Origin of the sequence: Ferrovibrio terrae, from assembly GCF_943371255.1 — a bacterium.
Taxonomy (GTDB): Bacteria; Pseudomonadota; Alphaproteobacteria; order Ferrovibrionales; family Ferrovibrionaceae; genus Ferrovibrio; species Ferrovibrio terrae_B.
Genome location: NZ_CALRUC010000016.1, coordinates 1 through 52,648, shown reverse-complemented (window position 1 = coordinate 52,648; position 52,648 = coordinate 1). Strand labels below are relative to the sequence as shown.

Below are 52,648 nucleotides of genomic sequence, written 5' to 3'. Positions count from 1 at the left end.
CTGGGCCGCGACATGACCGAGGAAAAGGTCGCCACCAGCTACAATAATTTCTACGAATTCGGCACCACCAAGAACATCGTCAAGCCGGCACAGGCGCTCACCATCAAGCCCTGGCAGGTGAAGATCGACGGCATGGTGGCGAAAGAGATCACCATCGATGCCGAAGACCTGATCCGCAAGCTGCCGCTGGAAGAGCGGCTGTACCGCTTCCGCTGTGTCGAGGCCTGGAGCATGGCAGTGCCGTGGAGCGGCTTTCCGCTCAAGGCACTGGTCGATTTTGCCCAGCCGATGTCGGGCGCCAAATATCTCAAGATGGAAACCTTCTCGCGGCCGCAGGAGGCCAGCGGCCAGAAGCAGTTCTGGTATCCCTGGCCCTATACCGAAGGCCTGAGCATCGAGGAGGCCCGCAACGAACTGGCCTTCATCGCCACCGGCATCTATGGCAAGCCGATCCCGCGGCAGAATGGCGCGCCGCTGCGCCTCGCCGTGCCTTGGAAATACGGTTTCAAGTCGGTGAAATCGATCGTGCGCTTCACCTTCACCGACAAGCGGCCAAAAACTTTCTGGGAAGCACTGGCCGATAACGAGTATGGCTTCTGGGCCAACGTCAATCCCATGGTGGCGCATCCGCGCTGGAGCCAGGCCACCGAGGAAGTGATCGGCACCGGCAAGCGTATCCCGACCCAGATCTATAACGGCTATGGCGAGCAGGTCGCCGAGCTGTACAAAAACCTTGGTAGCGAAAAGCTTTTCATGTGAGGCGGTTTTGGCTATCCCGATGGGATGGCCTATGACCTGATCATCTTCGACATGGATGGCACGCTGGTGGACAGCGAGCCGTTGGCGAATCGTGTCTTCTACGAAAAATTGCAGCCTTATGGCCTGCCGCCCGAGGTCGACGAGGCGCGCCTCGCCCATGCCCTGACCGGGCTGAGCCTGCCGAGCTGTTTTACCCTGCTGCGCGACAGATACGGCCTCGTCCTGCCCGCCGGCTTCGAAGATGACCTGCAGGCCGAGACCTATCGTCGCCTGCGCAGCGAGCTGCAGCCCATCGCCGGCGTGCCGGCCATGCTGGAAGCCGTGGCCGCACGCAAATGCGTCGCGTCATCCTCAGAACTCGACAAGATCGCCCTCAGCCTAGAGCTCTGCCGTCTCAGCCACCATTTCGGCCCGCATATTTTCAGCGCCCAGCAGGTCGAGCGTGGCAAACCGCACCCGGACCTGTTCCACTTCGCCGCCGCGCAGATGGGCGGCCATCTACCTGCCGGCTGCGCCGTCATCGAAGACAGCCTGCCCGGGGCTACCGCCGGCATCCGTGCCGGCATGACGGTGTTTGCCTATCGGCCGGCGGGCGATGACGAGGCTTTTACCGCACTGGGCTGCCGGGTGTTCCGCGACATGACTGCGCTGCCGGCACTGCTTCTGGCCTGAAGACAAAAAAAAGCCGGCCTGGAAACCAGGCCGGCAAAGTCTTAACAGGGAGGCTCCGCGCGAGACGCGCGGACTGACCGAAGCAGCGGGGGAGCTGCAGCGGCCAAAGTTTCTGGCCGAAGCCAAAAACCGGAAGATGCTGCGACGCAACATCTGACAGGCAATGATGTACCGCCTGGTGACTCATTTGAGTATCCATTGAATTCTCAACTCAGCCATGCGAACGGTGCATAACTAGATTCGACTGGTAAACTCATACGACTCAAGCGCTTATTCCTGCGCCCACCAGCGCCGGCGGGGGCGGAAAATGCAGGCGTACCGTGGTGCCGCGCCCGGGCATGGAGTCGATTTCCAGCCTGCCGCCATGCAGTTCGATCAGCGCTTTGACCAGTGGTAGACCAAGGCCCGTGCCACGCATCTGCGAGACCAGTGCCGAATCGATGCGTCCAAACGGCTCCATGGCCTTCTGCACATCAGCCTGATCCATGCCGACACCAGTGTCGGTGACCTCGATGATGGCGGCGCCGGTGCGGTCGGTCTGCAGGCTGACACGCGCATATCCGCCGGACGGCGTATATTTCACGGCATTCGAGAGCAGGTTAACCAGCATCTGCTTGGCCAGCCGCTCATCGGCATAGATCGTGGCACCTTCCGGCGCCGGCTCGGTCTGCAGCGTCACCATGCGGTCGGCGGCGAGCGGGCGCAGCAGGGTCATGCAGTCCTGGAACAGGCGGTCCCATGACACCTGCTCGGCCACCAGTTTCATCTTGCCGGCCTCGACCTTGGACAGGTCGAGGATGTCGTCGATCACCGCCAGCAGATGGCGGCCGGCAGCCAGAATATCGTTGGCGTAACGATCGTATTGCGGCACGCCTGAAGCGCCGAGCAGTTGCAGCGCCATGATTTCGGAAAATCCGATAATGGCATTCAGGGGCGTGCGCAGCTCATGACTCATATGGGCGAGGAACTGGCTCTTGGCCCGGTTGGCATATTCCGCGTCCTGGTGGGCCTTGATCGCGGCCTTGCGTGCGGTCTCCAGCGTCTCGGTGCGGGCCGCCAGGGTTTCGTTGGTCTCGCGCAGTTCGCGTTCGCTGCGCTTGAGCAAGGAGATATCGGTGACCAGTGAGGCAGTGCCGCCGGATTCGAGGCGGAAATCACGAATCTGCAGCCAGCGGCGGTCGCGGGTGTCGTAGAAGATATGCGGCTCGCTGCGACCTTCGCTGAACGTACGCATGCGGGTGGCGACCCATTCGTCGTAATCCGTGTGCACGCCGGCCGCATTGGGCGCCGGGCGATCGCGCACCGATGCCTGACAGATTTCCCGGTGGGTCATACCGGAAATAGTCGCCAGCGGGACGCCGATGATCGCGGCATAGGCCGGATTACAGACCAGCATGCGCTCATCGCTGTCGAAGAGGGCAACACCATCGGGCGCGACTGCCAGCGCATCGCTGAGGCGCTGTTCGGCCTGGCGTAGTTTTTCTTCCGAAGCTTTTTTCGCGGTGATGTCGTTGACCACCACCAGCGCTGCAGCCTCATCGCCATACTGCATCGGCACGGCGGCCATGGTCGCCCAGATCGCCCGTCCCTGTACGGTGGCAATCTGAAATTCTTCCTCGGGCTGCACGTCATCGGTATTGAAAATGCGCGCATGATGCGCAGGATCGAGCACATAGCGCGGTCCAGCTAGCGGGCCACCATCCCTGATGCCAAACAGTTCTGCCGCTGGACGGTTGCTGTAGAGAAAAGCCCCATCACTGCGGCGCGCCACCACGATCGGGAATGGTGCCGTGTCGAGAATAGAGCGCAGGCGCCGCTCGGCAGCCTCGGCATCGGCGCTGCTACGCGTGCGATCCTGCAGCATGAGGCGCAGACGTTCTACCAGATCGGTGGTGCGCCTGAAGTAGCGGTTGAGCCGGTGAGAAAAACTGAACAGCAGCACCATCACGATCAGGCCGGCACCGGCCAGCAGGCGCTGATCGGGTGTGCCGCCCAGCAGCAGGATGCCAACCGAAGGCAGGATGGCGAGCGCAATCACAATCCCTGACACGGCGAGTTGCACAGCCACGGTGAGGCTCACCGAAACGATCATGCCCAGCACGCAAAGCAGGGCCAGCAACGGGGCCGCCTCGTAAGGCAGCCGGACGATGGTAGCCGCCGTCACCCCGAACAGGGCGCCATTCAGGCCATAGACCGCGATCAGCCGCGCACGCCACATTCCAGGATGGCTGCGGCGCGCACGGTCCGCCATGAACTGCCGGTGCGTGAAAAACTGCAGGCCGACCACCAGGATCGTGGCACCGAGATACCCAAACCGCAGATCACCGGCAATATAATCATCCAGCAGAAAAACGACGGCCACGGCGGCCAGTACCTGCAGCGCCATGTCGAGCGGGCGACGCACGCGCACCAGCAACTCATTGCGTCGTGCCGGACCGCTCGGCAGATCTGATTGAAAAGGCATCTTCAGTAGCGCCAGTCGGCGACCTTGCGCAGAAGGAAATCGCGGAACACCGCAAGACGCTTGGTGTTCCGCAGCTCCTCGGGATAAACGAGGTAAGTGTCGAAACTGGGTCCGTCAATATTTGGCATCACGCGCACGATGCGCGGATTGCCCTCCACCATATAGTCAGGCAACGCCGCGATACCGAGACCACTGGCGACCGACTGCATCACGCCATAGACGTTGTTCACCGTCAGGATCGGATCGCGCGGCGCAACCGGATCTCCGACCTTGAGCAGCCAGTTGATGTTGTTGAAATGCGCCGGCGCCTCTTCGCCATAGACGATCAGGTGATGACGATCCAGATCCTCGATGGTCTGCGGTGCACCGAAACGCGTGACATAGTCCACCGAGGCGTAGACATGGTTATGCACGGTCAGCAGCTTGCGGTGAATCAGGTCGGCCTGGGTCGGCTTCCACATGCGGATCGCCACATCCGCTTCACGCATCGAAAGGTCGAGCTCGCGGTCATCCACCACCATCTCGATGCGGATATCGGGATACAGATCCATGAATTCCTTCAGCCGCGGCGCCAGCCAGACGGTGCCAAAGGCCACAGTGGTGGTGACGCAAAGCTCGCCCGAGGGCTTGTCCTTGGCATCGGCGATCATCGCCTCGGTCACCGCCAGGCGGGCAAAGATGTCGCGCGCCGTGCGATACAGCAGTTCACCCTGTTCGGTCAGGATCAGGCCACGCGCATGGCGATGGAACAGCGTGGCATTCAGTTGGGTCTCAAGCGCCCCGATCTGGCGGCTGACCGCCGACTGGCTCAAGCCCAGTGACTCGCCGGCATGAGTCAAACTGCCGGCCTCGGCCACCGCATGAAAAATGCGCAGCTTGTCCCAATCAAGCGCCGACATAGTTCCCCCTTATGAACGCAGTTGCAGCTGCGTTTAGTCGGCTGCCTCAGCTGCCTCCGAATGCGCATGATGCGCGATGAATTTCTCGGCCTCCAACGCCGCCATGCAACCGGTGCCGGCGGCAGTGACCGCCTGGCGATAGATCTTGTCCTGTACGTCGCCGGCGGCAAACACACCGGCCACTGTAGTCTGCGTGGTACCCGGCTTGGTGGTCAGATAGCCTTCTGAGTCGAGGGGCAGCTGCCCCTTGAACAGTTCGGTGTTCGGCGTATGGCCGATGGCGACGAACACGCCATCGGTGGCGACGTCCTGGGTCGCACCGGTCTTGGCATGTTTCAGCCGCACGCCGGTGACGCCCTGCCCTTCGGCGCCCAGAATCTCGTCCACCACATGATCCCAGATCACGGTGATCTTCGGATTGGCGAACAGGCGCTGCTGCAGGATCTTTTCGGCGCGGAAGCTGTCGCGACGATGCACCAGCACCACCTCGGTGGCATGGTTGGTCAGATACAGCGCCTCTTCCACGGCGGTGTTGCCGCCGCCGACCACGACCACCTTCTTGCCGCGATAGAAGAAACCGTCACAGGTGGCACAGGCCGACACGCCGAAGCCCTGGTAGGTCTGTTCGCTGGGCAGGCCGAGCCACTTGGCCTGGGCGCCGGTGGCGATGATCAGTGTGTCGGCAATGTAGGTGTCGCCGCCATCGCCCTTGGCGACGAACGGCCGCTGCGAGAGGTCTACCGCAGTGATGTAGTCATTGATGATGGTGGTGCCGACATGCTTGGCCTGCGCCTCCATCTGCTCCATCAGCCATGGGCCCTGGATGGTCTGGGCGAAACCGGGATAATTCTCGACATCCGTGGTGATGGTGAGCTGGCCGCCGGGCTGCAGGCCATGCACCAGGATCGGCTGCAGCGAGGCGCGCGCCGCATAAATCGCAGCCGTCAGGCCGGCCGGACCAGAACCGAGAATGAGAACCTTGGTACGATGTGTTGTGGCCATGATCATGCGACTCCGGACGCGGCGAATAGGCTAAAAACGAGCGATTTCCGATTATGACAGCGGGCGGTTCAGGTGCAAGGCAAAGGCGCCCCGGAAAGCCTCAAGGCAGGAATGGCGGGGCTTTTCTCCTGCGTCAAATGACAGCGTTGTGACAGATCGGCTCGCGACTCGTTTGGTGATGACTCGATATAGGGCGGCCGCATTCATTTATCTCGCGGGCTCGCGCATGACCCGCCTGCAGTCAGCCGGATGATCGGCTCGACAACCGCACTGGCTGGGGCGGCTGACACGGCACGATAACCCCTTCAATAAATTATAAAGTTTTTTCAATGCCTTGGGGGATTTATCCATCTCCATTAAATCCTTCATGCCGAAGGGATTACTCGCTATTCCCTTCATCTTTGGGATAACTACCCGTCGATTCTAACATTTTTCCGCGATTTCCCAACGTTATCTCCGCCTCCGGTATTTATCGTGACAGCCAGCACCGGGCAGCCCAAGCTAACATTATGTCTGATCCTGTATTTATGGACCTGGAAGCTTCCAGTTTGATCTCCGGGTTTCCGGTAGAGATTGGCTGGGCACGCCAAGAGGGCATTTCTGTTCGGATGAACTCAATCCTCGTGGCGCCGCCGGACAAATGGCTGGAAACATGCGCTTGGGATCAAAACGCACAGCACATTCATGGCGTGACTTTGGATCTTCTCCGGTCACAGGGCCATCTTCCATCCGACGTCTGTCGTTACATCAATAATGAACTCGAGAATGTGGCGGTTGTTCTCGATACTGGCGCGACTGGGGCCGACGTTCAGTGGCTCAAGCAATTGTATGCGGAAGCCCGCACGGAGCCCTCATTCACCATTCTTACCGCAACAAGCGAAGAAGTCGTTCAAAACCGACTGGGGTTTTGGAACGTCCCACCAGAACATCTCCAAATCATGCATGAGCATGCCCCAACTCCCCCGCATCGTGCCGCTGAAGATGCAGCCGTTTGGGCTTGGTGGTTAATTGCAGTTGAATTTGCTTCCTCACAACCGAGTGGAGCCGACAATAAATCTTTTGCCAGCCAGCTAAAAAGTATTGAGATTCCACGCAGCCGCTGAACGGTGAGATCTAACACGAATATATATTCGCGTTCAAATTTGATTACTTCTCTAATGTCTTTGCGACTCCAATTCTCCGTCGATATTCTTCCCCGTCACTGGCGCCAATTCGGTATTTCAGCGGGGGCCCGTTGCCTAATCCGACAGAACTACTCGTTCATGCGATTCCAAGCGAAGAAGCGGCACTTGCAGCGCGCCGCCTCGCCGTCGTGCGAGACCTTGTTGAGAGTGCCGCCAAACGCGAAGACTATCTCTTGGCTGCCCGAAAACTCAAAGTTTCTGTAAGGACTGTCTACACTTTAGTGAACCGATACCATGCGAGCAGCGATCGAACCTTACGCTGTATGCTTCCCAGAAAACGCGGACGCCCAGTAGGTAGCAGCTTCCTGTCTCCGGAAGTCGAAGCGATTATTTCTGGTCAGATCACACGACTATATCGTGGGAAAGAAGAAGTCTCGATCCAACGGCTCTATTTAGAGATTGGCGCAGATTGTCATAGTGCCGGACTAGTGGTGCCCACTTACGAAACAATACGGCGTCGAGTTTATCGTCTACCTCCTGATAAACGCCTCAAAGGGCAAGAGGGCAGCGCCGCCGCCAAACAAAAACTCACTCCGACGCCCGGTTCGTTTGTTGTGGCGGGAGCCTATAGCGTCCTACAAATTGACCACACTCCATGCGACATAATGGTCGTTGATCGGTTCACACGAACCGCGATCGGACGACCATGGCTCACTCTCGCTATGGATGTTGCATCTAGGATGATCGTTGGTTTTTACATCACACTAGAAGCGCCTTCATTCCTATCAACGGCGCTCTGCCTCCGGCACGCCTGTCTTCCTAAAGCTCCATACTTGCTTGAGAGAGGTTTCAACTTCGCGTGGCCCTGCGATGGGCTACCCGACAACATTCACTCGGATAATGGCGCGGATTTCCACAGCGACGATTTGAAGCGAATCCTAACCGCCTACGAAATTGGTCACCAGCTACGCCCTATTGGTGAACCTCGGTATGGAGGACATATTGAGCGCCTTATTGGGACGTGCATGGGTGACCTACATTTTCTGCCCGGCACAACATTCGCGAACGCTGAACGACACAGGGCGAGAAAATACGATAGCTCCCAAGAAGCGTGCCTTACCTTGGAAGAGCTTGAGGCATACTTCTGCGCTCAGGTAAACATCTATCACAACACCATTCATTCGTCCCTCCAGCGCCCTCCAATCACTGCCTGGGAAACAGAGGTGGAAAGCCGCGCTTCACCAATTCGGGCAATTCAGAATTATAGGTATATCTCAGTCGACTTCCTTCCCTCCGAGCAACGGACGGTGAGTCGTCGTGGCATAAAGTTCTACGATATTACCTATTGGAACAACGATCTGACCTGCCTGCTCGGAGAGCAGGACCGCAGAGTATCTGTTAATTACGATCCACGAAATCTCAGCAGTATCTACGTCATGCTTCCAGGTGGCGGATTTATCGAGACGAAGTACGCCGATGCCAATCGGTTTCCAATTAGCATGATGGAACGGGATGCAATCGCCCGTGAAATTAGAAAGAATTATCGTGGTGAAATTCACGAAGAGCAGATTTTTTCCATGATTTTGGCAAAGCGTAAGATCGTAGCTGGTGCAATATCGAAGAAAACCTCAATTAAACGCTCTGCCGCTCGTTACATAGAGCGTGTAACGCAAGCGCTGGAAGCCGAAAGGCCACCTGCGGAGATAATTCCATACTTGCCTGCGGCCAGAACACCGATTGAAGATATCGAACCCGATACGGAGAGCGCCCAGATTGTTGAAGTGGAGGATTGGTAGATGGATACTTACTCCCATCTTGCCAACTCTGCACGATCTATTGTCGATCTGACTAATTCGGAGCGAATATCTTACATATATAGAGATCATCTAATTAAGTTCGACCAGTTCAATTATGTGACGTCCGAACTTGATCGCCTCTTTCATTACCCTCGGCAGATTCGCATGCCATGCATGCTGCTAATGGGACCAACTGGAGTTGGGAAGACAAAGGCAGTTAGTGCATTCATGCGTAGGTATCGGCCAGATGCCCAATCACAGATAGGAGGTTTCATAAATCCACATCCGGTTGTCATCATGCAAATGCCAGCCGAACCAACACAGCAGGAATTTCTCCTTAAGATGCTGAGAGCCGTCAATGCTCCAGTGACTTCGGCAATGAAAGTAAGCGACTTGGAGCGAATGCTCGTGAGTATCCTTCGAGATGTGGGCACAAGAATTATAATTATTGACGAATTTCACAACTTGAATTCGTCCACGGCACGCCAACGACAGATCGTAATTAATACAATTAAAAATTTAACAAACGACACAAGCATTCCCATTGTCGCCGTTGGCACTTCGGCTGCGCAGCTCACAATTAAGTATGATGATCAGATGTCGCATCGGTTCCGCCCCGTGGAGATGCAGCCATTCAAGCCAGGAAAATCTCTAGACGAGTTTTTGCGGACTGTGGTTGCTCACCTACCCCTACGGCAGCGATCAAACATCGACACCAGAGAATTTAAGAAGCGCCTGTTGGATCTAACCGGAGGCATTACAGTCAATCTGTTGCGGTTACTTAGTGATTCCGCTGCCCTCGCCATCCAGACAGGCGCTGAGAGCCTTACTTTGGATAGCCTTTCGCTGGTGCCCGCCCCGTTACTTTCAATACCGCGCCAAAGAAAAGAACCTCCCTTTACTTCAGCGTAGCTCATTAGCAGGTTCAGTTTTTATCTGCCTCGCCTGTTCGGCGGAGTTCATTTGCAATATGGGAGACACGCTCGCTAACCCGCATAACGTCGGCCCTGAGAGAAACCAGTTCAGTCTCCACGCTAAATAATTGTTGACGCAACACTCGCTGAATATCGAGCGACAGGCTTAGGCCGCTTTCGATATCACGGATTTTGGAGGCGATCTCCATTAGATCTCCACCCTTCATATTAGGACCTCTGCCTATGACCGCCTCTCTATTTAAACGGACTATATGCTCTGTATTAAGAGCCTACAAGCTGATGCTTTCTGGGCATGGATGTCCGAAGAATCGTCAGCTGGAATGTGCGCCGAATTCGCGTGGAGCGCGGCCTTACCATAGAAGACTTGGCCGGCAGTGCGGAAATTGACTCTTCCTATGTCGGACGAGTCGAGCGCGGAACCGTCAATTCCAGTATTGACGTGCTGGCACGCGTTGCCTTGGTTCTCAAGGTACGGGTCATGGAATTGTTCATGGAGCCGCTACCAGGAGCCCCCAAACCATCCCCTCTGCCGCCGGGACGAAGAGCTTCTAAGCCAGCCCGCGCCAGACGAGGGTAAAGGCCCGCAGCACCTGAATGCAGGGTGCTTTAAGTCCTCAAATCTATGGCACGTTCATGCAATCCGATGAACGCCTGCCAATCGTAGTTCCGCCCCAACCCGATGAAACATTGCCTTCCTGGCTGGCGCGAATAGGCAGGTATTACGGTATTTCGGGCAGTAACTTTCTCGACTTTATTGCGAAGAAATTCAGAATTTCTAGTCCTACTGTCGATGCAATTCCGCAGCCTTGGCGTCGGAAATTGGACTTATTCCCTAGCTTTGCCGCAATAACCGCTGAGCAAGTCGAGGCCCTGGGGAGTTTCGTTGGTGGCGATGCTGCACGCATTCGTTCCATGGCAGCAGTGTGTCGGAATAGTCGTACCTACCCCTCGCTTGTAAGGCCCGACCACCCCGATCCTTTGGTGTGTCATCTCTGTTTGAACGAAATGGTCAGAGCACATGGTTATATTTATGAACGGTCTCTTTGGCGAGACAGTACGCGTTTTTCCTGTAACGCACATCGCATTTTTCTCACCCGCAGTCGTAGGTTTTTCGATCGATGCGGGACAAAGGATTGCGTAGGAGGTGGACTTCTTGCGGCTCGATCATTTGCCGAAGCGAATGGCCGATTGGATGAACGCCAATCACCGCTTCTATCTTCTTCAGGGAATTGCCTAGCTGATTTCTGTGCATCAGATCAAGAATTGACGGGGAGATTTAAATGCACCGAGGCATCGTTAAGTGCGATGCGAACCGATTTGATATGGCTGGATATGCATTCACGAAGAAGAACGAAGAGGCTGCTTGGCTGGTCGCAGCCCGCGCTACTTAGGGCAGAGCGCGGCCTTCTAATAAACAATGTCTATTCATACGAAGTTGACGCTCTTGAAAAGACCATCCCGATAGTAGCACGCTGCCTAAGCGGGGACGCAGTCGAGCTAAATAGCCTTTTCACCGATGTAGTGCACCGGTTTATTTTCAACGCGACTCTGGTGGCAAATCCTAAAATTCTAAAACAACGCATTCGAGATGCCAAGGCACAGGCATGGCCGCTTGCGCGTGACTGGCCGTATCTTTGGCGGGTGCAATTTTTGGACGCGGTAAATCGCGCAAATATTATTCGTAAATCAAAATACCATTATGACTGGCGAGCAAAGGCTCGCCGATTGCGCCCACCTACTTTCCGAACATAAACTAGGTGAAGTCAGTTAATGCGAGAACGAGGCCGCACTATTGTCAACGCTACTGCTGCTCGAACTTGAAGCGCATTGATAGATGGCAGAGCTATTAAAATCTGCTCTACCGTCATGCGTCGTTTTATCGATTCGGCAACAAGTTCAGCGGGTACTCTTGTGCTCACGATGACGGGCGTCCCAGAAAGAATATCCGGGTCGCGAATTATATGCGGTTCCTGTCAAATCCCAGATTAGTTAGCAATTTTAGCCGGAGCCGGGCGAGTCGAATTCGTGTCGTTGGCAAGGAATCATCAGACATTTTGGCAGGCGATTCCCACGGATCAGCTTTGTTGGAAACTCCCGGCACAAGCCGAAACATTATGCATAGATAAAATTGCAATCGTTAAGTGGGACATAATCCAAACTAGCATTTAACGCTAATTTTCCCCGATAATCGTCATCAGGCAAGGTGATTCGTAAGACCAGTGCGCCTGAGGGAGATCCTTTGGCAGACATTAATTTGCGTACGGCAAATAACCCCGAATCTGACGTCGTACAAAACCTACCACGGCCTATTCGCATCTTCGACCAAATCTGCATGAAATCTGGCGACATGGTCATGCAGAGTGAGCTCGTCGCCAGTTGGGCCAAGGATCAACATCTCGCCTTCATCGGGGATAGTGACGCATTCAGCGTTTGCGTCACCTATCTGCAGAAACGAGGCATCCTGGAATACGGCCCCTTCAAGATCGTTGTGTACGACTATGAGCGGTTTTGTTCTGCCGCCGCCGATGTTTCGGAATCTCGGTTTCAGAGGGCCGTTCCCAGCCAAGACACCAAGCATCCCGTCTCTCTCGTAAGGCATTAATTGCACACAATGCAGCTAACACTGGTCCTATGTGCGGTTAGAATTTGAGCATGACACAGTCGAACACATTGATAATTGTGTCGCCGTTTGCACCTTAATAATTATGGCACCAAAATCTACGCGCTACCGATAGACAGTTTCCAGTTGAAAGGCACTGGTATCGGTGACTTCATAAAATGAGTATTTGGTCCATAAAGTGACACAAGCGTCATTTCCGCCGTCACCCGCCGTTTCCGCCATGGAAAGGCATAGGCCATTGATCACATGCAAAAACACAGCCTGGTTTATAAGATCACTCTCGTCCTGGTGTGATCGGCCATGAAGAGCCTCTCCAAAATCTTACGGCCAGCGCGGAAACAGGATGTTGTTCTCCAGGTGGATGTGCTCCATCACATCATCTACCAGTTTACGCGTACCGGCATAGAGCGCGCGCCATGTCGGACAGGCATCACCGGGTGCCGCGCCACCATTGGTCAATGCTTCGATCGAATGCAGCCGTGCGCCATGCTCTTCATGTTCGCTGCGCATGACCGTGATCGGATATTCGATCATCGGGTGGCCGCCACGCAGCATCATCGGGAACAGCATGACCTCTTCCTTCTGCATATGGTCGTCCAGTTCCCGAAGCGTTTCCTCCAGAAGATCCGCCAGGCCAGCAGGAACATCCTGATGACCGCGATGTACTGCCTCGACGCGTCGCGCCAGCCGGATCAACTCGGGCAATTCGGCCCGATGCACCGCGTGGTAGCGGGTTAGGATATGCTCAATCAGGTCCGCGGTCTCCTGCGGCACGGTCAATGCCCCAGGAGTTAGCGCCTGCAATTCGCCGTCAAGCTGCTCCAGCTCCAAGCCACGTTTGCTGGCAGCGTCTTTAAGGCTGGTGCCGCCGCCACAACAGAAATCCAGTTTATGGGCCCGAAAGACCGCTGTGGCGCCGGGGAGGCTGACGGCAATGTCGGCAAGGGTCCGGTCTTCATAGCTGATCATGATGCACACTCTTTTTTCGTTACGACATTCACTTCCGCTTCCGCACCGGTCCTTTCTCCAGGGCGGTATCGATCCAGGCCATGGCGCGTACCGCAGCTGGCAATCCGAGTGTGGTGACGGCGAGAACTGCAACGTGATGCATCTCGGCCAGGCTCACATTGTCTGCCTTGGCGCGCCGCGCATGCGATGATGTGGCGCCCTGTGCCTGGGCACCAATCGCGAGCGCCAGCTTCACCAGCCGCCGCGCGCGGGCATCGAGCGGCCCGGCCTCAGCAGCAGCTTCGCCGAGCATCTCATACGCCTTCCAAACGGCTTTTTGGCGGGTGGCGAAATTCCGTGCCGCCGGCGGCAGCTCTGCATGTTTTGCTTTTTGTTTTGTCATGTCATTCGTCTCCGTATCAGCCCGGCCGGCCATCAAGCCTGGGCGCAAAGAGGATGCGGGCATAGCCCAGGGTGAAAGCTGCGAATCCCCCGGCCCAGGCCAGACCGCTGATGGCGAGCAAGGGCTGGGTGAAATCGGCACCGGCGATACTCGCGGCAACAACGCGCAACAGCGCGCCGGCAGCCACCAGCAGATAGGCAATGGCGGCCAGGCCAGGCGCCACCAGCCGCCGGCCGGTATGCCCCAGGGACGCTCGCGTCATGACCGCGAGGATCATCAGGCCAACGCCACCGCTGCCCAGCGCGTGAATGCCGGCGCCGAGGGGCACCAGGCCGGCCGCGCCCGCAGCTTCCAGCACGAAACCGACCGGCAGGAAGGCATAACCAAGATGAAGCGACCAGATGATCGGGATGCGAAGGATCTCCCGGCGCCACCAATGCTGCAGGCGCAGGCCATGCAGGACGGCGGCCAGCAGGCAGGCCAGCACCTGCAGTGCCACCGGCAACGCCGCCAGCCTGGCGATCAGGGCGGCAACCAGCGCGATATTCGCCGCCAGGCCGAGACGGGGCGCCGGCACAATCGACACGGTATGCCCCGCCTGCAGCAGGCCACCAATGGTGAAGGCCGGGATGATGCGACCGCCGATAATTCCGATTGCCAGCAGGAAAAGACCCAAAGCTGCATGCAGACAAAGCAATGCGGTATCATACCAGCCGTAATGCAACGACAGATGCCACAGCAGATTGATGCTGGCGAGAACCGACAGAATCACCACGAAGATGCCATTGCGCCGGGCATTGCGTTTGAGGATTCCGGGCGCGATCAGCCCGATCAGCAACAGCCAGAAGCCGACATCCGCCACGGCATAAGCCGTTGCCAGCGGCGACAGCGACAAAATCTGCGCTGCCAACCAAAACGCCACCAACAGGGCGAGGCGGGCCCCACGCACCGGCCCAGACTCGGTCCAGTTCGGCACGGCGGTAAGCAGAAAACCGGCCAGGGCGGCGGTGGCAAAGCCGAATAGCATGGCGTGGCCATGCCAGAGAATGGGGTGATCGCCCAGCGGCAAATCCCAACCGATTACCCAGCTTGCGACCCAGAGCAGGATGAACAGGCTGGCCTGCAATCCGGCCAGCAGAAAGAACGGGCGGAAACCGCTTTGCAACAGGACCGGCCAGCGGATCACGATGGTACTGCTGTGCGGGTCGGAGGTTCGAAGATGGATCATTGGGCGACGAGCTCCATAAGGCCTTCACAGCAACCGCAGGCCGGTGCCGGAAGTTCACCAGCGGGCACCGCGCTGAATCTGCCGGAAGTGCCGTCCATGGCCTGCAACTGACCGTGCTGCAGGTCGAAATGCCAACCATGCAAGGCAAGCCGGCCCGCCCGGATGCGGTCAGCGATCCAGGGAAAACTCTGCAGGTTGCGCACCGACAGGCCAACCGCGGATTTTTCCAGCCAGCGTAGCCGCTCGGCTTCGTCGGCTTCGCTGGCAAGATTCTCCATCGTATCGACGAGATCCCCAGCGACCGCCACCCAGTCGGGCAGGAATTCGAAACCGTCCTTGCGCGCGCGGCGCTCAGCCAGAAAGCGGATACCGCCGCAGTGGGAATGGCCGAGCACGATGATATGGTCCACCTCCAGGGCGCGGATGCCGAATTCGATCGCCGCGCTGGTGCCTTTCGGAACGCCGGTTGGCCGTTCGTAGGCCGGCACCAGGGCGGCAACATTGCGGATCACGAACAAGTCACCCGGTTGCGCCTCGGTCAGCAGCGCGGGATCGGAGCGCGAATCCGAGCAGGCGATCACCAGGATGCGCGGTGACTGCCCTTCGCTGACCAGGCGCTCGTAGAGCTGGCTATTGCCTTCGAAGAAGCAGTCGTGAAAATGCTCGAACCCGCGCAACAGGCGGCGCAGAGCCAGTGTGCCGGAACTGTGTTCGCGAACCGGCATGGCAACCTCACTGCACCAGCGGCGATTCGGCTCCCGCCAGCGCCACGCCACTGATCTCGGCCTCGGCCACAAGCATGGCGATATACTGGCGCACAGCCGTGCGGAAAACCGACTCACAGAGATAGTCCGACACGCGCTGCTGCACGCTGTCAAATGGCAGATCGCGCCCCGGCTCGCGCTGGATCAGTTGCAGCACATGGAAGCCGTAGCGGGTCGGTACCGGCGCCGGCGACAGCTGCCCGACCTGGAGTTCGTCGAGGAAAGTCTCGAATTCCGGTACGGTGGTATCGCTGGCGAACTGGCCCAGATGACCACCATTATCCTTCGAGGAGCAGGCCGAATATTCCTTGGCAAGCTGTCCAAACAGCTCGGGATCGGCTTTCAGCAACGCGATCAGCTTCTCTGCCTGCAGTCGGGCAGTTTCGCGTTCCTCCTCGTCTTCTGGCATCGCCGGAATCAGGATATGCCGCGCGTCGTAGAGCGTCGGACTACGGAATTGGCTGCGGTTGGCCTCATAGTAACGCCGGCAGGATTCCTCATCCGGCGCCGGCAGCGATACTTCCGCTGCGATCACCTGGTCGATGGCATCCTCGTCCTCGCGATCGTAGCCGAGGGCCTCGGCCCGCTGCAGCAATAGTTCGCGAACCGCCAAGGCTTCGGCGGCCTTTCGCCCGGCCTCTTCGGCGGATGCAGCCGGATGATATTGCATTTCCGCCAGCACTGCAGCCTCGTCGATAGCCGTATCATTCACACGGATCACTTCCATGTCAGTCTCCTTACAAGGTCGGGCGGGCCGGCGAGCGCCGGCGCACCACCTGATAGCTGCGGAAGACATAGCCAAGCGGCGCGCTCCAGATATGCACCAAGCGGCTGAACGGGAAGAGCACGAAGATGGTGATGCCTAGCACGATATGCAGCTTGAATGGCCAGTCGACGGCCGATACCAGTTCGGCGGCGCCGCCGCGGAAGGTGACGATCCGCTGCGCCCATTCCGACAGGGCCAACATCGTGCCGCCATCGCTGTGCTGGACCGAGAACGGCAACGTTACCAGACCAAGCACCAGTTGCAGCCACAGCACCAGCAGGATGGCGATATCCATCGGCGAACTGGTGGCGCGGATGCGCGCATCGGTCAGCCGGCGATGCAGCAGTAGGGTCAGTCCGATGAAGCAGATCGTACCGGCCGTGCCGCCGGACACCACCGCCACCATCTGCTTGGCTCCGGCGGTGATGAAATGCTCATACAGCCAGTGCGGCGTCAGCAGGCCGACGAAATGGCCAAACAGCAGGAACAGGATCCCGATATGGAACAGGTTCGAGCCCCAGCGCAGCTGGCTGGTACGCAGCATCTGGCTCGAGCCGCTGCGCCAGGTGTACTGGCCGCGTTCGAAGCGGACCAGGCTGCCGACCAGGAAGACGCTCAGTCCGATATAGGGGTAGATGCCAAAAAAGAAGTGTTCGACATACTGCATCATGATCACGGTCCTCCGATCAGCGCGGGGATGGGGTGTTGATAGCCTGCACCCAGGCCGAGGCCTTGCCGCAGCCGCCACCGGAGGTGCGGTGCGGGTCGTTTTCCGGACCGAAGGTGACTGCGGCTTCGTCCCAGGCCCGGTCCAGGGCCTCGAAACTGTCGTCGTCTTCCTCTGGCGGACGAACTGGCGCGGCCACCGCCGCCGCATCGGCCAGGGCAAGCAGCGCGGCAGGCACCGCAGCATAGACAGACTGGCGCTTGTCAAGCCGGTCACGCAGCAAGGCGAAGATCGGCGCGGCATCGCGCAGGATGCCACGCGCCTCCTGCGGGTCGATCTGGCTGAGGAATTCCAGCAGCAGCGGCAGATAGTCCGGCAGTTCGCTCGAATCCAGCGCAAAGCCATGCCTGTGGTAAAGCTCCATCAGCGCCACCATCGCCGAACCGCGATCGCGCGAGTCGCCATGGACATGCTCATAGAGATGCAGCGCCACCGAACGGCCGCGATCGAACAGGCTGGTATAGCGTTCCTGCAGTTCGATCAGGTCGCTGTCGCCGAGATCGGCCGCCATCTTGTCGAGTGCGGTAGCGGTTTTCTGGCTGGGCTTGAGATCGCTGGCGATCATCGCGCGGATTTCCGGCAGCGCCGACTGCAGATCGGCGGTCGGATAGTCGAGCAGAGCCGACAGGGCTTTCAGGATTCTCATGGTCATCACTCCCCGACCGCGCGCTGGCCGGCCGCAAACAGATTGGCCGGTTCCTTGCCACCGGAGCAGCCGGCGCCGAAGGAGAAGCCGCAACTGCCGCGCAGGTCGAAGGCATTTTCGGCATATTCGCGATGGGTTGACGGGATCACGTAGCGATCCTCGTAATTGGCGATCGCCATAGTCTTGTACATATCCTCGACCTGGGCGAGCGTGAGCCCGACCTGTTCAAGAACCGCGAGATTCTCCTTCGCATCGACATGGCGGCTGCGCATGAACACCCGCATCGCCATCATGCGCTCCAGCGCCTCGACCACCGGCTCTTCCTTGCCGGCGGTGAGCAGGTTGGCGAGATACTTCACCGGGATGCGCAGGGAACTCACATCGGGGATCTGGTCGGACATCGCAATCTTGCCGGCATCGGCAGCCGCCTGGATCGGCGACAGCGGCGGGACGTACCAGACCATCGGCAGGGTGCGGTATTCCGGATGCAGCGGGAAGGCGATCTTCCAGTCGATTGCCATCTTGTAGGTCGGCGAGTGACGTGCCGATTCCAGCCAGTTTTCCGGCACGCCGTCGCGCCGGGCCTGTTCGATCACCGCCGGATCGTTGGGATCGAGGAAGATATCGAGCTGCCGCTGATACAGATCCTGCTCGTTCTCGGCGCTGGCGGCTTCCTCGATGCGGTCGGCATCGTAGAGCAGCACGCCGAGATAGCGGATGCGGCCGACACAAGTTTCCGAGCAGACCGTCGGTTCTCCTGCCTCGATGCGGGGGAAGCAGAAGGTGCATTTCTCGGCTTTGCCGGACTGCCAGTTGTAATAGATTTTCTTGTAGGGGCAGGCGCTGACGCACATGCGCCAGCCGCGGCACTTGTCCTGGTCGATCAGGACGATGCCGTCTTCCTCACGCTTGTAGATCGAGCCCGACGGACAGGCGGCGACGCAGGCTGGATTGAGGCAATGCTCGCACAGGCGCGGCAGGTAGAACATGAAGGTCTTTTCGAACTGGCCGTAGATTTCCTTCTGCAGCCCGTCGAAATTCTTGTCCTTCGAGCGCTTGGCGAATTCGGTGCCGAGGATTTCCTCCCAGTTCGGACCCCACTCGATCTTTTCCATGCGCTTGCCGGTGATCAACGACACCGGCCGCGCCACCGGGGTTGCCTGCGATTCCGGCGCTGTCTGCAGGTGCTCGTAATCGAAGGTGAAGGGCTCGTAGTAATCGTCGATTTGCGGCAGATGCGGATTGGCAAAAATCTTCGACAGGATGCGCCAGCGACCACCGATGCGCGGCTCGATCTTGCCGCTGCGGGTGCGGCGCCAACCGCCCTGCCACTTCTCCTGGTTTTCCCATTCCTTCGGATAGCCAATGCCGGGCTTGGTCTCGACATTGTTGAACCAGGCGTATTCGACGCCCTGGCGCGAGGTCCAGACATTCTTGCAGGTCACCGAGCAGGTATGGCAACCGATGCATTTGTCCAGATTGAGGACCATGGCGATTTGAGCACGGACTTTCATGGGGCAATCTCCTTGGTCTGTGCTGGCTTATTCGGCGGCCGCGGTGCTGACCCGCGGACCGTCCAGCCAATCGATATTGGTCATCTTGCGCACCACCACGAATTCATCGCGGTTGGTGCCGATCGTGCCGTAGTAGTTGAAGCCGTAGCTCAGCTGGGCATAGCCGCCGATCATATGCGTCGGCTTTACCGTGGTGCGCGTGACCGAGTTGTGGATGCCGCCGCGGGCGCCGGTAATCTCGCTGCCCGGCACATTCACGATCTTTTCCTGCGCGTGATACATCAGCAGCATGCCTTCGTTGACACGCTGGCTGACCACGGCGCGGGCGACAAGTGCACCATTGGCGTTGAACACCTCGACCCAGTCGTTATCCTCTACGCCGACCTTGGCGGCATCCACTTCACTGAGCCAGACGATCGGCCCGCCACGCGACAGCGTGAGCATCAGCAGATTGTCGGTATAGGTGCTGTGGATGCCCCATTTCTGGTGCGGCGTGATGAAGTTGAGCAGGATTTCCGGATGGCCGTTGCTGCGCTTGCCATGCACGGCGGCAACACTGCGCGTGTCGATCGGCGGCCGGTAGGTGCACAGGCCCTCGCCGAAGGCGAGCATCCAGGGATGATCCTGGTAGAGCTGCTGACGGCCAGTCAGCGTGCGCCAGGGGATCAGCTCATGCACGTTGGTATAGCAGGCGTTGTAGCTGACATGCTCGGATTCCAGCCCGCTCCAGGTCGGTGACGAGATGATCTTGCGCGGCTGCGCCTGCAGGTCGCGGAAGCGCAGCTTGTCGTCCTCGCGCGGGCGCGCCAGATGCGTATGGTCGCGGCCGGTCGCCTTCGACAGCGCCGCCCAGGACTTCACCGCCACCTCGCCGTTGGTCTCCGGCGCCAGCGACAGGATTACTTCCGCCGCCTCGATGTCGGTTTCGATCCGCGGCATGCCCTGGCTGACGCCCGGCTCGGTGACCTTGCCGTTCAGCTTTCCGAGGAATTCGACCTCATGCTGGGTATTCCAGCTGATGCCCTTGCCGCCATTGCCGATCTTGCTCAGCAGCGGACCCAGCGCGGTGAACTTCTTGTAGGTATTCGGATAGTCGCGTTCGATCACGGTGATCTGCGGCATGGTCTTGCCGGGGATCGGCTCGATCTCGCCCTTGCGCCAGTCCTTCGGTTCGAAGGCCTGTCCCAGCTCTCCCGGGGTGTCGTGCATCAGCGGCGTCATCACCACGTCCTTCTCGACGCCGAGATGGCCTTCGCAGACCGACGAGAATTTCTTGGCAAGGCCCTTGAAGATTTCCCAGTCGCTGCGCGCTTCCCAGGCCGGATCAACCGCCGCCGACAGCGGATGGATAAAGGGATGCATGTCGGAGGTGTTCATGTCGTGCTTCTCGTACCAAGTGGCCGTCGGCAGCACGATGTCAGAATACACGCAGGTGGTGGACATGCGGAAGTCGAGCGTCACCAGCAGGTCGAGCTTGCCTTCCGCGCTTTCGCGCCACACCACCTCTTCGGGCTTGCGCCCGCCTTCCTGGCCCAGATCCTTGCCCTGCACGCCATGCTGGGTGCCGAGCAGGTATTTGAGGAAGTATTCGTGGCCCTTGCCGCTGGAGCCGAGAATGTTGGAGCGCCAGACGAACATGTTGCGCGGGAAGTTCACCGGATTGTCCGGATCCTCACAGGCCATGCGGATGTCGCCGCTTTTCAGCTTGTCGACCAGATAGGGCGCCGGCTCCTGTCCAACGGCGGCAGCATCCCTGGCGATCTGCAGCGGATTACGGTCCACCTGCGGTGCCGAAGGCAACCAGCCCATCCGTTCCGCCCGCACATTGAAGTCAATCAGCGAGCCGGTCAGCTTCTTCGGCGCCACCGGCGAGAGGATCTCTTCCACCGCCAGCTTTTCATATCGCCACTGCCCGGTATGGGCATAGAAGAAGGAGGTCGAGTTTTGCTGGCGCGGCGGACGGTGCCAGTCCAGCGCAAAGGCCAGCGGCAGCCATCCGCATTGCGGCCGCAGTTTTTCCTGCCCGACATAATGTGACCAGCCACCGCCCGACTGGCCGATGCAACCGCACATCGCCAGCAAGTTGATGATGCCGCGGTAGTTCATGTCGGCGTGATACCAGTGGTTGATCGCCGCACCGAGAATGACCATGGATTTGCCCTTGGTCTTGTCGGCATTATCGGCAAAGGCGCGAGCGACCGCGATCACCTGTTCACGCGGCACGCCGGTGATGCTCTCCTGCCAGGCCGGCGTATAGGGCTGGTTATCGTCGAAGCTCTTCGCCGTGTTCGGGTCGTCGAAGCCGCGATCGACGCCGTAATTAGCCATGAACAGGTCGTAGACCGCGGTGACCAGCACCGCGCCGTTCTTGGTTTCGATGCGCTTGACCGGGACTTTCCGTTCAATCACATCCGTCTGGGCATTGTTCGGGAAATGCTCGTTCACGATGCCGCCGAAATACGGGAAGGCGACCGGCTTCAGCTCGTCCTCGATGCCCTTAAGGCCCAGACGCAGTTTGGTCTCGCTGCCCGCGGTGTCTTTCTCCTCCAGGTTCCACTTGCCCTGCTCGCCCCAACGGAAACCGATCGAGCCCAGCGGCGTGACCAGCTTGCCACTGGTCTCGTCGAAGGCGAGTGTCTTCCAGTCGGGGTTGTTGGCTTCGCCCAGATTGTCGGCGAAATCGGAGGCGCGCAGGAAGCGGTCGGGCACGAGGCGCCCGTCGCGTTCCACCAGCATGACCAGGTTGGGCATGTCGGTATAGCGACGGCAGTAATCCTCGAAATAGCTGCTGCGGGTTTTGACGTGGTATTCGCTCAGAACGACATGGCCCATGGCCATGGCGAGCGCCGCATCGGTGCCCTGCTTGGGATGCAGCCACAGATCCGCGAATTTGGACGCTTCCGAATAATCCGGCGTCACCACCGCGACCTTGGTCCCCTTGTAGCGCACCTCGGTCATGAAATGGGCATCGGGCGTTCGCGTCTGTGGCACATTCGAGCCCCAGAGCATCAGGAAGGTCGAATTGTACCAGTCGGCCGATTCCGGCACGTCGGTCTGCTCGCCCCAGGTCTGCGGCGAGCTCGGCGGCAGATCGCAGTACCAGTCGTAGAAGCTCATGCAGACGCCGCCAATCAGCGACAGGTAGCGGCTGCCGGCAGCATAAGACACCATGGACATCGCGGGGATCGGCGAGAAACCGATCACGCGATCCGGCCCGAAGGCCTTGATCGTGTAGGCATTGGCAGCGGCGATGATCTCGTTCGCCTCGTCCCAGTTCGCGCGCACGAAACCGCCCAGGCCGCGCGCAGACTTGTATTCCTTCGCCTTGGCCTTGTCCTCGACGATGGACTGCCAGGCGGCGACCGGATCGCGATGGGTTTTCCGCGCCGCGCGCCACAGCCGGATCAGCCGGCCGCGGATCATCGGATACTTCACCCGGTTGGCGCTGTAGAGATACCAGGAGTAGCTGGCGCCGCGCGAACAACCGCGCGGTTCATGGTTCGGCAGGTCGGGCCGCGTGCGCGGATAATCGGTCTGCTGGGTTTCCCAGGTGACGATGCCGCCCTTGACATAGATCTTCCACGAACACGACCCGGTGCAGTTCACGCCATGCGTGGAGCGCACGATGCGGTCATGCGCCCAGCGGTCGCGATAGGCATTCTCCCAGGCGCGATCCTCAGTGGTGACGATGCCGTGTCCATCGGAGAAGCTGCCGACTTGCTTGCGAAAATAGGTTAGGCGATCGAGAAAACGACTCATGGCTGGTCACTCCGTTTCGAATTCAGCACGGATTCGGGGCGCCCTTGCGGGCGTAGTACCACCAGTTGATGGCGACATTGACTGCGTAATAGAAAGCGGCCCAGTAGAAGAAGGCGTTCGGTGAACCGAACAGGGTGATCGAGTAACCGAGCATCAGGCCGGCAGCGAACGGACCATAGGCCGCCATCGCGCTGGTCCAGCCGATCACGCCAGCAGCCTGGCGCGGCTCGAACAGCATGGGCATCTGCTTGAAGGTCGAGGCATTGCCGATACCGGAGAAGAAAAACAGGCCAAGCATGAAGGCGAGAAAATACGGGAAATCAGCCATCGAGGTCGGCGCAGTATAGAAAGACACGCCGATGGCACATGCGATCAGGCCGATACCTGACCACTGCGTGACCACGGCGCCGCCGAAGCGGTCCGACAGCGGACCCGCGATCACACGCATGACCGAACCGATCAGCGGCCCGATGAAGGCATAGGCCAGCGGATCGGGCGCATTCGGGAAGCCGCCGAAGGTCTGGCGGATCAGCAGCGGGAAGGTCGCCGAAAAGCCCGAGAACGAACCGAAGGTCATGATGTACAGCAGCGTCATGAAGAAGCCGTGCTTCAGCTTGAAGATATCGAGCTGATCGCGAAAGTTGGCACGCACCGGCACGCTGCGCAGCATGAACCAGGCCAGGATGCCGAACAGGGCAATGAAGGGCACATAGAGCAGCGCGGCATTCTGCAGCCATATCTGGCTCTGCACGCCCGCGCGGGTGAAGGGCAGCGGCTCGCCAGCCAGCGTGCCGAACAGCGCCAGGCCGATGATCCAGGGCGTGACGAACTGCACGATGCTGACGCCGAAATTGCCGATGCCGGCCTGGATCGCCAATGCTGTGCCTAGCTGGCGTTTGGGAAAGAACAGGCTGGTACTCGGCATGAAGGAGGAGAAATTGGCGCCGCCGAGACCGGCGAGGAAGGCCAGCACCATCAGCACCCAGTAGGGCGTGGTGGGATCCTGTACAGCATAGAACCAGCCCACGGCCGGGATCAGCAGGCTGAGCGTCGAGATCGCCACCACGTTGCGGGTACCGTAAAGCGGCACCAGGAAAGTGTGGATGATGCGCAGCGAGCCGCCAGCCAGTCCGGGCATGGCCGCCAGCCAGAACAGCTCGCCGGCATTGAGCTTGAACCCGGCGCCAGGCAAGCGCACCACCAGGGCACTGACCATGAACCAGACGATGAAGGCCATGGTCAGGTTGGCCGTGGTGATGATCAGTGTGCGCCAGGCGATCGCCTTGCCGGTGGCATCCCAGAACTGGGGATTTTCCGGCTCCCAGCGGCTTAGCCAATGACCCTTGCGCGGCACCGCGGTTTCGTTGGTGACAGTCATGATGATGGCTTCCTTCTACCGGGCGCTGCCCGAAATCCGCGCCGGAATGCCGCCTTCGGCCAGTTCCGGCAGATCCTGCGGTCCGCGCAGGCCCGGATGCTTGCGACGTTCCATGCGTTGAATGGTGAAATGCATCCAGGTCAGCGCCGTGGCGACCAGGGCGAACAGCAGCATGAAGCAGCTGGTCCATACGCCGATGATGTCGTTCAGAGCCCCGAACGTGATCGGCAGCACAAAGCCGCCAAGGCCGCCGATCAGGCCCACCACGCCGCCCACCGCCCCGACATGGCCGGGGTAATAGACCGGGATATGCTTGTAGACGGCGGCTTTGCCGAGCGACATGAAGAAGCCGAGCACGAAAGTGATGACGGTGAACGGCAGGAAGCCGATGGCCAGCGTGAAGCTGATCGGGCCTTTGATGCCATGTACGACATAATCGGTGGCCGGGTACGACAGGACGAACGTGCAGATCACCGAGACGATGAAGGTCCAGTACATGACCCGGCGGGCGCCGTATTTATCCGACAGAACACCGCCATAAGCGCGGAACAGGCTGGCCGGGATAGAATAAGCCGCACCCAGCATGCCGGCGGTTTTGATGTCGAGGCCGTAGACGCCCATGTAATAGCGCGGCAGCCATAGGGCGAGCGCCACGAAGGCGCCAAAAACGAAGAAGTAATAGAGTGAAAAACGCCAGACCTGCAGGTTCTTCAGCGGTGCCAGCTGCCGCAGCAGCGGCTCCGGCTTGGCGCCGGTGCGCTTGCGCTCGGCCTGGGCCGGATCGTCCTTGGTCAGCAGCAGGAACAGGACGGCCATCACCAGCAGACCGATGGCCCAGACCTTGGCAACCATCTCCCAGCCGAAGGCGACCATGACGAAGGGAGCAATGAACTTGGTGACTGCGGCACCGACATTGCCCATGCCGAATATACCCAGGGCAGTGCCCTGCTTGTGCTTAGGATACCATTTCGAAACATAGGCGACGCCGACCGCGAAAGAGCCGCCGGCGATGCCGACGCCCAGCGCCGCTAGCAGAAATGTTTCATAGGAATAGGCTGAGGTGAGCAGCCAGGTCGCGATCGCCGCTGCGACCATGACCACGGTGTAAACCAGGCGGCCGCCATACTGGTCGGTCCAGATGCCAAGCATGAGGCGGCTGAGCGATCCGGTCAGGATCGGCGTGCCGATCAGCAAGCCGAACTGGGTTTCATTAAGCCCGAGATCCGCTTTGATCTGGATGCCGATGATGGAAAAGATCGTCCACACCGCAAAGCAGACGGTGAATGCAACCGTACTCATGACCAGAGCCGGGGTCTGGCCTGCGGGGTTTGTGTCGGGGTCTGAACGCGCAATCATCTGTCATGCTCCTGCAGCCGTATCGAGTGACAACGAGCTGTGTGGACTGACGATGGAAAGCTTCGCGAGAAAACGGATTGTCCTAGATCAAGCCGCTATCCGTCGGCCGCTTTTTGCAGTGCAATTTCTTGATAATTGTCAAAATCTCTTCGCAGCTGCGCGGATCGACGGGCTTGATGTCGGTCAATGCCGTCGCACCGGGGAGGGTTATCTTGTGATTGGCAGGAGGACAACGGCATGCGCCCTGATGATCAGGAACTCTTCGAGAAAACAGATATTTACCGGAAATTAGGCGGCGTGGTCGCGGAGCGCTTGGTGCGTGGCTGCCCGGTCCGGGAATTCCCCAAGAATGCCATTCTCACCCGTCAGGGCGAGGAATCCGAATGCGTCCATCTGATCCTCAGCGGACGTGTCTCCCTGACCGCAGAATGCTGCGATGGCGAAACGACCGTCGTGACCACCTTTGGAAGCGGAGAAATCTTCGTCAGCGCGGCCACCATCCTGCAACTGCCCTATCTGGTGACTGCCAAAACCAAGACTCCGTCGCGCATCGTTCTGATTCCAAGCACTCGTTTCCGACAGGCCCTAGAAACGGAGCATGGCCTTGCGATGATGATGGTGGAGATTCTAGCCCGGCACTGGCGCTTGCTGGTCGAGCATCTGCGCGAAGTCAAACTGCATACGGCGGTCGAACGCCTTGCCAGCTATCTGGTGCGCCACTGCACCACCAATGCAGGACCGGCCAGTTTCCAGTTGCTCGATGACCGGAAAACCATTGCTGGAGAGCTTGGGATGAGTTCCGAATGCCTGTCCCGAACCTTCCAACAACTGCGAAGCTGTGGTGTCCGGGCCAGCGGAAACCACATTGAAGTCAGCGATATAGAACGCCTGCAGGCTCTTTATCGGCCCGTGACCGCTGCCCTGTCGGGCAATCGGCCAGACGCAAGCGAGCCTTCCGAGCTGCAGGACTTCGCGGCGCGCTGATACCGGTTATTTATAGGCAACGCAGCCTTCGCAGGCCGTACCGGTCACATCTCGCCTCAAATGTGCCGCACGCAGAGCCTGGAATGTCTCGGAATTCCAGGCTTTGGCAAAACCTTCCGTCATCAGATCGCCCATATGGAAACGGCCGTCATGATCGAAGCAACAAGCCGACAGCTTGCCATCCCAGGTGATATGCCCCTCTGTGAAAACCGCCCAGCAAGGTAGCGGGTCACGTAGGGCCGCGGCACGGCCGCGATTACCGGCAATGGAAGCCCAGCCGCGCACGTCTTCTTCGCCACTGACGAAATCGGCCTGATTGTAAAGGGGCAAGGCGTAGATCTCATCGACATAGCCGCGGATATCTTCCAGCGCCGCCTGCATGCGCTGGCCCTGCTCACCATCATATTCGATATAGGAGGCGTAAATGCCGCAGCTGTACCCACCAGCATCGCGCACCTCGCGAGCGGTACGGATGTTGGCCTTAATCGCCTCGAAATAGCGTGGCTTCACACCGGCAACATCACTGAACTGTTCCGCATCGGCGAAATTGTAAGAGAATTTCAAAGAATCCAAGCCTGCGTCCATGCAAGCGCGCACGCGCTCGCGCGTGGCCAAAGATCCATTCGTGGTCAGGAAGACATAAGGGTATCCGCACGCGGTCTTCGCATGAGCAATCGCTTCCGGCAGCCAGGGTACCATGAAGGATTCTCCCAGATAGAACAGGCCGAGCTCTTCAACGCCCGCCTGCCGCATCTCCAGTGCCAAGCGTTTGAACAGATCCTTGTCCATGTCTTTCTGATCACGCAACATCATCTCGCGCGCGCAGAAAGCGCAGGCAAAGTTGCAGCGCCCGGTCAGCTCGATTTTTACAGATCGCGGGATTGGCGCTACGGCCTTGGCGCTCACCTCATCCAGGCGGGTGATAGCATCGATTCGTTCAGTGATCGTCATCTCGCATCCTTTCTATGAATCTGCGAATACGATTACCGTCGCAGTGATGCTGAACGACTTGTTAATTGCGCTGCGGCCTGTTGCCGCGCCGGGCAATTGATGGCGTCGACCTGTTGATCAAGGTCAATTTTCCACCCCGGCCGTCTTGTGAAACTGGCGCCGGAACCGCACCAGAGCGATGCACAACCATGTAGCAGGATGATGACAATGAATCAGGACATACCGATTGGTGTCGTGACGATATCAGATCGAGCCAGCGCCGGCATCTACGAGGATCGCGGCGGGCCCGCCATCATCGCCGAACTGCGGCGCATTCTGACTAACCCCTGGCATGCGGAGACGCGCATCGTTGCGGACGAACATCCGTTGATTGCTGCGACGCTCACTGAACTGACAGATCGTCAGCGGTGTCCGCTAATCGTGACTACCGGCGGTACCGGCCCGGCCCTACGTGATGTCACCCCGGAAGCGACCGAAAGTATTTGCGAGAAAATGATGCCGGGTTTCGGTGAGCTGATGCGAAGTGTCAGCCTGAAGTCGGTACCGACCGCAATCCTGTCGCGCCAGACAGCCGGAATACGCGGCCAAAGCCTGATCGTGAACCTGCCGGGGAAGCCGAGCGCCATAGCCGAATGCCTGGCAGCCGTCTTTCCTGCCATCCCCTATTGCATCGATCTGATCGGCGGCCCGTATCTGGAGACCGATCCTGCCGTCTGCGCGGCTTTTCGGCCACGCCAGTCGAACCAAACCCTTAAAAGCGTCTGACCGCTCGACCGGGTCAGGGCCTATAATCCCGCTAGGGATTTCGACTGGTGAGGCATGCCACTGTCTTGTCGCATAGTCAGCGGCCAGCCGCTGCAAAACCGAAATCCGCACTAGCTGTAGAACGACGGCATCCGGTACACGCGCCATTCTCGCGTATCCGTGGATGCATAGATCTGAGGAGAGCTTTGTAAGTGCAAAGGACGGCTCCATTGAAGCTACCATACAGAAGATCGGCAGCCACCTAGCTGTCACGATCAGCTGTTCAAACTGAACCTCAGCATTCTCGCCCTCTTAACCAAATTCGAAACGGAACTTAGTGGCCATTCGTTAAGGCCTTGAGGGCTTCGAATCCGCGCCGCCTTTAACTCGGCAGCCAATTCGCGCAGCGTAGAATTCGCCCTGGCTCTCAGCGCAACGACAATCACTTTTATAGCTGGGCTTTCTTCTAAGAGTAGCGGAGCCGAAATAAGCGGAGGTGCTTGCTCTAAGACTGATCCCTCAAGCCAACCAAGCTCGATCCCGACCTTTACATGGCGCAATAATTTCGGGAGCGTGAATTGAGAGTTCCGCGGGCATTTTGCGTTGACCTGCGTGAGACAGCGATTCCAACTCTTTTGTGGACGACTCTTCCTAATTATAGGGAGCCAAAGCTTGGCATTGCGCCGTACCTTTTCTTGGAATGTCTTCCTTCTAAGATCAACAAGCAGTTTGACATGGTTTTTATCACCACTCTTCAGCTTAGGATTACCTCCGGTCCTGCCTCGATTTGCTGCGGATTGTAGCCCGGCTAACGTTCGCTCTCGGATTAGGCCTCGCTCAAATTCCGCGATGGCGCCGAGGATTTGCAAGATCAACGTCCCGGTCGGTGAATTAGTATCAATCGGTGCGGTAAGGCATCTGAAATGCGCCCCAGTCTTCTGAATGGTGCTGATCACTTCTAGTAGGTGCTGCAAACTTCTCGCTACGCGATCGAGTTTCCAGGCGACGAGAACATCGCCAGGACGAAGCGCCTGAAGCAGTTGCGATAGTTCTGGACGATTGCGTGACGCCCCTGATCCAACTTCACTTATTACATGGCTGCATCCAGCCTCAAGCAGCGCGTCAACTTGGGAATCCAGATTTTGCTCAGAGGTACTTGCTCTAGCGTATCCGTACATCATCGCATTTTCCAAGTGCAGTAAGTTGCCTACAAACGATCATTTGAAAACGTAGGATACGTGGAAAATCACTTCCGGAGTCTCATGACGCCTGCTAGAGGACCGCTTCTCCATGGGCACCAGTCTTGGATACTTATTGAAGGAATTTTCGAGTAATCGGGCATCCTGCCAAGGGAATGAAGGCATTACCGTGTTTTTGAAGTAATTAAGCCTGGCAAAACTGGGAAAATCGTCGATAGAAGTATTTTCCGTGTGCGTGACAACAACCGCACTGGCTGGGGCGGCAATAGCCTGGATGAGGAGCTGAGTTCCTCCGTACACGCAATTTTCTTTCGGCCGCAACCCTTGGATTCTTGCGAGAAATTATAATATTATTGCGCAATCTTCCCCTTTGAGAAAATTTCCATGCAACGCGTCAAACTCGACCTCATCGACCGCAAGATTCTTACCGATCTGCAGGCCGATGGCCGCATGACCAATGTCGACCTCGCCCAGCGGGTCGGCATCTCCGCACCGCCTTGCCTGCGCCGGGTGCGCGCTCTGGAAGAGGCCGGCTATATCAAGGGCTATCATGCCGACCTCAACCCGCAATTGCTGGGCTACGGCGTCACTGTCTTTGCCATGGTGGGGCTGAACAGCCAGGCCGAGCATGACCTGGTGGCCTTCGAGCAGACCGTGGCCGGCTGGGCCCAGGTGCGTGAATGCTACATGCTGGCCGGCGAGAATGATTTCATTCTGAAAATCGTGGCACGCGACTGGGACGCCTATCAGACCTTCCTGACCAAGGAACTGACCGCACTGCAGAATGTCGCGCATGTCAAAACCGCGCTGACCATCCGCTGCTCCAAGAGCGAGCCGGGCGTACCGGTCGACATGCCGGCCGAAGAGATCGCCGCCAACTGAAAAACGCCGGCGGGCAGATTCAGGGCGGGTCGGAATCCTTGCCGGCTGCGATGCAGTCGAACTGCTGCGGCAGGAACTTAAGGTAGTTGTAGTCGGTGTAAGGCGCGTTGTACTGCAGGTACATCAGCCAGGGCATGATCTTCTGGAACAGCTTGTCGCGCTCGCTCATGAGCAGCATTTCATGCCCGTGACGGTTCAGCACGTCTGGCATCACCTTGTCGGGCGAATAGCCCACCCAGACCAGGCGACGGAATGCATTGATCAGTTCGAGATGGATCTGCTTCACCTGCTCGACCGAAGCGTCATAGGCGCCCCAGGGGGCCTGGGTCTGGTCGGCATGGATCGACGGTGCAGTCAGGAAGGGAAAGGTGAGAAAGCCGGTCAGGCCGCCGAATTTGAGCGCGCCGCGCAGGCAGATGTCGAACGGATGATCGATGCGCCCACCGTAATTCTTCACCGTGCTGTCCATGAACGCGATGAATTTCTCTTTCGCGCGGCGGTTGACGATATACGCGCCTGAACCGGAACAGGCATAGGGAAAGCCGACGAGGTTGATCAGCTTGACCTTCTTGCGTCCCTCGGACTGGCGATCCAGCTTGAACAGCATTGGAAAATCGCGCGCGCTCATCAGCGTGATTTCCGCGTGGATGATGTCCCAGGAATCCTCGGGCACGGTATCGACAATCTGTTCCAGAATTGGGCCGGTCTCGGCGCAAAACTCCAGGTCATCCTCCGCCATGAACAGATGCCGGTCACGACCTATCGATTGCCGCACGCATTCGACATGGCTGAAATAGTTGCCTTTATAGGCCCCGCTCAACTTGCCTTCCGCACGCAGCACCATCTCCGAGGTCGCCGAGACGGCAGGGAAACGGTTGAAGGTCCAGCGGCTGGAGAATTTGCTATCGGCGAAACTCTTCTCGATCAGCTCACGCCGCTGCACTGCCTGATCCAGATTGATATAAAACAGATCAAAGTCAGCCATTATGCTATCCTGTCTTGATAGGCGGGGATGTCCCGACTGATTTCGGGTGATTGCAGCCGGAAGTCGCTGCTGTATGGAATATTTTGCTGCAGGGTGAGCATCCAGCTGGCGATCCGCTGGAACAGCAGGTCCTGCTCGGTCATGCGAAAGAGATCATTCCCGGCGCCATAGCTGGCGGGAAGTACCTGATCGGGCGCATATCCGATCCATACCAGCCGCCGAAAAGCCGACATCAGTTCCAGCAGCCTTTGGTTAAACAACCGGACCATCTCGTCCTGGGGTGTCGCCTGGCCGGCGTTCATCATGGGCGCCTGCGTTTCGTCGGCATGGAATGACGGCGCGGTGAGGAATGGAACCGTCACATAGCCGAGCAGGAATTTGTGGCGGATCATGTCATGCAGGCAAACATCAAAAGGGAAGTTCAAGCCGCCGTTATGGGCAACCAGCGCATCCATCACCTGGATGAATTTCTGCTTCGACTTGCGATTGACGATATAGGCGCTCGCCCCCGTGCTGGGGCAATCGAGGCCGCCCAGATCGAGCAGCCTGACCTTTTCCCGTCCCGCCTCAGATACGCTCAGCTTGTAAATCTTTGGAAAATCCACCGCGCTCAGCAGGCTGATTTCCGTGCGAATGACATCCCAGGAATCATCTGCCATGGCATCGATGATGCCTTCCAGGATGGGGCCGGTCTGATCGCAGAACTGCACATCGTCTTCGGTCATAAAAAGATGGGCGTCGCGGCCGATCGACTGCCTGGTGCATGTCATGTGGCTGAGAAAATTGCCCTTGTAAGGCCCGCTCAACCGGCCCGGCGCATCACGAACCACAGCGGAGTCCGCTGAGATCGCGGAAAAGCGCTCAAAGGACCAGCGCCGTGAAAATCCGCTCTGGGCATAGCTTTGCTCCACCATGGTCCGGCGCTGCGTCGCCTGATCCAGGTTGATATAGCGGAGATCGAAATTTGTCATTGTCGCAGGAGTTGGCTTATTTTTGGGCCAGAACCCAAACCATCAGCGGTACATCCGGCTCATTTTCCAGCGAATGGCTCGCCGGATCGTAGGGCTCGCCACGCCAGACCGAACCCTTGAAATTGGCATTCACGCAGGCCCGGTTGCCCCAGGAGCCGGTCTGAATATTCTCCGGCTTGAAGCCGGCCCATTCCAGCATGTTGCGCAGGCCGCTTTCGGTCCAGCGGGTGTAATCGTTGGGATGGCCATGCACGCGGATGAAGAAAGGCACGGTGATCAGCAGATAACCGCCATCCGTGAGGCTGGCGCGCATGCCGGTAACCGCCACCCAGGGAGTGGGCACATGCTCCATCACCTGTTCGGCAATCACGACGTCGAACTGGCCGCCGCCCGGCTTGTAGGCAACATGCTTGCTGACATCGAATTCCGGATAGACAGCTACGGTATAGTCCTTGAAACCGAAATCCTTCCAGGCCGCACCTGAAATCTCCAGGGCGGACATATTCGGGTAGTCTATGCCGCTCATCAACTTCCTGGTCTCGCGGTCCATGACGACGCGGCACCAATGGGTGTTGGGATCGGTGATATCGCTGGTAGCGACTTGCTCTGACACGGCCGTTCTCCTTGATGGCGTTACGTACCCTGCCATCTGCTCAGTGAAAGTATCCTACCCACCTTGCTCGGTCGTTAACGACGCGGGACTGCTTTTCCGATCAGGCGCGGTGTGAGGAATTTCCAATGTCTGAACGTAAATGCATCAACCCGCGCACGGAAAATTTGCTGCCGGCAAGATTCCAGCCGGGCAATTCCCTCTTCTGCGAGGTCCGGTCCGGGAATGAGATAATCCCCCGGTCAGGCCTTCCCGGACGAAATGCTGTAGAAGGCGTTGCCATCGACCCAGGCACCGGTCCAGTTTTCCTTCACGCCGGGGAAGGTGTGCGAAAAATGATCGACCTTCCAGCCGGCATCCTCGAACAGCCTGGTCCACCAGCCCGAACTCTTGATCGTGATGTGGGTGATGTCCTTGTTGTATTCCGGCACGATGAAAGAATTGCAGTGGTCGTCGGCCGCCAGCGGCACCGCAACGAACATGCGCTTGCAGTTCGGATGGGCATGCTTGAGCAGGGTCCGCAGATCGTCTTCGAGGATATGCTCGAACACATCCTTGGCGATCATCAGATCGTATTGTCCCTTGAAAAGCTGCGCATCGGCTGAGTCGGCAATCAGGCGGCAATGCGCCTTGACCGCGCCATCGACATTATCGATGGCATAGCGCGAGACATCGACACCTTCGGCATTGACGCCCAGCAGGCGCAGCGCGCGGACCAGGTAGCCCTTGGCGCAGCCGTAATCCAGCACGCGATCGGTCGATTTGATGTCGAGCGTGGTGATCATGAAATGCGCCATGCGGATGGTCAGTTCCGGCATCCAGCTGTAGTTCATATAGCCGGATTTGCCGACGACCACGCCGCGCTCGTAGTAGTCTTCGTCGTATTCCGCGTTCAGGGCGCGACGACGCGCATCCAGATCGTTTTCAGTCACCAGGCGGAGTTTCTCGGTCATGGGAAGTTCTGATGCTGGATGTTGGCGGGAAGCTTGATGTCGTCATAGCTGTCACGCTCGATCAGGGCCTTGGTGGCCTGATTGTTGCGCATGAACAGGCAGGAGTGACAGATCTCGCGCGGATCGAAGAACGGATGCAGCTTTTCGGTATACAGCTTGGCCACGTCCGTGTTGGGCACGGTGCCCCATTTCGAGGAATTGAAGCGGCGTTCGGAGGCGGTCGAATTCAATTCGACCGCGTCGTCGGACAGCACCGTCACCGAGTCACAGGGATAGCAGTAGGATTGGCCATTCTCTTCATGGCCGGTGGTATCCCAGAACACGTTGTAGGACTGCAGGAAGCACTGACCCTTGTCCCACAGCTTCTGCGCCTCGTCCTCGGTGCCGTGATACTTCAGCTGCTGGAAGACCCGTGACTTCGCCACGCCTTCATCGCTGACCAGGCCGATATCGTGCAGCTTTTCAGCCAGGTTGTGATGCGCCTGCAGCTGTGCCGAGCGGCCCAGATTGCAGTCGGTCAGAACGCGGGCGTACTGGAAACCGTTTTCCACTGCCGACTTGTCGATGCGCGGCAGGATGTCTTCCTCGGCCCATGGGCCATCCACATAGGAATAGCCGACCGTGATATCGGGGTTGTTCTTCAGCGTGGAGGGGATGTACTGCCCCTCGAACTTGCCATCCGGGTAGAAGGATGACGCATCCGCCGGCGTGACCGAGATGCGCACCCATTTGAAATGCTTGTAGACGTCTTCCGGAATCTTCTGCGGGAAGCCGTTGGTGATCAGGCCGAGATCGATGTCGCGTTCAGCCAGCCAGCGCACGAATTCGGTGAAATGCGGCCACAGGTTCGGCTGGCCGCCGCCAGAGAGGATCAGGCCGCGCAGGCGAATATCACTGCCGGTCAAGGCGCGGTATTCGTCATTGTATTTGGCGAAATGCTCGCGGTTGTAGGCCGCCTGATCGTCATACAGCGTGGTGACGAATCTCTGCGCCTCTTCCAGCGTGACCGAGTCGCGTTTGTTGCGGGCGATCGTCGAACAGAAATGGCAACGCGAGGAGCAGACCTGGTGATTGGTCAGCGTGGCGCGGATGATGCTGCCATAGCCGGTATCGCGCAGCTTGTGAAAGATCGGCCAGTGCGCGGCCAGCTTGGCACCGGTGGCGGTGAAGCTGTTTTCCGTGTTGCCCAGCTTGTGGCGCACATCTTCGGGCTTCGGCGCGGCAAGGCGGGCCGACAGGCGACCGGTTTCCAGGTCGCGCGCAAGGATGTTGAAGGATTCGGTGTGGCCGCGGACGGCAAAATTGTCGAAGATGAATTTCGCCACATCCGGCGTGATCGGCGGGCGGCCGAGGATGCCGCCATTGTCATCCATGCGCACATACTGCACATAGACGGCGCGGTGGCCGGTGGACGAGATCATGATCAGTTCCGCCCGCCCCAGCCGCTTCTGAAAAGCGTAGGACAGGTGGTAGTTATTGACTTCCTGCAGCACCGGGGCACCGCCCGCAGCTGCATCCACGAAGGCCTTCAGGCCATACGTGTCTTCCTGTGAAACGACCGCAACACTGCTCATGCAGACCCTCATGATCTATTTCTGCGGATGCCTGCCACATCACGCTCAGATCAATACCGGTAAATTCAACAGCAGGACGCCCACTTAATGTGAACGACAACCCCGACTGTGGCCATGTCGGAAAACAGGCCACAGTTGCCGAGGGACACTGGTACACAACCATTCTTAATGATTGGTTCCCGACCCGGCGAAATCCAGTCCATTTAATGATGGATCGCGCGCCCTGACCAGCGACGTTTTGGGCCAACCCCGAGAAAACCCCCTTCACGGTGCCCGAAGAACCCGGAACCGGATGGCCAGTACGCTCATATATGCCTGAAGTTGGCGTCCCCACGGGGATTCGAACCCCGGTTTGCGCCGTGAGAGGGCGCCGTCCTGGGCCTCTAGACGATGGGGACCCATAAGCCGCGCGGACCTGCCGCGCGAGGCGCACCAGATACAGGAGCGGGCCTGCGGGCGCAAGGGGTTTCGCTGGTGCCCAGCCAAAATGCCAGGCGAGAATAAGCCCAGATTCCCCAGCGGCTTGACCGCTTTCACGGGGCCTGTTGAAGCCCCTGGCCAGACGGTTATTTTGTCAAACGAGATGCTTGCATCGGAGTCATGGCTGGGTATAGTGCGCGCCTGCAACCGGCACCCCGTCGGTTGATCGGTCTTCGGGTTTCCCGCCTTCGGGTTTCCCAATGACCGAACCGGGTTTTCCCGGCCTGCCGGCCCTGCCGGCAAAACCAGCGCCGAGCGGGCGTAGCTCAGGGGTAGAGCACAACCTTGCCAAGGTTGGGGTCGAGGGTTCGAATCCCTTCGCCCGCTCCAAATTTCCAGATAAATCCCACAGTTCCACACAATACGTCGTGATCGGACCGCCATCTGGCGTTCCCGGCTGTCGGCCGGTATCGGGCCCCGCTAGACTTGCCTGAACGGCCATAAGGCCGGCGGGAGGAATGATGCGCGCTATCCTGAATCTGGCGGCCTTTGCGGCTGCGCTAGTCCTGACCGGTCCCACCCAGGCGCAGCCGGCACCCTTGGGCGAACTGGCCCCCAAAGGGCCGGTGCGCGTGGCCATCGCCATATCACCGGCACCCTCTGCGCTCTATGCGATCAAGGATGCCAGCGGACAGTTCAAGGGGGTGACCGTCGATCTGGGCAACGCCATCGCAGCCAAGGCCGGCCGGCCGGTGCAGTTCGTGGCCTATGCCTCGACCGGCGAAATCACGGCAGCCGGCGACACGGATGCCTGGGACGTCACCTTCATGCCCCACGACCCCGCCCGCGCCAAACTGGTGGATTTCGGCGCGGCCTATCATCTGCTGCAGAGCACGCTGCTGGTGGCCGGCCACGCCAATGTCAAAACACTGGCTGACGTGGACCGGCCCGATATCCGCGTTGCCGGCGTGGAAGGCACCGCCACGGCGCGCGCCGCCGCCGCCTTCCTCAAGCAGGCAAAGGTTGTCCATGTGCGCGGCGTGGACGATGCCGTGGCACTGGTGAATGCCGGCAATGCCGAAGCCATCGGCCTGTCGCGGGAATCGCTGGTCGGCCTGCTCGGCAAGGTGCCGGGCTCCCGCGTACTCGATGGCGGCTTCCTCAATACGATGACCGCCGTAGCGGTGCCCCGCGGCAGGGCCGCAGCCCTCGTCTATGCCAGCACGGTCATCGAGGAACAGAAGGCCAATGGCGGCGTGCGGAAATCGCTCGACGCCATGGGACTCACCAGCTCGGTCGTCGCACCGGCAGGAGCGAAGCCATAACCCGCCCTTGCGTCGTCCGCAGTGCGGCCTAGAGTCTGCATCCATGTATAGACGCCACACGCGCCATCCCGTGCTGTCGCTGCCAAGCCTTGGTGCGCTGGCACTCAGCCTCATAGCCTGCTTCGCCATATCTGGACTGGGCGGCGCCATCACCGCCGGCCCGGTGAAAAGCTGGTATCCGACGCTGGCCAAGCCCGCCCTGACACCGCCGGACCTCGCCTTCCCCATTGTCTGGACCCTGCTCTATGCGCTGATGGCGATTGCCGCCTGGCTGGTCTGGCGCAGCGCCGGCCTGCGCCGGGCGCGTGGCGCGCTGACGATGTTCGGCATCCAGCTGCTGCTGAACCTCGCCTGGTCGGCGCTGTTCTTCGGGCTGCAGCGGCCGGACCTGGCCCTGGCCGAGATCGCCATCCTGTGGGCTGCGATTGCCACAACCGCCACGCTGTTCTGGCGCCATGACCGCCGGGCAGCCCTATTGCTGGCGCCATACCTGGCCTGGGTCAGCTTCGCCGTCTGGCTCAATGCCGCGATCTGGTGGCTCAACCCCGCCTGACCGGCTGCCCTGATTCGGAGCAGTCCGTATCCATCCTGCTCGCCTGGGGTGCAGCAGAGCCGCGCAATTGCCGCTCCGTTCGCACCTGTGCCCGAGTCCGCGCATGGCATGAATCCTGCTGACATCCTCTCTGGTATCCAGAGGAGGATTTGCGATGACCAAGAAGCGTGACAGCGTTCCTTCCGCCTTAACCACCTATCGTGCCGCCCATGCCTTCACCCGCCGCACCCTGCTGAAATCCACGGTTGCGGCCGGCACTGTCGCCGCCCTCGGCCCGTGGTTCGTCCAGGATGCGCGGTCGTCATCGGGCACGCTCAGCATCCTGCACTGGGATGACGAACTGCCCGATCCGGTGATCCCGGATTTCGAGAAAAAGACCGGCATCAAAATCAACAAGACGCCGTTTTCGCAGAACGAAGAGCAGATCAACAAGCTGCAGGCGACCGCCGGCACCGGCTTTGACCTGTGCCAGCCGACCCGCGACCGCGCGCCGCAGTTCAAGGATATCGGCGTGCTGCGGCCCTTCGACACCAACAAGCTGAAGCTCGACAACCTGCTGCCAGCAATGCTGGAAGGTTCGACCAGCGTCTGGACCTGGGATTCCAAGCTGTATCATGTGCCGCATTGCTGGGGCAGCGAGGCCATCGCCTGGCGCACCGATCAGGCCAAGCTGGACTACAAGACGCTCAGCTACGGCACACTTTGGGATGATGAGTTCAAGGGCAAGGTGCAGGGCCGGCCGCATTCCCTGCTGCTCGGTATCGGCCTGTGGTGGGACCGTATCGGCAAACTGCCCTCGAACCGCATGATGGACGCCTTCAAGGACGAGGCGACCATGAAGAAAATCTACGACGAGATCCTGAAATTCGCCGTCAGCAAGAAGCCCTGGATCAAACAGTTCTGGGACTCGGCCGACAACACCAAATCCGGCTTCATGGAAAACGGCGTGGTGATCGGGCAGACCTGGGATGGCCCGGCGCTGTCGCTCAAGAAACAGGGCCGGCCGGTCTCCTATATGGCGCCGCAGGAAGGCGCAATCGCCTGGCTCGATGGCTGGGCGCTCACCACCGGCGCGAAGAATGTCGCCCAGGCCTATGAGTGGATCAACTACCTGCATACGGCGGAAGTCTCGGCCAAGGTCGCCGATGGCTCAGGCTACAACCCAGTCGCCAAGGGCGCCGATGTGCTGCTATCGGATGTGGCGAAGAAGAACTTCACCGAAGCTTTCCCCGACGATGCGACCACCAAACTGTGGCATCGCCCGCCGGAGCCCTCGTGGTTCGCCGAGCTGCGCACGCAATACGCCGAAAAGTTCAAGGCCGCGTAATACGGCGGCGCCGGCGGCAAGTCGCTGCCGGCGCCAGCCGTCCTGTCTCGCCACAGATCATGACCGCACCCCTGACTGCCGCCATCACGCTGGATCATGTCAGCATCCGCTTCGGTGATTTCCTCGCCGTTGACGATGCGTCGCTGCAGATCGCGCCCGGCGAATTCTTCTCTTTCCTTGGTCCTTCGGGCTGCGGCAAGACCACGCTGCTGCGCACCATCTCGGGCTTTATCGAACCCACCCAAGGCCGCGTGCTGCTGGATGGCCGCGACATGCAGGGCATCGGCCCGAACAAACGCCCCACTGCACTGATTTTCCAGAATCTGGCACTCTTCCCGATGATGAGCGTGGCCGACAACATCGCTTATGGCCTGCGCGTGCGCGGCCTGTCCCGCCGCGCACGCAATGCCAGGGTCGATGAACTGCTCGATCTGATCGCCCTGCCCGACCAGGGCGGCAAGCGCGTGGATGAATTGTCGGGCGGCCAGAAGCAGCGTGTGGCGATTGCCCGTGCCCTTGCTGTCGAGCCGAAAGTTCTGCTGCTGGACGAGCCGCTGTCGGCACTCGATCTCAAGCTGCGCCAGCATATGCGCAACGAACTGCGCGCCATCCAGCGCCGGGTCGGCATCACCTTCATCTACATCACCCATGACCAGGGCGAGGCCCTGACCATGTCGGACCGCATTGCCGTGATGAATCGCGGCGTGATCGAACAGGTCGGCGATGGCCGCAGCATCTACGAGGCGCCGTGCACCGCTTTCGTTGCCTCCTTCGTCGGCGAGAACAATGCCTTCATCGGCAAGGTGATGGCCTCTGACGATGGCATTGCCGTGGTGGAAACACCAATCGGCCTGCTCAAGGGCCGCAATGCGCGCGGCCTGATCAAAGGATCGGAAGCCGTGCTGTTCATCCGCCCCGATGTACTGCAGCCCAATCCACCCAGCGAACACCAGTGGATCGGCGGCCGTGTCAGCGAGATGGCCTATGAAGGCAGTCTCACCCATGTGGCCTTCAATGCCGGCGATACCGGACAGAAGATCACGATGACACTGGGCCGCACGGACGCCGCCGCTGTGCCCGCTATCGGCGCCGAGGCCGTCATCGGCTACCCGGTCGAGGACGCCCTGGTGCTGCCGCGCGAGAGCTTCGGCCGGGACTGAGCATGCACAGCTCGGTTGGCCATAGCCTGATCCTGGCCCTGCCGCTGGTGGTGATTGCGGCCTTTTTCATTCTCTCGATGCTGGAGCGCCGCAAGCTCGGCTCACTGGCACCAGTTTCCTTCTGGCGCCGCAACGGCATCGCGATCTCCAGCTACTTGGTGATCGCCGTCGGCCTGTGGACCGTGATCATGATCGTGCTGCCGCAGCTTTATATGGTCGATCTGTCGCTGCGGCCCAAGCTGACCCCGGCGCAGACCGGCGGGCCGCGCGATGTCTACACGCTGGAGAACTACCACTACTTCCTGTACGGCTCGACCACATCCTCGGCGAACTGGAATACCACCCATATCAAGGCCTTCTTCCTCACCATCGGCGCCTCCGTGCTGGTGACGATCCTCAACTTCGTCCTCTGCTATCCACTCGCCTTCTACATGGCGCAGGTGACTACCAGGGCGCGCGTGCGCATCTTCATGCTGCTGCTGATTACGCCCTACTGGGTCAACGAGGTGCTGCGCGCCTTTGCCTTCCGCGTGCTGCTGGGCAGCCAGGGCGTGATCAACACCCTGCTGCTCAAGACCGGCGTGATCGACCAGCCGATCGATTTCCTCGGGCTGGATGTCGGGCTCTATGCCGGCCTGGCCTATGCCTATCTGCTGATGATGATGTTCTCGCTCTACAACGCCATCGAAAGCCTGGACCGCAACCAGATCGAGGCCGCCCGCGATCTCGGCGCGCCGTGGTGGTATATCCACTGGTCGGTGGTGATGCCGCATGCCAAGCCCGGCATCGCCTCGGGCGCCACGCTGGTCTTCATGCTGAATGCCGGCGCGCTGGCCGCCCCCCTGGTGCTGGGCGGGCCACGCACGCTGTGGTTCACGCCGATCGTCTACGACCGCTTCTACCAGGCCTTCAACTGGCAGCAGGGCGCCGCCTATGCCTTCATCCTGCTGCTGGCCTGCATCGTCTTCGTGCTGCTGGTGCTGCGGCTGTTCCGCGTCGGACTGGGCGAGATCGCGCGATGAACAGTGTAGCCATCAACCGCATCGCCATCTGGTTCTATATCGGCCTGTTCTTCCTCTATCTGTTCGGGCCGCTGGTGATCATGGGCATCACCGCCTTCAACGCGTCCAGCTATCCGCAGGTTTATCCCTTCGAAGGTTTCACGCTGAAATGGTTCGACGGCCTGCTGCGCGATAGCGACATCATCTATGGCCTGAAGAATTCGCTGTGGATCGGTTTCCTGGTGGTGCTGGTCTCGGTACCGGTCGGCCTGGCCGCCGCCATCCTGATGACCCAGGTCTATGCCCGGGCGCGTTCATTCTATTACCTGATCGTGGTGTCGCCGGTGCTGACGCCGGGCGTGATCATCGGCATCTCCACCGTGATCTTCTGGCGCGAGATGACCGGCGCCACCGGCACGCGCTTCCTCTATGACGGCACGCTGATGACCGTGGTGGCGCAATCCAGCTTCATCTCGGCCTATACCATGCTGATCTTCCTGGCCCGGCTGCAGCGCTTCGACCGCGCCCAGGAGGAAGCCGCGCTGGACCTCGGCGCCAGCCATCCGCAGGTGTTTTTGCACATCCTGCTGCCCTTCATGCGCCCGGCCATCCTGTCGGCCGCCGCGCTCGCCTTCCTGTCGTCGTTCGAGAATTACAACACCACCACCTTCTCGATCTTGGCCGACAAGACGCTGACCACCGTGCTCGCCGGCCGCCTGCGCCAGGGCACCACCCCGGCGATCAGCGCCCTGGCCGTGCTGATCATCGCCGTCACCCTGCTGGGCGCCGTGGTCTATGAACTGCTGAAACGCCGCGAAGAGGCGGCCAAAGCCGCCCGTTTGCGGCAGGCCCAGCGCGAGGAAGAGCGCAGCCTGGCGCCTGCCGGGATGAAACCCTGAACTATCGTCGGGAGCGGCGAATGGCGCTGGGCGGACGGCGATAGACTTCGGCAAAGACGCTATTGAAACGCCGCAGGCTGCCAAAACCGGCCTGCAGCGCTACTTCCGTCATCGGCAGATCGGTTTCGTCCAGCAGCCGCTTGGCGCGCTGCACCCGCGCCGTTTTCGCCAACTGCAAAGGACTGGCGCCGAGATGGCGGGCAAACAGTCGCGCCAGATGCCGCGCACCGATGCCCAGACGAGCCGCCAGCATTTCCACCGAGGCATCTTCACCATCCAGCGCACCCTCGCGGACAATCAGGCGTGCAGCCCGGTCGACAGTCGCCCGGCTGCCCCTCCAGGCCGGACTGAATGGCGCCGTCTCCGGCCGGCAGCGCAAGCAAGGGCGAAAACCGGCGGCCTCCGCAGCGGCGGCGGTCGGATAGAAGTCGACATTCGTCGCCCGCGCCGGCCGCACCGGGCAAACCGGCCGGCAGTAGATGCGGGTCGTCCGCACACCGGTGAAGAATCGGCCGTCATAGGCAGGGTCTCGCCGCATTCTGGCGCATTCGCATTCGTCATGATCGAGCATAAGCGTACTCCGGGACGGAGTCCGAATCCGGCCAGCGTTGAATAGGCCGACAGGATACTAAGCCCTTTCCTCCTTTAAGGTCCACGCGACATGACGAATGGCATCGCCTATCATCCGCTCGATAACGTCATCTGGTCGGCACTGACCACGCTGCACGTCGCCTTTGCGACTGGCAGTGGCCTGGCACGGCATTATCCACGCGATATGGCGCCTTTCTCTGCCATTGTTGAATCGACACCAAAAGCCTACGCTGATCTTGCGCCCGGCCTGATGGGTCATGAGGCACGCCTGTTCCGCCCACAGAAAGAACCCACGCCTCCGGGCTGGGAAACACTCAGCGCGCGACCAATCCTGCAGATGGTTGCTGAACGAGCGCCACAACAGCAAGCTGGGGATAAGGCTGAGATACTGCTGCTGAATCCAGGCGACATACCGGATATGATGGCACTTGCCGACATCGGAAAGCCCGGTCCCTTCTCCAATCGAACAGCTCTGCTCGGCCAGTATGTCGGCATTCGTGACGCTGCAAACGGATCTCTGATTGCCATGGCGGGCGAACGCTTCCGCTGTCAGGATTATATTGAACTGAGCGCCATTTGCGTGCACCCGGCTGCACGCAACCGGGGCCTGGGTGCCATCCTCGTCCGACATTTGATGGCAGCCGCTTTTGAGCGCGGTGAAATCCCGTTTCTCCATGTCTTCCCCGACAACCCGGCGGCCCGGCTGTATGAGAGATGCGGCTTCCATATCCGGGCACAGCACTGGGTGATTTGGCGTCGCCCGCTGCCTGGATAGCCCGTTCTTCAGCATTGACGTGGCCCCGGCAGGTTCTTAAGTCTGGTAGCCATGATCCAGGAAATGAGCCAGCGGAGCCGCGATATCCTGCGGCTGGTCGTCGAGACCTACATGACCACCGGCGAACCGGTGGGCTCACGCTTCATTTCCAAGCGGCTGGAGCACCGCCTGTCGCCGGCCAGCATCCGCAACACCATGGCCGACCTGGAAGATGCCGGGCTGCTCTACGCCCCGCATACCTCGGCCGGCCGCCTGCCGACCGAAAGCGGCCTGCGCCTGTTCGTCGATGGCCTGCTGCAGGTCGGCGACCTGACCCAGGACGAGCGCAGCTCGATCGAAGGCCGCGTTGCCGCCTCGGGCCGCGGCTTCCAGGATGTGCTGAAGGAAGCCACCGGCGTGCTGTCGGGCCTGTCGGGCCATGCCGGCCTGGTGGTGGCGCCCAAGGAAGACGCGCCACTGCGCCATGTCGAATTCGTGCCGCTGGGTCCGGGCAAGGCCCTGGTGGTGATGGTGTCTGAATCCGGCCAGGTGGAAAACCGCATGCTGGATCTGCCGGTCGACCTGACCCAGGCGGCGCTGAACGAGGCCGGCGAATTCCTGTCGCGGCGCCTGAAGGGCCGCACCATGGGCGTGGCGCGCATCGAGATCATGCATGAGCTGAGCCTGCGCAAGGCCGAACTGGACCAGCTGGCCGCCCGCGTGGTGGAGGCCGGCCTGGCGGTCTGGGGCGGCGAGCCGGATCGCGGCACGCTGATCGTGCGCGGCAGCGCCAACCTGCTGGATGACGTGGCGGCCATGGCCGATCTGGAACGCATCCGCAATCTGATGGAAGAGCTGGAGAATTCCGAGGAGATGCTGCGCCTGATCGACCTGACCCAGGGCGGCGAAGGCGTGCGCATCTTCATCGGCTCGGAGAACACGCTGTTCCGCCGGGCCGGCTGTTCGCTGATTGTTGCGCCACTGCAGAACCAGCAGCAGCGTATTGTCGGCGCCATCGGCGTGATCGGCCCGACCCGCATGAATTACGCCCGGGTGGTGCCGATGGTGGATTTCACGGCCCAGGTGGTTGGCCGGCTGATCGGCTAAAAACCAGGGATTTCCGAACACACCCCTTTCATTTCCGCGCGGCCATCCGTATATGCAGGGCCTTGCAGAGAGACCCCTATGAGCCAGAACGATAACCAGAGAATTGAACCGACCCTGAATGCTGGTCAGTCGCAGCCGGCAGCCGAAACGGCGCCGGAGGCTGACGCCCTCGCCAAGGCACAGGCCGAGGTTGCCGAGCTGAAGGACCGCCTGCTGCGCACCGCCGCCGAGGGCGAGAACCTGCGCAAGCGTCTGGAACGCGAAAAGGAAGACGCCGTCAAATACGCCTCGGGCAAATTCGCCAAGGATGTGCTGACGGTGGCCGACAACCTGCGCCGTGCACTGGAAAGTGCCCCCAAGGCCGAGGGCGAAGCATCCGAACCGATGCGCAATCTGGTGGTCGGCGTCGAGGCGACCGAGCGCGAGTTGCTGTCGGTATTCGAACGCCACGGTATTTCCCGCATCGACCCCAAGGGCCAGCGCTTCGATCCGAATCTGCATCAGGCGATGTTCGAGGTGCAGGATCCGACCCAGCCCAGCGGTACCGTCGTGCAGGTGATCGCGGCCGGCTACATGCAGCATGGCCGCCTGCTGCGCGCCGCCATGGTCGGTGTTTCCAAGGGTGGCCCGGCGCCCGAAATCCAGCCGGGCCAGTCGGTCAACACCCAAGCCTGAAGCCTTTGGATCATTCTGCGCGAATTGTCTCGGCGGTCACTCGCCTCGACAATTCGACGCAGACATCCGTCTTTGTCAAAAAACCGCAATCTCCAGCACCGATAGTCGCCCCGCATACCGGGGGATGACCATTGGACATGATGACCACCGAGGCGCTTGAGACCATCGGTACCATGGCCGTGCCGCTGCCGCCGGTACATGCCACCATGCGCTGCGAAGAGGTTGACCTGCGCTTCCAGGCCGATCCCGATCTCGGCGCGATTGCCGTGGTGGAAAACGGCCGCCCGGTCGGCCTGATCAACCGCTATGACCTGATCACGCAACTCTCCAGGGACTATGGCCGCGCGCTCTATGCCAAAAAGCCCGTCTCGGCGCTGATGGACCGTGCGCCCCTGATCGTCGATGCCAGCATCAGCGTCGACACGCTGGAAAGCCTGATCGCCGACGAACATCAAAGCGCCCTGCTGCGCGGTTTCATCGTCACCCGCAGTGAACGGTACTACGGGGTCGGTACCGCACTGTCACTGCTGCAGCTTGGCATGGCGCGCAGCGAACGGCGCAATCGCGCGCTCGACCGCGCCCGCCAGCAGGCCGAAGAAGCCAGTTTAAGCAAGACGCGCTTCCTCGCCAATATGAGCCACGAATTGCGCACACCACTGAATGCCATCATCGGTTTTGCCGAGGTGATCCAGAAGGAACTGCTGGGCCCGATGGGCAATGCGCGCTACGCCGAGTATGTCTCCGACATCCATTCGAGCGGCCAGCATCTGCTCAGCCTGATCAACAACATTCTCGATATGTCGAAGATCGAAAGCGGCAGCTGGCGTATCCAGCCGGAAATGACCGATCCGGTCGAGATCATGGAAGCCAGTATCCGCACCTTCCGCGAACGTGCCGAAGGCCGCGGCGTGTTCATGTCGCTGGCGGTGGATGCCCGGCTGTTTGAAGGCTTCGTCGATCGGCAGGCGCTGCGCCAGATCCTGCTCAACCTGATTTCCAACGCAGTGAAATTCACCCCGTCCGGCGGCCGTATCGAGGTGGGCGCGCAGCCTCTCAGTGACACCGCCTTCCGCATCTGGGTGCGCGATACCGGCATCGGCATCGCGCCCGAGCATATCCCGGTGGTACTGGCGCCCTTTGGCCAGGTCGAGAATGACCTGACCCGGCAATATGAAGGCACCGGACTGGGCCTGCCGCTGGTGAAATCGCTGGTCGAGATGCATGGCGGACGATTCGAGATCGCCTCGGTGCCCGGCGAGGGCACCACGATCAGCGCCGAATTCCCGCCGCCACCGAGTAAGGCCGAAGTCAGCGGCCGATTGGCCGCGTTACCCGGCGCAGCGTCAGATTGATCCGGCCGCCGCCGGGGATCAGCCGGCTGGTACCGCCCATCACCCGGTCGATGCCGTGATAGGCCAGCCGTGCCGCGCCGCCCAGCACCAGCACATCGCCTGATGCCAGCTTGAACGAGCGTGTGGGCGCCTTGCGCGTCGTGCCGCCCAGGCGGAACAGCGCGTCGTCGCCCAGTGAGATCGACACCACCGGCGCGGCCATCTCGGCCTCGTCGCGATCCTGGTGCAGGCCCATCTTGGCCGTCTCGCGATACAGGTTGATCAGGCAGCATTCCGGCGCATGGTCGTAATCGGCAACCGACCACCATACTGCCATCATCGGATCGGGGATTGCCGGCCAGGCCCGGTCGGTTTCCGGATGCCGCTCGATATAACGGTACCCCTGGTCCTTGTCGGAGTACCAGCCATACCGGCCGGCATTGCTCATCGCCACGCTCATGCGCTGTCCCGTTTTCGGCATCCGCGCATGATAGGCCGGGGCGGTCGCCAGCACACCCTGCACCGCCTCCAGCAGGCTGCGCTGCCGCGCCGCATCCAGCAGGCCGGGGAACAGCCGGAAGCCGGTCTGCGAGGTATTCAGGCTGGCATGGGAATCAACATGGGGCATGCTCCAGAAATCTGGCGCATGCCCCGGAATTGTCTAGATCGACAAAGATCAAATTCGTGGGATCAAATCCGTGGGATCAAATCCGTGGGATCAAATCCCTGAAATCAGGCGAGGTCGCCTGACTGGATCCGCTTCACCCCCGCGGTCTTCATCGACGACCAGGCCTTGGCCAGCGAGCCCTGCGCGTCGATGCCGCGGCAGGCATCCTCGATCACATAGGTCTCGAAGCCCTGCTTGCGGGCATCCATGGCTGTCCAGGCGACGCAGAAATCGGTCGCCAGCCCCACCACGAACACGCGTTTGATGCCGCGCTGCTTGAGGTAGCCGCCAAGCCCGGTGGAGGTCTTGCCATCGGCCTCCATGAAAGCCGAATAGCTGTCGACATCCTTGTGATAGCCCTTGCGGATCACCAGCTGGGCATGCGGGATGCTGAGATCCTTGACCAGCGAAGCGCCCTCGGTGCCCTGAACACAGTGGTCGGGCCACAGCACCTGGTTGCCATAGGCCAGCTTCACCGCCTCGAAGGGCTTCTTGCCGCTGTGCTGCGAGGCGAATGACACATGGTCGGCGGTGTGCCAGTCCTGCGTCAGCACCACATTGTTGAATGTCTTGGCGATCTTGTTGATCAGCGGCACGATCACATCGCCTTCCTTCACCGCCAGGCTGCCGCCCGGTACGAAGCAGTTCTGCACATCGACCACGATCAGCACGCTCTTGGCGCCGCGCGATACCTTGCCTGCAGCCAGCGCTGCACCCGCAGGGCCGAACAGGCTGGCGGAAACCGCCGCGCCGCCCAGACCCATCAACATCTGACGCCGATTGACCATGATATGCCCCCGCTTGTTGGTGATTCAGCGGCTCAAGCAAAGACCCTTTGTTTGCGTGCGTCCAATGGTTTTTTACTGCCTGCAATTCAGGCGTGCGTCAGGCGCTTCTGCGGGCAATCTGCCAGGAATTCCAGCTGTAGATCAGCAGCGCGCCCCAGATGCAGGCAAAGGCAATCGCATGCACGGCGGTGAAGGGTTCGTTCCACAGCAGCACCGCGATCAGGAACTGCAGGCTGGGCGAAAGATACTGCAGCAGGCTCATGGTCGCCATGCGCAGGCGGCGCCAGCCAGCGGCAAACAGCACCAGCGGCGCGGCCGTCACCGGCCCGGCGCAGAGCAACAGGATATGCGTCCAGCTGTTCGCCGTGCCCAGCGCGCCCTGGCCCTGCCAGGCGAGCCATGCCATGTAGGCCAGCGCGAAGGGCAACAGCACCATGGTTTCCACGGTGAGGCCGATCAGGCTGTCGACGGCAAAGCGTTTGCGGATCAGGCCATAGAATCCCCAGGTGAGCGCGATGATCAGCGACAGGTAAATCGCCGAGTCGGCATTGCCGATCAGCACCAGCACGCCAGCGCCGGCCAGCGCAAAGGCGCCCCATTGCACGGCCGAAACCTGCTCTTTCAGCACCAGCCGGCCCAGCACCACGGCAAACAGCGGATTGATGTAATAGCCCAGGCTGCAGGCGATCACCTGGTTACGGTCGATCGCCCAGACGAAGACCAGCCAGTTGATCAGCAGGAAAACCGCGCTGCCGGCCAGCGCCCGGCGCAGGCGGGGATTGCGCAGCACGCCCAGCCATTCGGCCCGTTTGCCAAACGCCAGCAGAAGACCGAGACAGAGCAGGCAGGACCACAGGATGCGATGGGCGGTCAGGTCCAGCAGCGCGACCCCCTCCGCGCCCACGGCCTTGAAGTAGATCGGTGAGATTCCCCAGAGAAAATAACCACCTAGCCCGAAGGCAATGCCCGCCCAAGGTAGCATTCCGGGCAAGGTGGCCCGGGCAGTGGTTCCGGATTGGTCCGGAATCCGGGCCTGGCCCGGGGCGGAAGCAGGCGGAAGGGTCTTCTCGGACATCGGTTCCTCATGCCTGGCTGTTCTGCCGGGGAGCGGCATCGCCATGGCTTTTCTGGACATTTTTTGCCCTCCACCCGTTGCGGGACGGGGAAGGCACTCTTACATACCCGGCCATAAGTTGAACCGAAAGGGGTCTGCCGCCGTGCTCGGATGAGGCTGCCGCGGACCGCCGAAAACAGGAGTGACACTATGGCCAAAGTTATTGGCATCGACCTGGGTACCACCAATTCCTGCCTCGCCATCATGGATGGCAAAAATCCGAAGGTGATTGAGAATGCCGAGGGCGCGCGTACCACGCCGTCGATGGTGGCGTTCTCGAAGGATGGCGAGCGCCTGATCGGCCAGCCGGCCAAGCGCCAGGCCGTCACCAACCCGGAAAACACGCTGTTCGCCGTCAAGCGCCTGATCGGCCGCGCCTTCACGGATGACGCCACCCGCCGCTTCACCGACATGGTGCCGTACAAGGTCGTCAAGGGCGACAACGGCGACGCCTGGGTCGGCGTGCAGGATGAGAAATACAGCCCGAGCCAGGTATCGGCCTTCATCCTGCAGAAGATGAAGGAAACCGCCGAGAGCTTCCTGGGTGAAAAGGTCACGCAGGCGGTCATCACCGTGCCGGCCTACTTCAACGACGCGCAGCGCCAGGCGACCAAGGATGCCGGCCGCATCGCCGGCCTTGAAGTGCTGCGCATCATCAACGAGCCGACCGCGGCGGCCCTGGCCTATGGCCTGGACAAGACCAGCGACGGCAAGAAGATCGCGGTTTACGATCTGGGCGGCGGCACCTTCGACGTGTCGATCCTCGAGATCGGCGATGGCGTCTTCGAAGTGCGTTCCACCAACGGCGACACCTTCCTCGGCGGTGAGGACTTCGACCTTCGCCTGGTCGATTACTTCGCCACCGAATTCAAGAAGGAGCAGGGCATCGACCTGCGCAGCGACCGGCTGGCCCTGCAGCGCCTGAAGGAAGCCGCGGAAAAGGCCAAGATCGAACTGTCGTCCTCGACGCAGACCGAAGTGAATCTGCCTTTCATCACCGCCGATGCCTCGGGTCCGAAGCATCTGGTGATGAAGCTGACCCGCGCCAAGCTCGAAGCCCTGGTCGACGACCTGATCCAGCGCACCATCGAGCCCTGCAAAAAGGCGCTCAAGGACGCCGACCTGTCGGCCGGCGATATCGACGAAGTCGTGCTGGTCGGCGGCATGAGCCGCATGCCGAAGGTGATCGAGGTCGTCAAGCAGCTGTTCGGCCGCGAGCCGCACAAGGGCGTCAACCCGGATGAAGTGGTTGCCATCGGCGCCGCCATCCAGGCCGGCGTGCTGCAGGGCGACGTCAAGGACGTGCTGCTGCTCGACGTCACCCCGCTGTCGCTGGGCATCGAGACGCTGGGTGGCGTGTTCACCAAGCTGATCGAGCGCAACACCACGATCCCGACCAAGAAGAGCCAGGTCTTCTCCACCGCCGAGGATAACCAGGGCGCGGTGACGATCCGGGTCTTCCAGGGCGAGCGCGAGATGGCGGCCGACAACAAGCTGCTGGGCCAGTTCGACCTGGTCGGCATCCCGTCGGCGCCGCGCGGCGTGCCGCAGATCGAGGTGACCTTCGATATCGACGCCAACGGCATCGTGCATGTCTCGGCCAAGGACAAGGGCACCGGCAAGGAACAGCAGATCCGCATCCAGGCCTCGGGCGGCCTCTCGGAAGACGACATCAAGAAGATGGTGCGCGACGCCGAGGAACATGCCGCCGAGGACAAAAAGCGGCGTGACGCTGTCGAAGCCAAGAACCAGGCCGAAGCCCTGATCCATGCCACCGAGAAGACCATCGCCGATCTCGGCGACAAGGCTCCGGCCACGGAAAAGGGTGAAGCCGAGGCGGCGATTGCCGAGCTGCGCAAGGCGATCGAGGCCAATGACGCCGAGGCCATCAAGGCCAAGGCGACCACGCTCAGCCAGGTTGCCATGAAGCTGGGCGAGGCCCTGTACAAGACCCAGGGTGCCGAGGACGGCGCTGCGGCCGGCGATGCCGGTGCAGAGCAGCCCGGTGCCGAAAAAGCGAAGAAGGACGACGGCATCGTCGATGCCGACTTCGAAGAAGTCAAAGACGACAAGAAAAAGAAGTAGGCCTTAACGGGCATGCCGGGCGCCGCCAGACACTGACGGCGCCCGGTTCCGCTTCGGGGATATGAGCTGGCGGGCGGGATAGTCGCAGTATGGCGAACAAGCGCGATTACTATGAAGTTCTTGGCGTGGCCAAGACGGCAAATGCGGAAGAGCTGAAAAAGGCTTTCCGCAAGCAGGCCATGCAGCATCATCCGGACCGCAATCCGGGCGACAAGGACGCTGAGCACAAATTCAAGGAATGTAACGAGGCCTACGACATCCTGCGCGACGACCAGAAGCGCGCGGCCTATGACCAGTATGGCCATGCCGCCTTCGAGGGCGGGCGCGGTCCCGGCGGCCCGGGCGGCGCCGGCTTCGACTTCACCTCCTTCTCCGATATCTTCGACGACCTGTTCGGCGAATTCATGGGCGGCAGCCGCGGCGGCCCCGGCGGCGGGCGCGGCGGCAATCGCGGCTCCGACCTGCGCTATAATCTCGAGATCACCCTGGAAGACTGCTATCGCGGCAAGGCGGCCAAGATCCGCGTGCCGACCTCGATCGCCTGCGAAGCCTGCGATGGCTCCGGTGCCGAGGCCGGCGCCCAACCGATCGCCTGCCCGACCTGCAAGGGCAACGGCAAGGTGCGCGCCCAGCAAGGCTTCTTCACCATCGAACGCACCTGCCCCACCTGCGGCGGCGCCGGCCGGGTGATCGAGAAACCCTGCAAGGTCTGCGGCGGTGCCGGTCGCACCCACAAGGAAAAGACGCTGAACGTGGATATCCCGCCCGGCGTGGACGAGGGCAACCGCATCCGTCTTGCCGGTGAAGGCGAAGCCGGCCTGCGTGGCGGCGCGTCTGGCGACCTTTACGTGTTCCTGAGCGTGCAGCCGCACCGGCTGTTCCGCCGGGAAGGCCAGCATTTGCATTGCCGCGTGCCAGTCTCGATGACCAAGGCGGCTTTGGGCGGCGCCGTGGAAGTGCCGACGCTGGATGGCGGCCAGGCCCGCATCACCATCCCCGAGGGCACCCAGACCGGCAAGCAGTTCCGCCTGCGCGGCAAGGGCATGCCCTCGCTGCAGCAGTCGGGCTTCGGCGCGGGCAATGGCGATCTCTATATCCAGGTGATGGTGGAGACGCCGGTGAAGCTGAGCAAACGCCAGCGCGAGCTGCTGGAGGAATTCTCCCAGCTGGATGGCGAGGAAAGCAGCCCGGAAAGCACCGGCTTCTTCGACAAGGTCAAGGAGATGCTCGGCGGCAAG

47 protein-coding genes and 2 tRNA genes are annotated in these 52,648 nt (G+C 60.3%); 23 read left to right on the top strand and 26 right to left on the bottom strand.

All coding sequences use genetic code 11. The features are described 5' to 3' along the window. Both msrP and AAG799_RS05920 read left to right on the top strand, forming a co-directional pair. On the top strand, positions 1 to 759 hold a 759-nt coding region (msrP, locus tag AAG799_RS05925; protein ID WP_341894879.1), incomplete at its 5' end, for a protein-methionine-sulfoxide reductase catalytic subunit MsrP. A 24-nt stretch (positions 760 to 783) separates the two neighbouring features. Beyond that, positions 784 to 1,431: an HAD family hydrolase gene (locus AAG799_RS05920; RefSeq protein ID WP_341894878.1), complete on the top strand. Its 648-nt coding sequence runs from the start codon at positions 784 to 786 to the stop codon at positions 1,429 to 1,431. Positions 1,432 to 1,693: 262 nt separating this feature from the next. Here the strand turns inward: AAG799_RS05920 and AAG799_RS05915 are convergent, their stop codons facing one another. From AAG799_RS05915 to trxB, 3 genes are read right to left on the bottom strand one after another with little or no spacing between them, the layout of a single operon-like run. After that, positions 1,694 to 3,841 carry an ATP-binding protein gene (locus tag AAG799_RS05915; protein WP_341894877.1) on the bottom strand — a complete coding sequence of 716 codons (2,148 nt, stop codon included), beginning with the start codon at positions 3,839 to 3,841 and terminating at the stop codon, positions 1,694 to 1,696. 56 nt (positions 3,842 to 3,897) lie between these two features. Further along, entirely contained in the window at positions 3,898 to 4,794 is an 897-nt protein-coding gene (locus AAG799_RS05910) for a LysR family transcriptional regulator (RefSeq protein WP_341894876.1), read from the bottom strand. A 33-nt stretch (positions 4,795 to 4,827) separates the two neighbouring features. Beyond that, positions 4,828 to 5,796: a thioredoxin-disulfide reductase gene (gene trxB / locus AAG799_RS05905; RefSeq protein WP_341894875.1), complete on the bottom strand. Its 969-nt coding sequence runs from the start codon at positions 5,794 to 5,796 to the stop codon at positions 4,828 to 4,830. Positions 5,797 to 6,305: 509 nt separating this feature from the next. On the opposite strand from trxB, the gene AAG799_RS05900 reads away from it, so the two are divergent. The 3 genes from AAG799_RS05900 to AAG799_RS05890 all read left to right on the top strand — a co-directional run bounded on the left by AAG799_RS05900 (position 6,306) and on the right by AAG799_RS05890 (position 9,628). Continuing rightward, a complete protein-coding gene (locus AAG799_RS05900; protein WP_341894874.1) occupies positions 6,306 to 6,899 on the top strand; it encodes a hypothetical protein in 594 nt (197 codons plus the stop codon). 131 nt (positions 6,900 to 7,030) lie between these two features. Continuing rightward, positions 7,031 to 8,716, top strand: a complete 1,686-nt coding sequence (locus tag AAG799_RS05895) for a Mu transposase C-terminal domain-containing protein (RefSeq protein WP_341894873.1) — start codon at positions 7,031 to 7,033, stop codon at positions 8,714 to 8,716. Beyond that, complete coding sequence (locus tag AAG799_RS05890; protein WP_341894872.1) at positions 8,717 to 9,628, top strand: TniB family NTP-binding protein; 912 nt, start codon at positions 8,717 to 8,719, stop codon at positions 9,626 to 9,628. 13 nt (positions 9,629 to 9,641) lie between these two features. Here the strand turns inward: AAG799_RS05890 and AAG799_RS05885 are convergent, their stop codons facing one another. Further along, positions 9,642 to 9,839 carry a hypothetical protein gene (locus AAG799_RS05885; protein WP_341894871.1) on the bottom strand — a complete coding sequence of 66 codons (198 nt, stop codon included), beginning with the start codon at positions 9,837 to 9,839 and terminating at the stop codon, positions 9,642 to 9,644. Positions 9,840 to 10,284: 445 nt separating this feature from the next. On the opposite strand from AAG799_RS05885, the gene AAG799_RS05880 reads away from it, so the two are divergent. Continuing rightward, positions 10,285 to 11,403: a TniQ family protein gene (locus AAG799_RS05880; RefSeq protein WP_341894870.1), complete on the top strand. Its 1,119-nt coding sequence runs from the start codon at positions 10,285 to 10,287 to the stop codon at positions 11,401 to 11,403. 451 nt (positions 11,404 to 11,854) lie between these two features. Then, entirely contained in the window at positions 11,855 to 12,253 is a 399-nt protein-coding gene (locus tag AAG799_RS05875) for a hypothetical protein (protein ID WP_341894869.1), read from the top strand. Positions 12,254 to 12,592: 339 nt separating this feature from the next. Here AAG799_RS05875 and ytfE read toward each other — a convergent pair whose 3' ends face one another. The 11 genes from ytfE to AAG799_RS05820 form a co-directional block, all read right to left on the bottom strand. Beyond that, on the bottom strand, positions 12,593 to 13,240 hold the full coding sequence (ytfE, locus tag AAG799_RS05870; RefSeq protein WP_341894868.1) for an iron-sulfur cluster repair protein YtfE: 648 nt from the start codon (positions 13,238 to 13,240) through the stop codon (positions 12,593 to 12,595). A gap of 28 nt (positions 13,241 to 13,268) precedes the next feature. After that, on the bottom strand, positions 13,269 to 13,532 hold the full coding sequence (locus AAG799_RS05865) for a carboxymuconolactone decarboxylase family protein (protein WP_341894867.1): 264 nt from the start codon (positions 13,530 to 13,532) through the stop codon (positions 13,269 to 13,271). Positions 13,533 to 13,638: 106 nt separating this feature from the next. After that, complete coding sequence (locus tag AAG799_RS05860) at positions 13,639 to 14,850, bottom strand: NnrS family protein (RefSeq protein ID WP_341894866.1); 1,212 nt, start codon at positions 14,848 to 14,850, stop codon at positions 13,639 to 13,641. Next, positions 14,847 to 15,575, bottom strand: a complete 729-nt coding sequence (locus AAG799_RS05855) for a carbonic anhydrase (RefSeq protein ID WP_341894865.1) — start codon at positions 15,573 to 15,575, stop codon at positions 14,847 to 14,849. The genes AAG799_RS05860 and AAG799_RS05855 overlap by 4 nt, the downstream gene beginning before the upstream one ends. A 7-nt stretch (positions 15,576 to 15,582) precedes the next feature. Beyond that, positions 15,583 to 16,341 (bottom strand): peptidylprolyl isomerase, encoded by a 759-nt coding sequence (locus AAG799_RS05850; protein ID WP_341894864.1) that lies wholly within the window; start codon positions 16,339 to 16,341, stop codon positions 15,583 to 15,585. Between the two features lie 10 nt (positions 16,342 to 16,351). Then, positions 16,352 to 17,050, bottom strand: a complete 699-nt coding sequence (gene narI, locus AAG799_RS05845) for a respiratory nitrate reductase subunit gamma (protein ID WP_341894863.1) — start codon at positions 17,048 to 17,050, stop codon at positions 16,352 to 16,354. Between the two features lie 16 nt (positions 17,051 to 17,066). Further along, positions 17,067 to 17,759 (bottom strand): nitrate reductase molybdenum cofactor assembly chaperone, encoded by a 693-nt coding sequence (gene narJ, locus AAG799_RS05840; protein ID WP_341894862.1) that lies wholly within the window; start codon positions 17,757 to 17,759, stop codon positions 17,067 to 17,069. After that, positions 17,759 to 19,267 carry a nitrate reductase subunit beta gene (gene narH, locus AAG799_RS05835; protein ID WP_341894861.1) on the bottom strand — a complete coding sequence of 503 codons (1,509 nt, stop codon included), beginning with the start codon at positions 19,265 to 19,267 and terminating at the stop codon, positions 17,759 to 17,761. Before narH ends, narJ begins: the two co-directional genes overlap by 1 nt. A gap of 27 nt (positions 19,268 to 19,294) precedes the next feature. Continuing rightward, complete coding sequence (locus AAG799_RS05830) at positions 19,295 to 23,026, bottom strand: nitrate reductase subunit alpha (RefSeq protein WP_341894860.1); 3,732 nt, start codon at positions 23,024 to 23,026, stop codon at positions 19,295 to 19,297. A 22-nt stretch (positions 23,027 to 23,048) separates the two neighbouring features. Beyond that, positions 23,049 to 24,404 carry a nitrate/nitrite transporter gene (locus AAG799_RS05825; RefSeq protein WP_341894859.1) on the bottom strand — a complete coding sequence of 452 codons (1,356 nt, stop codon included), beginning with the start codon at positions 24,402 to 24,404 and terminating at the stop codon, positions 23,049 to 23,051. A gap of 15 nt (positions 24,405 to 24,419) precedes the next feature. Continuing rightward, the gene (locus AAG799_RS05820) at positions 24,420 to 25,703 is read right to left on the bottom strand and encodes a nitrate/nitrite transporter (RefSeq protein ID WP_297687285.1); all 1,284 of its coding nucleotides are present in this window, start codon (positions 25,701 to 25,703) and stop codon (positions 24,420 to 24,422) included. A gap of 294 nt (positions 25,704 to 25,997) precedes the next feature. On the opposite strand from AAG799_RS05820, the gene AAG799_RS05815 reads away from it, so the two are divergent. Beyond that, the gene (locus AAG799_RS05815) at positions 25,998 to 26,744 is read left to right on the top strand and encodes a cyclic nucleotide-binding domain-containing protein (RefSeq protein ID WP_341894858.1); all 747 of its coding nucleotides are present in this window, start codon (positions 25,998 to 26,000) and stop codon (positions 26,742 to 26,744) included. A 6-nt stretch (positions 26,745 to 26,750) separates the two neighbouring features. Here AAG799_RS05815 and AAG799_RS05810 read toward each other — a convergent pair whose 3' ends face one another. Next, a complete protein-coding gene (locus AAG799_RS05810) occupies positions 26,751 to 27,695 on the bottom strand; it encodes a radical SAM protein (protein WP_341894857.1) in 945 nt (314 codons plus the stop codon). Positions 27,696 to 27,896: 201 nt separating this feature from the next. Between AAG799_RS05810 and mog the strand changes: the two genes are divergently transcribed. Both mog and AAG799_RS05800 read left to right on the top strand, forming a co-directional pair. Beyond that, the gene (mog, locus tag AAG799_RS05805; protein WP_341894856.1) at positions 27,897 to 28,460 is read left to right on the top strand and encodes a molybdopterin adenylyltransferase; all 564 of its coding nucleotides are present in this window, start codon (positions 27,897 to 27,899) and stop codon (positions 28,458 to 28,460) included. Between the two features lie 1,562 nt (positions 28,461 to 30,022). Continuing rightward, positions 30,023 to 30,520 carry an Lrp/AsnC family transcriptional regulator gene (locus AAG799_RS05800; protein ID WP_341894855.1) on the top strand — a complete coding sequence of 166 codons (498 nt, stop codon included), beginning with the start codon at positions 30,023 to 30,025 and terminating at the stop codon, positions 30,518 to 30,520. A 19-nt stretch (positions 30,521 to 30,539) separates the two neighbouring features. Here AAG799_RS05800 and AAG799_RS05795 read toward each other — a convergent pair whose 3' ends face one another. The 6 genes from AAG799_RS05795 to AAG799_RS05770 form a co-directional block, all read right to left on the bottom strand. Beyond that, positions 30,540 to 31,505, bottom strand: a complete 966-nt coding sequence (locus AAG799_RS05795; protein ID WP_341894854.1) for a hypothetical protein — start codon at positions 31,503 to 31,505, stop codon at positions 30,540 to 30,542. Then, positions 31,505 to 32,476 (bottom strand): hypothetical protein, encoded by a 972-nt coding sequence (locus tag AAG799_RS05790; RefSeq protein ID WP_341894853.1) that lies wholly within the window; start codon positions 32,474 to 32,476, stop codon positions 31,505 to 31,507. Before AAG799_RS05790 ends, AAG799_RS05795 begins: the two co-directional genes overlap by 1 nt. Positions 32,477 to 32,492: 16 nt before the next feature. Further along, positions 32,493 to 33,089, bottom strand: coding sequence for a methyltransferase domain-containing protein (locus AAG799_RS05785; protein WP_341894852.1), 597 nt, complete (start codon positions 33,087 to 33,089; stop codon positions 32,493 to 32,495). Positions 33,090 to 33,328: 239 nt separating this feature from the next. Continuing rightward, on the bottom strand, positions 33,329 to 34,039 hold the full coding sequence (locus AAG799_RS05780; RefSeq protein ID WP_341894851.1) for a class I SAM-dependent methyltransferase: 711 nt from the start codon (positions 34,037 to 34,039) through the stop codon (positions 33,329 to 33,331). Continuing rightward, positions 34,036 to 35,613, bottom strand: coding sequence for a radical SAM protein (locus tag AAG799_RS05775; RefSeq protein WP_341894850.1), 1,578 nt, complete (start codon positions 35,611 to 35,613; stop codon positions 34,036 to 34,038). Before AAG799_RS05775 ends, AAG799_RS05780 begins: the two co-directional genes overlap by 4 nt. A gap of 322 nt (positions 35,614 to 35,935) precedes the next feature. Then, a tRNA-Glu gene (locus AAG799_RS05770) sits at positions 35,936 to 36,011 on the bottom strand. A 337-nt stretch (positions 36,012 to 36,348) separates the two neighbouring features. Between AAG799_RS05770 and AAG799_RS05765 the strand changes: the two genes are divergently transcribed. The 7 genes from AAG799_RS05765 to AAG799_RS05735 all read left to right on the top strand — a co-directional run bounded on the left by AAG799_RS05765 (position 36,349) and on the right by AAG799_RS05735 (position 42,298). Beyond that, a tRNA-Gly gene (locus AAG799_RS05765) sits at positions 36,349 to 36,423 on the top strand. A gap of 128 nt (positions 36,424 to 36,551) precedes the next feature. After that, positions 36,552 to 37,358 carry a transporter substrate-binding domain-containing protein gene (locus tag AAG799_RS05760; protein ID WP_341894849.1) on the top strand — a complete coding sequence of 269 codons (807 nt, stop codon included), beginning with the start codon at positions 36,552 to 36,554 and terminating at the stop codon, positions 37,356 to 37,358. Positions 37,359 to 37,401: 43 nt separating this feature from the next. After that, complete coding sequence (locus AAG799_RS05755) at positions 37,402 to 37,911, top strand: TspO/MBR family protein (protein WP_341894848.1); 510 nt, start codon at positions 37,402 to 37,404, stop codon at positions 37,909 to 37,911. Between the two features lie 154 nt (positions 37,912 to 38,065). Continuing rightward, on the top strand, positions 38,066 to 39,238 hold the full coding sequence (locus tag AAG799_RS05750) for an extracellular solute-binding protein (protein WP_341894847.1): 1,173 nt from the start codon (positions 38,066 to 38,068) through the stop codon (positions 39,236 to 39,238). Positions 39,239 to 39,297: 59 nt separating this feature from the next. Beyond that, positions 39,298 to 40,398, top strand: coding sequence for an ABC transporter ATP-binding protein (locus AAG799_RS05745; protein ID WP_341894846.1), 1,101 nt, complete (start codon positions 39,298 to 39,300; stop codon positions 40,396 to 40,398). 2 nt (positions 40,399 to 40,400) lie between these two features. Beyond that, positions 40,401 to 41,420: an ABC transporter permease gene (locus tag AAG799_RS05740; protein ID WP_341894845.1), complete on the top strand. Its 1,020-nt coding sequence runs from the start codon at positions 40,401 to 40,403 to the stop codon at positions 41,418 to 41,420. Beyond that, positions 41,417 to 42,298, top strand: coding sequence for an ABC transporter permease (locus AAG799_RS05735; RefSeq protein ID WP_341894844.1), 882 nt, complete (start codon positions 41,417 to 41,419; stop codon positions 42,296 to 42,298). The genes AAG799_RS05740 and AAG799_RS05735 overlap by 4 nt, the downstream gene beginning before the upstream one ends. 1 nt (position 42,299) lies before the next feature. On the opposite strand, the gene AAG799_RS05730 is transcribed toward AAG799_RS05735, so the two are convergent. Beyond that, positions 42,300 to 42,836, bottom strand: coding sequence for an Ada metal-binding domain-containing protein (locus tag AAG799_RS05730; RefSeq protein ID WP_341894843.1), 537 nt, complete (start codon positions 42,834 to 42,836; stop codon positions 42,300 to 42,302). Between the two features lie 123 nt (positions 42,837 to 42,959). On the opposite strand from AAG799_RS05730, the gene AAG799_RS05725 reads away from it, so the two are divergent. From AAG799_RS05725 to AAG799_RS05710, 4 genes are all read left to right on the top strand, one after another. Further along, positions 42,960 to 43,664: a GNAT family N-acetyltransferase gene (locus AAG799_RS05725; RefSeq protein ID WP_341894842.1), complete on the top strand. Its 705-nt coding sequence runs from the start codon at positions 42,960 to 42,962 to the stop codon at positions 43,662 to 43,664. Positions 43,665 to 43,715: 51 nt separating this feature from the next. After that, positions 43,716 to 44,750 carry a heat-inducible transcriptional repressor HrcA gene (hrcA, locus tag AAG799_RS05720; RefSeq protein ID WP_341894841.1) on the top strand — a complete coding sequence of 345 codons (1,035 nt, stop codon included), beginning with the start codon at positions 43,716 to 43,718 and terminating at the stop codon, positions 44,748 to 44,750. A 78-nt stretch (positions 44,751 to 44,828) separates the two neighbouring features. Beyond that, complete coding sequence (gene grpE / locus AAG799_RS05715) at positions 44,829 to 45,425, top strand: nucleotide exchange factor GrpE (RefSeq protein ID WP_341894840.1); 597 nt, start codon at positions 44,829 to 44,831, stop codon at positions 45,423 to 45,425. A 137-nt stretch (positions 45,426 to 45,562) separates the two neighbouring features. Beyond that, complete coding sequence (locus tag AAG799_RS05710) at positions 45,563 to 46,777, top strand: HAMP domain-containing sensor histidine kinase (protein ID WP_341894839.1); 1,215 nt, start codon at positions 45,563 to 45,565, stop codon at positions 46,775 to 46,777. Here AAG799_RS05710 and AAG799_RS05705 read toward each other — a convergent pair. The 3 genes from AAG799_RS05705 to rarD form a co-directional block, all read right to left on the bottom strand. Further along, complete coding sequence (locus AAG799_RS05705; protein WP_341894838.1) at positions 46,734 to 47,384, bottom strand: alpha-ketoglutarate-dependent dioxygenase AlkB; 651 nt, start codon at positions 47,382 to 47,384, stop codon at positions 46,734 to 46,736. The two genes, AAG799_RS05710 and AAG799_RS05705, sit on opposite strands and share 44 nt — an antisense overlap. A gap of 104 nt (positions 47,385 to 47,488) precedes the next feature. Continuing rightward, on the bottom strand, positions 47,489 to 48,211 hold the full coding sequence (gene pncA / locus AAG799_RS05700) for a bifunctional nicotinamidase/pyrazinamidase (RefSeq protein WP_341894837.1): 723 nt from the start codon (positions 48,209 to 48,211) through the stop codon (positions 47,489 to 47,491). A 97-nt stretch (positions 48,212 to 48,308) separates the two neighbouring features. Beyond that, positions 48,309 to 49,193 carry an EamA family transporter RarD gene (gene rarD / locus AAG799_RS05695; RefSeq protein ID WP_341894836.1) on the bottom strand — a complete coding sequence of 295 codons (885 nt, stop codon included), beginning with the start codon at positions 49,191 to 49,193 and terminating at the stop codon, positions 48,309 to 48,311. A 282-nt stretch (positions 49,194 to 49,475) separates the two neighbouring features. On the opposite strand from rarD, the gene dnaK reads away from it, so the two are divergent. Continuing rightward, complete coding sequence (gene dnaK / locus AAG799_RS05690) at positions 49,476 to 51,410, top strand: molecular chaperone DnaK (RefSeq protein WP_341894835.1); 1,935 nt, start codon at positions 49,476 to 49,478, stop codon at positions 51,408 to 51,410. A gap of 89 nt (positions 51,411 to 51,499) precedes the next feature. Next, positions 51,500 to 52,648 (top strand): molecular chaperone DnaJ (gene dnaJ / locus AAG799_RS05685; protein WP_341894834.1); only part of this gene is annotated, 1,149 nt, incomplete at its 3' end.

Coding starts and splice junctions, on each gene's coding strand:
- AAG799_RS05920 (WP_341894878.1), top strand. CDS start 784: ATGGCCTATGACCTGATCATCTTCGACATGGATGGCACGCTGGTGGAC.
- AAG799_RS05910 (WP_341894876.1), bottom strand. CDS start 4,794: ATGTCGGCGCTTGATTGGGACAAGCTGCGCATTTTTCATGCGGTGGCC.
- trxB (WP_341894875.1), bottom strand. CDS start 5,796: ATGGCCACAACACATCGTACCAAGGTTCTCATTCTCGGTTCTGGTCCG.
- AAG799_RS05900 (WP_341894874.1), top strand. CDS start 6,306: ATGTCTGATCCTGTATTTATGGACCTGGAAGCTTCCAGTTTGATCTCC.
- AAG799_RS05890 (WP_341894872.1), top strand. CDS start 8,717: ATGGATACTTACTCCCATCTTGCCAACTCTGCACGATCTATTGTCGAT.
- AAG799_RS05885 (WP_341894871.1), bottom strand. CDS start 9,839: ATGGAGATCGCCTCCAAAATCCGTGATATCGAAAGCGGCCTAAGCCTG.
- AAG799_RS05880 (WP_341894870.1), top strand. CDS start 10,285: ATGCAATCCGATGAACGCCTGCCAATCGTAGTTCCGCCCCAACCCGAT.
- ytfE (WP_341894868.1), bottom strand. CDS start 13,240: ATGATCAGCTATGAAGACCGGACCCTTGCCGACATTGCCGTCAGCCTC.
- AAG799_RS05865 (WP_341894867.1), bottom strand. CDS start 13,532: ATGCTCGGCGAAGCTGCTGCTGAGGCCGGGCCGCTCGATGCCCGCGCG.
- AAG799_RS05860 (WP_341894866.1), bottom strand. CDS start 14,850: ATGATCCATCTTCGAACCTCCGACCCGCACAGCAGTACCATCGTGATC.
- AAG799_RS05855 (WP_341894865.1), bottom strand. CDS start 15,575: ATGCCGGTTCGCGAACACAGTTCCGGCACACTGGCTCTGCGCCGCCTG.
- AAG799_RS05850 (WP_341894864.1), bottom strand. CDS start 16,341: ATGGAAGTGATCCGTGTGAATGATACGGCTATCGACGAGGCTGCAGTG.
- narI (WP_341894863.1), bottom strand. CDS start 17,050: ATGATGCAGTATGTCGAACACTTCTTTTTTGGCATCTACCCCTATATC.
- narJ (WP_341894862.1), bottom strand. CDS start 17,759: ATGACCATGAGAATCCTGAAAGCCCTGTCGGCTCTGCTCGACTATCCG.
- narH (WP_341894861.1), bottom strand. CDS start 19,267: ATGAAAGTCCGTGCTCAAATCGCCATGGTCCTCAATCTGGACAAATGC.
- AAG799_RS05830 (WP_341894860.1), bottom strand. CDS start 23,026: ATGAGTCGTTTTCTCGATCGCCTAACCTATTTTCGCAAGCAAGTCGGC.
- AAG799_RS05825 (WP_341894859.1), bottom strand. CDS start 24,404: ATGACTGTCACCAACGAAACCGCGGTGCCGCGCAAGGGTCATTGGCTA.
- AAG799_RS05820 (WP_297687285.1), bottom strand. CDS start 25,703: ATGAGTACGGTTGCATTCACCGTCTGCTTTGCGGTGTGGACGATCTTT.
- AAG799_RS05815 (WP_341894858.1), top strand. CDS start 25,998: ATGCGCCCTGATGATCAGGAACTCTTCGAGAAAACAGATATTTACCGG.
- AAG799_RS05810 (WP_341894857.1), bottom strand. CDS start 27,695: ATGACGATCACTGAACGAATCGATGCTATCACCCGCCTGGATGAGGTG.
- mog (WP_341894856.1), top strand. CDS start 27,897: ATGACAATGAATCAGGACATACCGATTGGTGTCGTGACGATATCAGAT.
- AAG799_RS05800 (WP_341894855.1), top strand. CDS start 30,023: ATGCAACGCGTCAAACTCGACCTCATCGACCGCAAGATTCTTACCGAT.
- AAG799_RS05795 (WP_341894854.1), bottom strand. CDS start 31,505: ATGGCTGACTTTGATCTGTTTTATATCAATCTGGATCAGGCAGTGCAG.
- AAG799_RS05790 (WP_341894853.1), bottom strand. CDS start 32,476: ATGACAAATTTCGATCTCCGCTATATCAACCTGGATCAGGCGACGCAG.
- AAG799_RS05780 (WP_341894851.1), bottom strand. CDS start 34,039: ATGACCGAGAAACTCCGCCTGGTGACTGAAAACGATCTGGATGCGCGT.
- AAG799_RS05775 (WP_341894850.1), bottom strand. CDS start 35,613: ATGAGCAGTGTTGCGGTCGTTTCACAGGAAGACACGTATGGCCTGAAG.
- AAG799_RS05760 (WP_341894849.1), top strand. CDS start 36,552: ATGATGCGCGCTATCCTGAATCTGGCGGCCTTTGCGGCTGCGCTAGTC.
- AAG799_RS05755 (WP_341894848.1), top strand. CDS start 37,402: ATGTATAGACGCCACACGCGCCATCCCGTGCTGTCGCTGCCAAGCCTT.
- AAG799_RS05750 (WP_341894847.1), top strand. CDS start 38,066: ATGACCAAGAAGCGTGACAGCGTTCCTTCCGCCTTAACCACCTATCGT.
- AAG799_RS05745 (WP_341894846.1), top strand. CDS start 39,298: ATGACCGCACCCCTGACTGCCGCCATCACGCTGGATCATGTCAGCATC.
- AAG799_RS05740 (WP_341894845.1), top strand. CDS start 40,401: ATGCACAGCTCGGTTGGCCATAGCCTGATCCTGGCCCTGCCGCTGGTG.
- AAG799_RS05735 (WP_341894844.1), top strand. CDS start 41,417: ATGAACAGTGTAGCCATCAACCGCATCGCCATCTGGTTCTATATCGGC.
- AAG799_RS05730 (WP_341894843.1), bottom strand. CDS start 42,836: ATGCGGCGAGACCCTGCCTATGACGGCCGATTCTTCACCGGTGTGCGG.
- AAG799_RS05725 (WP_341894842.1), top strand. CDS start 42,960: ATGACGAATGGCATCGCCTATCATCCGCTCGATAACGTCATCTGGTCG.
- hrcA (WP_341894841.1), top strand. CDS start 43,716: ATGATCCAGGAAATGAGCCAGCGGAGCCGCGATATCCTGCGGCTGGTC.
- grpE (WP_341894840.1), top strand. CDS start 44,829: ATGAGCCAGAACGATAACCAGAGAATTGAACCGACCCTGAATGCTGGT.
- AAG799_RS05710 (WP_341894839.1), top strand. CDS start 45,563: ATGATGACCACCGAGGCGCTTGAGACCATCGGTACCATGGCCGTGCCG.
- AAG799_RS05705 (WP_341894838.1), bottom strand. CDS start 47,384: ATGCCCCATGTTGATTCCCATGCCAGCCTGAATACCTCGCAGACCGGC.
- pncA (WP_341894837.1), bottom strand. CDS start 48,211: ATGGTCAATCGGCGTCAGATGTTGATGGGTCTGGGCGGCGCGGCGGTT.
- rarD (WP_341894836.1), bottom strand. CDS start 49,193: ATGCTACCTTGGGCGGGCATTGCCTTCGGGCTAGGTGGTTATTTTCTC.
- dnaK (WP_341894835.1), top strand. CDS start 49,476: ATGGCCAAAGTTATTGGCATCGACCTGGGTACCACCAATTCCTGCCTC.